This window comes from bacterium (assembly GCA_030697645.1).
In the GTDB taxonomy this organism is placed as follows: Bacteria; Patescibacteriota; Minisyncoccia; order Phycocordibacterales; family VMGT01; genus JAUYPI01.
In genome coordinates this window covers 1-57,671 of record JAUYPI010000015.1, presented here as the reverse complement: position 1 = coordinate 57,671, position 57,671 = coordinate 1, and the positions used below count along the sequence as shown (strand labels likewise).

The following is a 57,671-nucleotide window of genomic DNA, read 5'->3' as shown; positions in this document are numbered from 1 at the left end:
AGCGGCGCGCGCGAGAGCGGCAGATTGAAGAGCGTCGAAACTTCCCGCGCCACGCCGTAGTGCGCAAGGCAGTCGTGCGCGCGATTCGGCAGTATGTCAATATCAAAAATGGTATCCTTGTCCGCCTCGCGGAGCGCCTCGACTTCAAAGCTATGCATCGTGAGCGCCTCCGCGACCTCCCGCGGTTGCGGAAGCTTTTGATCAAAAAAAGATTGGAGCCAGTTGTAACTGATTTTCATGTTTCTACTTTCTACTCTCTACTTGGCTTTCTCATCAAAACTGATTCACCACGCGCAGGTCGCCGTTATAAAACAATCGTATATCCGGAATCCCGTAGAGAAGCATGGCGATGCGATCAACGCCAACGCCGAATGCATAACCGCGCCAGAGCGCGGGGTCAATGCCGCCGTTCGTGAGCACCTGCGGGTGCACCATGCCAGCGCCAAGCACCTCCACCCAGCCGGTGCCCTTGCACACGCTGCACGCCCCACCAACGCCGCCACACGCGACGCACGAGAGGTCCACTTCAACCCCCGGCTCGACAAACGGAAAGTACGCAGGGCGAAAACGACTCTTCATACTCTCGCCGAAAATGCTTTTTGCAAATGCGTCCAGCACGTACTTCAACTGCGCCAGCGAGGCGCTTTGCTCCACGGCAAGCCCCTCCGTGTAGTGGTATTGGGCCTCATGCGTCGCATCTGTCGCCTCGTGCCGATACACCCGCCCACTCGATATCATCCGAAACGGCGGTCCATGTGCCTCCATATAACGCACCTGAAGTGAGCTTATGTGCGTGCGGAGCAAAAGTTTCTGTGACGTTGCCCCGGCATCCGCGCGCTCGACGTTCGTCGTATTTGGAAATTGGTTTTTGGAAATTGGAAATTCACTTTTCGGCTCCGCGAGCCAAAAAGTGTCCTGCATATCACGCGCCGGATGATCGGCGGGGATATTGAGCGCGTCGAAATTGTAATACTCAGTTTCGATCTCCGGCCCGTCTGCAATCGCGAACCCAAGTGCAGTAAAGACAGCCGCGATCCGCTCCATCACCTGCGTGAGTGGGTGGAGGTGTCCGGGTCGGAAGTTAATGGTTAGGGATTCGAGAGGGGATGACTTTTCTTGGTTTTTCATGTTTGTACATGCTCACACACATCGACGTAAATACTCACACTTTCAAGGTCTTTATACTGTCTCTTCGTCCATTGTATGCGAAACCCATCCAAAAAACGAGCGGCTCAACCCAGCGCCATTTCGTTAGGCAGCATCGCGAGCTTCGCAGTATGGGCGTCGTATGCTACTTTAAAACGTGAGGCGCATACACTACATGGACTCTCTCTCAAAACTCTCGGATCTCTTCATGAAATTCCCCGGCATCGGGCCGCGGCAGGCGCGGCGATTCGTGTATTTTCTCTTGCGTGAAGATGACCGCTACCGCAGCGAGCTTGTTCGACTCGTAGCAGAACTCAGCACGAGTGTGGCACAGTGCGCGCTGTGCGGCAGATTTTTTGAGCGACGCGTGAAGGCCGATGTTGCCGAGTGCCCGATCTGCAGCGATCCCCGCCGCGAGAAGAGCGTCCTCATGGTCGTCGAGAAAGACGCCGACCTTGAGGTCGTGGAGCGGAGCGGCTGCTACAGAGGGCGCTATTTTGTCCTCGGCGGCACGCTCCCGCTCACAGAGAGCACAGCCCTGCGCTGGCCACGTCTCGCATCGCTCAAGGAAAAAATCGCCGAACGCGATGAACTTAAAGAAATCGTCCTCGCGCTCTCGCTCACGACCGAAGGCGAACACACCGCCTCCCTCCTCACGGAGCTGCTCCGTGAAGCCACGGAACAGAACCACGTCAAACTCTCGACGCTTGGCCGCGGTCTCTCGAGCGGGCTCGAGATCGAGTACTCGGACCCTGAGACGCTGCGACAAGCGCTCGAGAGTCGCAGAAATACGCTGACTGAACGCAAACCTGTGCAGAAATAAAAGTCGCAGAAGTACGCTGACGGAACGCGGATCTGCACAGAAAATAAAAATTTGCAATAATTATGCGGTCGCATAGTTATTGCAAATTTCTCGCTCCACCTTCTACCCTCCACTTTCCACTTTCCCATCAAGCGACGTAATCCTCACCTCCATATACGGCTGCCGGTGGCCGCGGCGCTTAAAGTAGCGGCTCTTTGCCTTGTACTTCACCACGTCAACCTTCTTGGCGCGGCCGATTTTCTCGATCGTGCCGTGCACCGCCGCCCCTTCGATAAACGGCGTGCCGATCGTAGTGTCGGAACCGTCCTCAACAAGAAGCACGGAGTCGAAGGTGACATTGTCGCCCTCCTTGAGCTCGCCGGGCAGCTTCTCAATCGTGATCCTCTCGCCCACAGCGACCGGATACTGCTTGCCCCCTGTTTGTATCACCGCAAATTCCATGTATAGAGCCATCCTACAGTGCCAAAGGCAAAAACTCAACCCCCGTGCCGATTCGCGGACCGACACGGAGGTTATGGTGTATTGCGCGCTCAAAAAAGGTAGACCACTCGTCACTCTTCCTGCGCGCGCAGGTGAAAAAGTTCTCGAACGAGTTCCCGGGCAAGCGGCCCACAGCGACTGGCGCGGTCCTGAAGTTTCTGGAGAGCACCTACCTCGATCTGCCGTATACGCTCTTGGGAAAGCCTACGGACAACCGCCACTTGCCGAAGCGTATGCGGCTTATGCTCTCTAAGCCCATAACGCAGCTGAACTATATCCTGCTCACGCGCATCCAGACACTCAAGCAATGATCGAAGCAGAGCGTCGGTCGAACGGACGATCTCGCGCGCTTCCGCCGATGCGACTCGCGAATCCGCCAGGAAATCAAGGGGGCTTCTTGCCCTGCCTCCCTTATCTCGCGGTATCGGCTTGTCGAGCGAGATCTGATATACACAACCGCTGACACCAAATGTGTCGAGCAACGTGTGTGCCCTCTCGACAGGTATCCCTAATGCTTCGGCGAGCTCGGAGGCGCTTGGCTGCCTTCCGTGTGTGGCTATAGACGCGTCACAAACACCAAAAAAACGACCCACCTTATCCTCGATATATTCAGGGAGACGCACGATACGCCGCCCCACAAACGATCTCATGATGCTCTGTCGCACCCACCAGGTCGCGTATGTGGAAAACCTGAGCCCGCGCTGGTACTCAAATGTTCTGCAGGCGCGCATAAGGCCGAGGTTTCCTTGCTGGATCAGATCGAGAAACGGCATGCCGCTCCTGCGGTAGTGCTTCGCGACATGGACCACGAGGCGCGTATTTGACGCGATCACGAGGTCGGCAACTGCCTTCAGACGCTCTTCGGCGCGGACCAGAGCCATATAGGACACATACACCGACCGATTTTCCGGACACTCCTCCACGCCGCGCTCGAGTGCGCTACGGAGCATTGTGTACACGACCTCCGTGAGGCAGAGCTCCTGTGCGAGCTTCTCAACAATAGATCGCAGCACCTCGCGGCGCTCAAGACGCACACGCCGCGCTTTTCTCTGCACATGCTCTCGCACGCCGCCCTGCCGCAATGCATCAAGACGAACAAAAAGCTCATCTAGTTCATCCGCGCTGGTCGAGAACGCTGCCCACAACCTCTCTGCTGACTCATCCCCTTCGCGTGCGGTGATTTCACTGATCGCGACTTCTCCCCGGGCAATCTCTTTCCGCAAACGCTCGATCACTGCCCATGTCGTCGGTGCAAGGTGAAGAATGCGAAGCACTCGCGCCCGAAGCAGCTCAAGACGCTTGAACAGTTGCTGCTCCTGCTTGCGCGTGAGCAGTGTGTACCGTCGCACGTCAGAGAGGTACCGAGCGATGTTATTGGCCGTGCCCTCACCCTTCAGCGCATCGATATTGGTTGCGAGGTTAAACTCCGATGACCCCTCGTCGCTCAAATCCTCATTCTCACCCCCATGCACTACGACATACTGCCTGTCTTCCTTATACTCTCCTCGCATAACTATCCTCCTTCAGATCTCTATGCCACAAAACCCGCAGATGAAATAGGACACTCGTATCCCATTTGGGTGTAAAGAAACAGGGCTTCCCCTACTCTACCCCTACTCTATAACGTAGAATAGCAGCCGCTCTGCTCTCGCGCTACTCTCCCTCCCCCTCCGGCCGCTCAATCGAGAGGGCAGAGAGCCCGGCCTCTGCCCCGCTGATGCGCAGGATGTCTTTATCAATCTTCCCGAACTCTTTCCCTGCGGCGTTGTAGTGATTCACTGTGGTACGCAAGGAGTTCCCGAGCCGGAGGGAGAAATCCTCGTAGCTCTTGAGGTGCCGCCCGAGCTCCCCGACGCGCTTCCTTATGAGCTCGGTATTCTGCTCGATCTCAACCTGCCGGAGGCCGTGGAGGATGACCTGCAGAAACGCGTAAAAAGAATTCGGCGAGACGATGTTGACGTGTTTACGCGCCGCGTACTGGATAAGCTCTTCGGTATTGACCTTTACCGCGCCAACCTGGTTGATGATGAGATCGTAAAAAATCGCCTCAGAGGGAATGAACATGAGCGCGAAGTCCATGGTGCCGAGTGAGGGTTCGATGTACTTGCTCGTCTCGTCAATACGATTCTTGAGGTCCTGCTTGAACTGTCGCTCGAGCCGCACTCGCTCCGCCTCGTCGCGCTCACTCGCGAGGCGGTTGTAATTTTCAAGCGAGAATTTAGAGTCTATGGGGATGATTTTCCCCTGCACGAAAATCGCCGCGTCAACGATGAGCTCGCTTCCCTCGCCGTCCGCGCCCAGCCGATGCTGCATCGCGTACACCGAGGGAGGCAGCACGTTTTTGAGCACCGTTTCAAGATAATACTCGCCGAGCACCCCGCGACGCTTCGGGTTCTGGAGAACATCCTGCAGGGACTGCAGCTGCTCCGCAAACGAAACGACCTGCGTATTGGTCTCCCGCAGACTCGTGAGCCCCTCGGTCACCTCCCGTATGATCTTCGCCGATTCACTAAACTGCGCGCGCACCGCGGTCTGTACCTCGCGGTTCGATTCCTGCATAAACCGCGACGCCTCACTGAGGCGCCCATCGAGTGTACGCGCAATCTCGCCCAGCTGATTCTGTAGCATAAGGAAGGACTGCCCCCCCTCTCGCTCGCGCTCCTCGCGCTCACGCCGACGGGTACTAAAATAAAACCATGCAGAAACGCTCGCGACGAGAAACCCCGTGATCGCAACTATAACTAGAAGGAGAGTCGTTGACATCGCGCTTTATTCTACCGCAGTCGCAGCGCTCCAGCTATACACGCGAGGCAAGACCCAGTACATTGACTATCGACTACTCTTTTGCTTTACTACAAAAAGAAACGCTCGGAGTACACAGATATTCTAAGAAAGGAAGCTATATAGTGACGGGACTGATAGTCGACTGCGCAACAATACTGACAAAATTCGTGCGACAATGGAGGCGATACCCCCAGTGCTACCGAAAGGACCGGCGACAGCAGTATACCGCCGAATCGGCTTTTTTTGACTATCCGCCCGAAACGAGCGGCGAGATAATACAACTACGTCTGTACGAAAAACAAAGTCATGGAACCCGTCGTCCGTAACGTGCGACGCGAACCCCAGTATAGACACCCCGTGCACCACTGTGCACGGGGTGTACTTCTTGTTACGAGACAGGCAAGGACATCATCCAATCACCCCTCCTCCAACGACGCGCTCTCCTTCATAGAGCACGAGCGACTGGCCGGAGGCGGCGAGGAGTGGCGTTTCAAAAAGCACTCGTGTGCGGCTCATATCTCGCTCAAATGGCTCAATTCGACACGGCATAAGCTCGCCGCGGTGTCTGATACGGGCGAGGTAGACACCGCCTGCCTCCGGCGCCTCGCCGATCCAGTTGCATATACCGAGATCAACTTCGCAACGCGCAGAGGGAACGCGAAGTACGGCCGCTCGCGACGCGACCGTAATCGTATTCGCGGCAATGTCGCGCGACACGACATAGAGCGGCTCGCTCCGGGGTGTTTCGTGTTCAACCCTAAAGCCGTGCCGCTGTCCGAGCGTATAGAGCGCCGCTCCTGCATGAACCCCGATCGCCTTACCGCTCGCGGCATCAAGCACGCTGCCTTCCTTCGCTCCCAAGTGCCGAGCGAGAAATGCCCGCACGTCAATCTTGCCGAGGAAGCAAAGCCCTTGACTATCTCGTTTGTCAGCCGTGATCAACCCCCGCTCCCGCGCCATCTCCCGTACCTCGCTCTTCAGATAATCGCCGATCGGAAACAGTGTGCGCGAGAGCGCCTCCTGCCCCAGCATCCAAAGAAAGTACGTCTGATCTTTGTTTGTATCTTTGGACATGAGGAGTCGATTCATGATTCTTGATTCATGATTCTTGATTCTTTCTAAGCGCGCATAGTGCCCCGTCGCCATGTACTCCGCCCCCATCTCCCGCGTCTTCCGCAGAAACGCACCGAACTTAATCTCTTTATTGCACATCACGTCCGGGTTCGGCGTCCGCCCTGCCGCATACTCGCGGAGCATGTAGTCCACAACGCCGCGCTTGTACTCCTCGGCGAAATCAAATGTATGGAATGGAATGTTGAGCTTCGCCGCGACGCGCATCGCGTCGCGACGGTCCTCGGCCGCGCTGCATGGCAAGCCCGGAATCTGCCACGTCATGATGAACGCTCCATGCACGTCAAACCCGCGCTCCTGAAGAAGCGCCGCCGCGAGAGAGCTGTCCACGCCCCCAGACATCGCGACGAATACTTTAGGTTTAAGATCACTGCTCATTCTTCAAAACGATAAAAATGCTCCGGCAGCACGCGGCCGTCTCGAGCGAAGGTGGCGCCGTCGCGCTCGAGGAGCTCGCGCTTACGAGTGAGGCCGCCCGGGGCGCTGTAGCCCGTGAGCGCGCCTCGCGAAGAGACGACTTTGTAGCAAGGATACTTCGCTGGCTCTTTATTCCCTGCAAGTATCCGTCCCACGGCGCGCGGCGAGGTGCCGCAGGCGCGCGCGAGCTCTTTGTAGGTCACCACTCTGCCGCGAGGGATGAGGCGGAGAAGCTGGAGGGCTTTGTGCATAGTTGTCCGAGCAGTAAGCACCATCGAACAAGCGGCAAACACAAATGTACCGTCCGTGCTTATTGCTTGGCGCTTGCTGCTTGCTGCGAAACCCCGGCTACACAAATAGCGCAACCAATCCTATGGCCCGGCCTAATCACTGCACAAACCTAACGGGGATTTCAATCGCCGCATCATAATCCGGAAGACCGGACGGGTTGGCGTTTCGAAGGATGAGCGCGCCGCGATCGCTCACGGAGGTGTCCGGCACCACAAACTCGAGCATCGCTTCAAACGGCACGAAGTCGGTGGTCATCCAATCGCTTTTCGCTTCTGCATAGTGCTCCGCGATGATCCGGCCGTCCCAGTCAACGAGCACGACCGGAAATGTTGCCTCAAAGTACCAATTGCCGCGCGCCTCACCGCGAATGGTGAGCGGACTTGTAATCACGGCTCCGGGCTCGGGCGAGGTGACGCGAATAAGGTCGTCGGAGAGGTTCGTCGCATCGGTGCTCGTGCTCACGGTGCCTCCTCGCACGCGATTAAGATAGTGAAACGACGCGAGCATCGCCTCCTCAATGGCACGCACACGTGCATTCACTGTGCCGCGGCGCACGAGTGTGTCACCCGAGAGCGGATCGCAAACGTCTACTGGCACCGTCTCCACACCCCGGCGACAGGTGAGGTCGAGATTGTCAATCACTACTTTCGCCCACAGAAATCCGGCCTCGTCCCAGCCGGCGGGCACGATACGGCCGAAGCTCGCGGCCGTTGCCCATGCGCTTCCATCCTCGAGCAGGAAATCGTTCGCCACGCGCACGCTCTCACCGAAACGAACGCCGCTCTCACGCGTATTGCTGAACACGCCTTCGGTCGGGATGCCGCGCGGGTACATAGAGACATGCGTCGCCTCGGAGAAATGAGTCAGCGGAAACGCGGCACCCACAGCGGTTGCCGGGTCGAAAATGTTGATCGCTGGCGTGAACTCATCTTCTGAAACGCGAACCTCCCAGTGCGCCGGATGCTTAATCGAAAAGCCGAATGCATCACTCTGGTATGTCTCCCAGAGACTAGTATCGAGAGCACCCGAGGCCGTCTCGCCTCCAGTCTCGGAAACGGAATCAGCCGGCGCGCTCTCGCCTCCCCCGCCTGAAAAAAACAGCACGGCAAGCGCCGCAAGCACAACTCCGCCCACGAGAAACACATACGGGAGAATCCGGCCTGTATTTAGAAATCGGGAGTTGGAAGTGGAAAATTGGAAACGACGCATAACCCGTATCATTACGAAGCTCGAAATTCAAAACAGGCCTCACGAAAACACAAGACCTAAGCTATAAAACGCACAAAGCACAAAGACACAAAACCCAAACAAAGCACAGTATTCAAAACACAAAAGCATAAACCTCCGCGTCGCGAGTTTTGATTTTGTGCGTTTGTGTTTTGTTTGGGTTTTGTAATTTGTGTTTTGGGCTTTCGGGGCGAATTTTCTCACTCCTCCCCTCTCCCCTTTATTTCGTAGATGAGCTGCTCGAGGCGGTGGAGATTGCGCTCGACCTCATCGTGCTTCTGGCGGAGTTTTCCGGCCTCGGAGACTGCCGCAAGTTCGTGGGAGAGGGCGGCAGCGGCGGCACGGTAGAGCTCAAGCTCCGCGAGTGCCCCGCTCTCATGTGCAATCGTCACCGCCCGACGCACGAGCTCGCCCGTTGCATCCGCAAGGCCGCCGAGCATCTCTTCAGGGTCAACAATGATTCCGGTAGGCAAGACAAATCGCCCCTGCGCCACAAAAGCAGCGAGCGCTTTTGCCTCTACATACTCCTCAACTGCCTCGCGATAAAAACTCTCGGCAAGGAGGCGCGGGTTCGTGCGCGCGAGTCGCGCGAGTACCTCAAGTTCTTTCTCCGCAGCTGAGATGAGCCCGCCTGCGCTCTCCGCATCGCCATGCCGCACTAGCGCAACGGCGCGCTTTGCGGCCGTGCGGGCAGTATTCGCACGACGCCGTGCGGCCTCAAGCTCCGTGGCGCGCCTCGCGCACGCGAGAGCCGCCTTCTTTGCTATAGCCCCGATCCCTGACATCATCACCACTATACGCACAATTGCCCTCTGGCGCAAAAATTTGACAAAATATAAATTAAGCGTGAGAGATCACATCGAGCAAATCAACGCCAAAATGCGGGCCGAATGAGAAACGAAGTAGGCATGTCGGCCTGTAAAGGAGTAGCGCAATTCATCGTATCACCCCGAGTGTTTTCACTCGGGGTGATTTTTATTTTGATCAGTCGCTCTGGTTGTACTAAACTTCGCCGCACGTTTTTCTGGCGCATTATGTCGAGTTGTTCAGGCTCGTTGTCCTGGCCTACTTCGCCATCACTGCAAACTGATTTTTATACTTCCCGAAGAGCGGCTTGCAGTGGTCGCAGATGACCCAGCGCGAGGGGGTACTTCTCAACCAAATGGAAAACGTAACCCCCGCTCTTTTTTTCGGCCGAGCTTCGCCTGTACCTCTCGAAGGGTTACCCCAGACGCAATAATACGTTTTTCTTTCACCTCGAGCGCCACCCATTTCTCGGCATACTTTGCCAACTTCTTTGCGAATTGTATATCCTTGTCTTTAACGGTGTGTGCCATAGAGACACTATACGCTTTTTGGTTGATTTGTACATCGTGGACCGTGCCGCCAGCCATTATCCCCCGTCATAATAAAATTGCGACCGTCAGGTTATTATGACGACGGGGAAACCTCCTCGCGCCTTCCTCGCTCCTCGCTGCTGCCCCTCACTCCTCGCGCTCGACGAGTTTCGGCAGTGTGTCGGTCTCGACGATGCGAAATGTCCGCCGTCCGATGAGCGCGCCGCGCTCGGTCTCGACGTCGCAGCGCCAATGACCTGGGAAGAGCGCACTCTTAAATGAGAAGCCGCGGTAGCCGCCGTCGCGCCCACCGGTGATCGAGAACGGCACGCGCGTCGCTTGCGCCCATTTCCCTGTCCTCGCGTCTTTGTATTCCCAACTGTGAAAGATGCGCGTCGTTATCGCTGTCGGCGCGAATACCGAGCTGAAGCAGTAGAGTGTACCGCCGGGGGCGAGATAGAGCGTCCGATCATGCCGCGGCCACGGCAGCCATGCTCTCCGTGGTGCCTCGGCGAGCACGCGGTATCCTCCACCATCCGTCTTCTCGACGCGGTGATAGACGCCGATGTCTTTGAGTGAGAGCGGAAGCGGCGGGATGACGTTTAAAAAATAGAAGGCGTTGAAGAGCGCGTAGATCGCGATAATCAAAATCGCAACACGGCGCACCAGTGCGCGAAATCGCTCCGTGAGCACGAGCGAGAGAAGCGCGAGAAAAAATGCCGCCATAGCAAGGCTCACGAGCCCCGAGAGAAGAAAAACGCCGGTGCCGACCGAGCGAAGTACGACCGGCACGGCGAAGATCGCGTAAGAGAACAGGGCTATGTACAAGATGCCGACCTGAAGCAGCAAGCGATGGTAGCGCTCGCGGAGGAATTCATTACTGACGAGAATCGCCGCAAGGAAAAAAAGAAACGGCCAGCTTGCCGGGAGCGAGCCGCTCCGCGAGTAAAATACAAAATAGCCGCTAAACAGGCCACCGAAGGCAAACTGCACGGCAATCGGATACCAGAAGGCGTAGCGGGTGAGGCAGGCGGGCTGCGATGCGCGTGAGGCGTTGATCAGAATGATCCCGACGCCAGCAAGCGCGAGGTAGATCAGGAGGCCGATATGATTCAGCCACAGATCAACGCGCGTGAGCGTCAGATTGTCCCACACAAAACCCGCGAGGAGGGCAAGCGTCGAGAAATGTGCGCTGAAGAAACGAGTCGCTCGAGAAAATCTGCGCGCAAGAGTGCCAAAAAACGATTTCATACGGCTCATATGCAGCGCAAAACGAAAAGCGCAAAACAACAGAATAAAATTTCAAGCTCCAAAAAACAAGCTCCAAACAAATTCCAATGATTCAAAGTTCAAGTTCCAAACACGAACGTTTGTGATTTGGAACTTGAGATTTGAGATTCGTTTGGAAATTGTTTTTTGGAAATTGGAAATTTTTTGCGCTTTGCACTGTTGTTTTTCGTTTTGCGTTTTCCGCTTGGCACTTCACGCCTCCCCCACCTCGAGCCTCCCGATTCCATAATTCGTCAACTCGTCATCCCACCGAGAGACAAACGGCTCTTCGAGCGTCGCGCGGTGCTCTGGATCGTGGAGAATGTCATGCCCGTACGCGCGCTCGAGGTCTCGCTCGACGAGGCGGTGTAGCAGCTCATCCCAAAACGTATCGTTGTCATACTCGTCAATAAGTTTGCCCACAACCGGATCGTCGTCCGCCTCCCAGGTGGCGTAGTAGGCGCCGGTCTCAGCGTCTTGCGCAATCGTGCCATCACCGCGACCAGCCGCCGCCGCAGCACGGACATGCCGCTCAAGCTCGTCGAAGGCGACAATCCGCTCGTTCTCGTCTCGGTGAGCATTTGCCGTCCAGTTACCAAGCGCAACGAGCTTTATCAGCGCATCGTATTGATTTTGTGTCAGTTCGAGATGCATAGCGTCCATACTAGCGCACCCGGCACCTCTCCCTCAAGGTGCCGGGTAAAAAAACGCGGCACGAGCCCATTGGTGGCCGGTGCCGCGAATCACTCCTCTAGGAACTCACGTAATACCCTGCTCTTGGCGGGGTGTCGGAGCTTTCTCAGGGCTTGCGCTTCGAGCTGCCGGATCCGCTCGCGAGTTACGCCGAACATTTGTCCGATTTCCTCAAGCGTATGCGGCTTCTCACCATTGAGGCCGAATCTCAACTGGAGAATTTTTTCCTCCCGCGGGGTTAACGTAGAAAGAACATCCTTAATTTTTTGCGCCAAATCCTCCTTAACAGCGTCGTCGACGGGAGAAGGAGCATTCTTATCCTCGAGCAGCGCGCCGAACTCGATATCGCCATCGCCTATACGTCGCTCAAGTGAGCCGACCAACGGAAGATGCAAGGCACGCCGCACCCGTCCGACGTCCAACTCCGTATCCACAGCAATCGCTTCTGCGGTTGGTAAACGAGCGTGGAGTGCCTCAAGTTTCTCGCGAGATTGCTGTACTTTTTGGACAACCTCTGCGACATGCACGGGAATACGGATTGCCCTGCCTTGGTCAACAATCGCGCGCAGGATCGCATCCCGAATCCACCAGATTGCGTAGGTGCTAAATTTGAATCCGCGACGATAATCAAACTTCTCGACAGCGCGCATAAGCCCGATGTTGCCTTCTTGGATACTATCCAAGAACGACAGTCCGAAACTGTAGGTGTACTTCCTTGCGATACTCGCCACCAGGCGCAGGTTTGCCTCAATCATCTCCTTCTTTGCTGCATCGCGCTCGGCTTCTGTCTCTGCCTCCTCTATGCGTTTCGCAAGAGCGACCTCGCCCGCGCGATCGAGGAGTGGAATAGAACAAATCGTTTGAAACCATCCAGCAACGAGTCCTACCTCATGGAAGTCAACCACGCCCTTCGCTTCGGCCACTCGAGAGTCCTGGTCCGTCAGCCACTCTGAAGCTTCCTCTTCCGCATCCTCCTCTTCGGTGGTCTCAAAAAACTGCTCGTCGAGGTCCTCCAATAGAAAACTCTCTTCAATAGAAGAAACTTCTTCTCCGTCACCTGCTTCTTCCTCTTTCACACCCTCATCATCGTGGCTAAACACAGAAGGCGCAGTCATGTATCATCTCCTCTATCCTTGAAAAATCAAGGCAAAGATCATAATCGTTCCGGGCAGAGGGTGTCTTTCGCATGAACACTTCTGCTCTTAATCTTTAACAGGGCGAGGTCGGTAGGTCAATACTACTTTCCTATGACTTCTCTCTGCTATACTTATGGACATGTACGATCTCATCATCATCGGCGGCGGTCCTGCGGGAGTAGGGGCAGGGGTGTACGCCGCTCGAAAGCAGCTTAAGACCGCACTCCTCACCGCTGCCATGCCGAACCAGCTTCCCTTCGGCGGCCAGAGCGTGGTCTCCACGGACGTGCAGAATTGGATTGGGACGCCCTCGGTAACTGGCGTCGAGCTAGCCGCGATGCTCGAGAAGCATCTGCGCACGTATGCAGGCGAGTTTATCGAGATCAAGGCCAGCGAGAGAGTAACAAAAGTTGAAAAACGGGAAAACGATTTTGCCGTGCTCACCGAGAAGAGCTCCTACGAGGCGCGCACCGTGCTCATCACGACCGGAAGCGCCCGCCGCCGCCTCACGGTGCCCGGAGCGGATCGCTTCGAGCATAAGGGCATCACCTACTGCGCCTCCTGCGATGGACCGCTCTTTGCGGGGAAAGACGTCGCCGTCGTCGGCGGCGGCAACGCCGGATTTGAGACCGCAGCGCAGCTTCTCGCCTATGCCAAAAGCGTGACACTCCTCGACTACTCGCCGCAGTTCAAGGCGGATCCGGTTACCGTCAAGGCCGTACTCAAAGACCCAAAAATGAAAGCAATCAGCAACGCCGAGCTCCTTGAAGTTAAAGGGGAGCAATTTGTGACATCGCTCATATACAAAGACCGATCGAGCGACGAGGTGCGCGAGCATCCGACGCAGGGCATCTTCGTCGAGATCGGCCTCGTGCCAACAACCAACTTTGTCGAAGGTCTCCTCGCGCTCAATCAGTACAACCAGATCGAGATTGACCCCTGGACACAACGCACGTCAGTCGAGGGTCTCTGGGCCGCAGGCGACTGCACGAATGTGCGCTACCATCAGAACAACATCGCGGTCGGCGACGCCGTCCGCGCGCTTGAAGACATCTACGTCTATCTTAGGGCCCGTTAAAAAAACGAATTGCATAGTGGTATCTGTCGTGATAGTATGCGAAAATCATATGGCAAGATCGTGTCCCATTACCCATAAATCTTCACAAGTCGGCGGCGGATATTCGAACCGCACACGCGCGACGCAGTTCAACCCGACGGGCAAACGCCGCCGACAGCCGAATCTGCAGAAGAAAAGATTTTTTGTGCCGGAGCTCGGCAGAACCGTGCGCCTCGAGCTCTCCACGCGCGCGATCAAAACCATCAATAGAAATGGTGCCTACGCAACACTGAAAAAGGCGGGGATCATTTAAAAACGATCGCGGGCAAGGAGAATCCGGGCAACCACAGCCGTGGTTGCCCGGATTTTTTACGCTTTGAATAAATTGGTGGACATTTGGTGGACATCCGATGTCCACTTTTAGATGTCCACTTTTACAAAAGGAAACGGCCCGAGCAAGGTAATAGCTCGGGCCGTGGCACGCATCAGAAGATGAAGCGGCCTCGCAAAATTACGGAAGGAGGGTAACTACTTATGGCATGAGCGAGTCATACAGCGGTCCGCCGTCTACACAGACGCTGCCCTGTCCCATGTCGTGGGGTACGCAGACCCGTGCAACACCGGAGCATTTTCCACCATTGCCATCATCAGCTTCGAAGGTCACATGGTAGACTCGTCCGTCACCCGGTACTTTGGGGGTTCCGGTGCGTTCGGCACGAACAGAAGCCATGCCACTCATGTCAATAGCGCCATCAACTTCGGTGTTGCCATCGCCAAGCGTGTTCGTCGGCTCGTCCTGCATGATACCTGTCACTATGATCACGACCGGATCGCCATCAGGATCCGTCACGCCGCTTATTGTAAGCGGCACCATTTTGTGATTCGGCGGCCAGATTACGCCTGGGTCCGCATAGGCACCGTCGCAGTCGGGAGCTTCGTTCGTTGAGAGACTTAAGTCATACAAGATAGGACTCTCGCCGGTCGTCGCGCGCGTAAAGCTCACGACCACCTTCACATACTGTCCGTTCGCGACCGACAGATCGCCGCCATTCGTCGCGGCTTCCGGAGGTCCAAAGATCAAACCGTCGCCACTACTCGCAACCGTCACCGTCAGCATGCTATCGGACGGCGTGGAAGCAGTCCAGCTCACCTTGCCCCACTCTTGCCCGACGACACCGCTATCATGAACGATCGTCCATGTGCCATTGTTCGGCGCAGCAATCAGGGTGCTGCCGGTCATGTCGGAATAATTATACGGACCTGCGCCCGCACCGAGCGCGACCGTCATGTCTACGGCACCGACAGGAACTCCGCCTCCACCGATAGGTCCCAACGAGGGATCAATCCGTGAGGCGTTATTGGAGCTAATATTAGCAGACCAAATTTTTCCAGCCGCATCCACGGCAAGACCAGTTGGGCCGACACCTCCCGGAAGAGGCACGTTCCCCACGTAGGTGCCGTCATTCAGTAAATGACCAACAGTGGTCGCACCGAATAAAGAATGTGCAACCCAGATATGGCCACTCGTGTCTGCGACACAGCCCTGCGCTTCACCATTTCCATGGGCAAATGTGCCGAGGTGTGTGCCGTCCGGCGCGTACTTGTCAATCGCATTTCCGAACAAGCGCGTATTCCAGACATTGCCAGATGGGTCAATGCAGAGCCCATAACTATCAGGCGCACCTTGGCCGGACCAATTGGTTGCAGGCGCTGGCGGACCGATGCTAAATCCCGCAGGATCCCCATTTGGCCCCACTAAAGGAAGCGCCGTATCCCAGCGCAGGAGTGGCCGCGCAGACCAGATAACACCTGCGCCGTCAATCAAACCGCCATAGCCCCCGAAGCCGACGGATGGCTGTTGACTAATGATCATGCCAGTCGCACCGTCAACGAGGTCGAAGTTCCGATCCCCGATGCCAGAGACCCACACATTGTTGCTGGTATTAACAGACACATGCCGGGAAAAGGTTGAGTTGACACGCGTGTAGTGAATAATACACTCGTCCTCGGCGGTTGAGACACCGCCAAGATTATCAACACCGCCGCCGTTTAGCCATGGCTTAATATCGCCAAGTCCCGCGGACGTATCAATAACAGCATTGCCGTTTCGATCCACACACTGCCCGTTTTCTTCAAGGCCGATGTGGACGACAGAACCCATGCCGCCACCTGCGGCTGGAATACCTGGTGAAATGGCGTTGGCTGCGACAAAGTCGCCTTCGTTGCGGTTTGTTGCCCAGACACTGCCATTGCTGTCAACGGTAGTCCGAGACGGGTTAAGCGCGCGGCCTGCAGGTGCAGTCCGATATTCGCCGAGAATTGCGCCAGTCACTGTGTTAATCTTGATCACCGTTCCACGATCGGATGCGGCGATCCAAATGAAACCAAATGGCTTAGCTACACTGTTGAGCTGAAGTTGATCAGTCACATCAGTATGGTTGACGTTCACGAGGGTGCCCTCGTCGAAGTCTGCATCGAGCGTGTACGTTGCCGGAGTACCGGTGAGATGGCCCGCGAGAGCCGATTGCAATGGCGCAACAAGCGCCATCACTACAACCAAAACAGTCGCTACATAATGTCGTAACATTCAATCGTTCCTTTTCCGTAGACTGGATTCGTCTCGGGCGGAGTGAACAATTCGCTCCGTCCCTCTCGCAAAAAATATCGTCCTGCGATACCTGCGACACTCAAATGCACCACCTCCTTTCCGTTAACAAAGAACAAACAAGACCTCCCATAAAGAGAGGTTTGATACCGATGCCTAAAACTAGGCAACTTCCATAGCTTACAGGAGGATGTACGTTTGTCAACACAAGTAATACTTGACTGCTATGATTATTTAATGTGCGATTAAAATCCTCCTTCGATTAAACGCGACGCAAAAAACCGCTCAACGGAGCGATTTTTAATCGTTGGACAATTGGACAAAAGGAAACGGCCCGAGCAAGGTATAAGCTCGGGCCGTTTGCCATGCCTCAGAGGATGAGGCGGCCTTACAAAATTACGGAAGGAGGGTTAACTACTACGGCATGAGCGAGTCATACAGCGGTCCGCCGTCTACACAGACGCTGCCCTGTCCCATGTCGTGGGGCACGCACACTAAGACAGTCCCGGCGCACTTGCCGCCCATGCCGTCTTCCGCCATGAAACCAATGTGATAGACTCGTCCATCACCTGGTACCTTTGGGGTTCCGGAGCGTTCGGCGCGAACCTTGACTGTACCGTCAGAATTAATCACGGCATCGGGCGAGGTGTCGCCGTCACCGAGACCATTTACTGGCTCGTCCTGCGTCACGCTGTTCACCATGACAACGACTGCATCGCCGTCAGGATCCGTGACACCGAGAACAGAAACGGTCACGTACTTATGATTCGGTGGCCAAAGGGTCGCCGGATCAGGATACGCGCTCTTACAATCGGGGTCTTGGTTCTCGAACTTACAGACATCCGAACATCCGTCCCCATTCAGCAGGTTTCCGTCGTCGCACTGCTCGCCTGAATCAAGGATTCCGTTCCCGCACGCAGGTACATAGACCTCAATCTTGCACTGGGCAGAACATCCATCTCCGTTGACAACGTTACCGTCGTCGCACTCCTCGGTCATCTCCAGAATCCCGTTCCCGCACAGAATCGGCGAGAGCGTCTCACCACGCGCGAGAATATAGGGGGCGCCAGTCGATCCATCAGGCGCCACATAGGTTGAAGGGATATCCTCGGAAATAGCAAGAACGAGGAAGTCCGCCGGATACGTCACAAACCCGTTGTGGGTAGAACAACCCCAGTTTGACAGGCTGGCATCAGTAATCCCAGCAAGCGCCGGGTGCACTGCCACGATGTGCGAATCTGCGGGGCATCCACCCTGACCAACGACCGTAAAACTGCCAAAAGGATCCAACACAGGCGCGGGTGTGCCAGAGGCTGCACCGGCATAATAGCAGCTCAGACTGATGTAGGCGCCTGTCTTAGTTGGCTCATCAGCCGCAAACTTAATGCTGCCTTCGGTAAGCGCATCCCCGCCTTGGCCCTGGTGAAATACCGGGTCCGTACCGTTGATAATCACGTTGCCATCTATCGCTGGCCCCCACACTGCCTTGTTTGCTTCGGCGGCGGCCACCGCGCCAACGCCCGTGCACGTCGCATCACCGAGAATGATCGCCCTAAAGGTCGCGAATTCAGCCATAGTTCTCGCGCCCCAGGCCGCGGCGCTGTCAACTACCACTGTGAACCCGTTCGCGGCAGCGAGTACTGCCTCACGCGATAGAGCCCCTCCGCTTACTGTGCTGTCCAAAATAAGGACAGACACTGCATCTGGCGCCGGGGCTGCCACCATAGACATGGGCAGACCAAGACCAATCATCAGCAATACTGCGACCAAGAACTTTAATTTCGAAACCATGAATCTTCCCTTTCATTTCCGTTTGTCATCAGTTGAAAAACTCGGGAAAAACCCTTGTATCTCTCACGAAACCCACATAGGCATCACCTCCTTTCCGTTAACAAAGAACAAACAAAACCTCCCATATAAAGAGAGGTTTAATCTCGATGCCTAAATCTAGGCAACTTCAATAGCTTACAGGAGAATGTACGATTGTCAACCAAGATACTACTTGACTAGCATGATTTTTTAACGTGCAATAAAAATCTTTCGGCTATTCGCTGCGAAGCAAAAAACCGCTCGATTGAGCGGTTTTTTGAGTGTTTTTTGTTCCCTCTTTTGTTCCGTCCACGGTTGGAAGCTAAATTTGCATCTAACTCCGCTAGCTGGTTTAGCTGACAGCCACAGCATGATTCCGAGGAATGGAAGAAAAACTTCCACCCTCGGACCGACCTGATCAGTCCTCGCCAAAATTCGCAAAGCGAATTTTGGCCATGTTTAAACATTTAAATATTTAAACATGGCGCGCTTTACGCGCCTTGGGACGGGATCTAGGAATGATTCCACCAACAGCTTCCGCTACCGGTGCCTTGTTCATGTGTTACCCTCAATTTACATTGAGGCACGGACTATATCTTCACCCAGCCGTAATGTTTCTTTAGGAAACTTTACGGCTGGGGCCAACGTTTTATAGCGTGAATTTTTCAACGCCATCCCCTGCGCCTTCTACTTCTAGAAAAGTGCAGGAAGTCTCTACGGGGCCGCAACTAGTTACCAGTTAAAAAACTAGCTCCTAGTGGGCTTCCCTCGGTATTGCCCAGCTGGCGCAACTACGAATTCTCAATGACTAATTCAAAATTGAAATTAGAAATTGTGAATTGTGTACGCTGGGGTTCACCGATATCAGTTGGGTTTTACTATGTGATCGCTCACATAGGTCGCAACAAGACAGTATGTCTCAACGACTTTGCTCCTGTCACCGAGCTTACCGTAACCCCGCCCTTTGTTCACGAAGTGAACAAAGGGCGGGACATATCGATATTTCAAAATTTCGATATATCCCGCCCTTTGCTCCGCGAGCAAAGGGCGGGGTTTCGGGTATTCCCGGCTCCCTTAGCATGACGGGCGGTGAGTACAAGACCAGAGAACGTATTCACCGCAGTATAGCTGACCTGCGATTACTAGCGATTCCAGCTTCATGAGGTCGAGTTGCAGACCTCAATCCGAACTGAGGCCGGCTTTATAAGGATTGGCTCAGGGTTACCCCGTCGCGACCCGTTGTACCGGCCATTGTATCACGTGTGTAGCCCAGGGCGTCAGAGGGCCATGCTGATTTGGCGTCATCCCCGCCTTCCTCCCAGCCCGAAATGCATCTCGCTCCGCTCGATGCAGAAGCAAGAATTATGAATCATGAATTATGGTTTTTCTTCGTACATTTCCATACTTCATACTTCATACTTCTTGATTCTGCGGCGAACCGAAGTGAGCCGCACTTTGGGCTGGGCAGTCTCGCCTGACACGTATAACAGGCGACGGGGGTTGCGTTCGTTACCCCACTAAAGGGAACAACTTAAGCCACGAACTGACGACAACCATGCAGCACCTGTCCAGATGCCTCTTGTGAAGGCCGCACCCCTTTCGAGGCGAGTTCATCTGGATTTCAAGCCCTGGTGAGGTTCTTCGTTTACCATCGAATTGAACCACATGATCCACCGCTTGTGCTGGTCCCCGTCTATTCCTTTGAGTTTTAGCCTTGCGGCCGTAGTTCCCAGGCGGTCCGCTTAACGCGTTAGCTTCGCCTCCCAGAGGGTCGATACTCCGAAAAGCTAGCGGACAGAGTTTAGGGCGTGGACTACGCAGGTATCTAATCTGCTTCGCTACCCACGCTTTCGTGTTTCAGCGTCAGGGGCGCGCCAGTGTGCTGCCTTCGCTTTTGGTGTTCCCCACGATATCAACGGATTTCACCCCTACACCGTGAGTTCCGCACACCTCTCGCGCCCTCAAGCCGCGCCGTATCCTCCGCAGCTCCACGGTTGAGCCGTGGGATTTAACGGAGGACTAACGCGGCCGCCTACACACCCTTTACGCCCAGTGATTCCGGATAACGCTTGGGGCTCACGTATTACCGCTCCTGCTGGCACGTGATTAGGAGCCCCTTATTCATGAGGTACCGTCAATCCGCCGCACCTCGCTGCACTCGGTGCGGCGGACATTTCGATATTTCGAAATTTCGATATATCGAAATGTCCGCACCGAATGCAATGAGGTGCGGCGAACTTCTTCCCTCATAAAAGGTGTTTACGCACCGAAGTGCTTCATCCACCACGCGGCGTCGCTCGATCAGGCTTTCGCCCATTGTCGAATATTCTCGGCTGCTGCCACCCGTAGGTGTATGACCCGTGTCGCAGTGTCATCGGCGGGGATCGGGCTCTCACCCCCCCTAGCCGTCAGAGCCTTGGTAGGCCGTTACCCCACCAACTAGCTGATAGCCCGCAGGCCGCTCCCGGAGCAGATTGCTCCTTTACCGAGCACATATTTTTGGAAGCCAAGTAAGATACTTGACAATATATAGACCCCTATGCTTTTCTTTCTTCAGCGAAAAAGGAGGTCGTCATGAAAATCGCGAGAGGACAGAGCGGAAGAATAGACTATGGCCCAAGTCAGCTTCGTTGGATGTCTTGGGTCTTAGTCGGTATCATCGCCGTAATGATTGCTACTTTCCTGTTCCTCTAGAAACCGCTCAATGTTGCAGGGCGCATCCAAAGTATCTATACAGGTACAGGATGCGCCTTTTGTTTTTCTCCAAAAATATGTGCTCGGACCATCGGGAATTAGCCAACCTTTCGGCTGGTTATGCCCGTCTCCAGGGTACGTTCCTGCGTATTACTGCCTCGTTCGCCACTAGCCGCACCTCGCCACACTCGGTGCGGCGGAATTTTCAATTATCAATTTTCAATTTTCAATAAATTTTCAATGGGTCAATTTTCAAACGCCGACGACGTCGTGTTTGGAAATTGGAAATTTAATCATTGGAAATTATTTGAAAATTGTAAAATTGAAAATTGAAAATTCCGCACCGAATGCAATGAGGTGCGGCCCGTATGACTTGCATGCCTTATCCACGCCGCCAGCGTTCATCCTGAGCCAGGATCAAACTCTAAATTATAGAAGTTGGAGTATCTCCAACCTCCCTATTTGTGGACGGAACAAAAGAAGGAACAACTTCTTCTGCTCTCTGTTTTTTTAAGGAATAGACGTTTTGTTTTTGCTTTGTCTTGTGTGTATGCTTATTCTGTTGTCAAAGAACTCTCGCGCGCATGCCTTGAAGACACCGCCTAGCTACTATAGCCGAAGCCCCGCGCGCGGTCAAGGCCACTTTTGTAGTGAGCGGGCGACGGTGGTATTTTCGGCAAAGATGTTCACGCTCCAGACATGCTCAACCCTAAACCAGTGGAGGAAAAATCGGTCGTGCACAAATGTTTGCCCGCCCGCACAAAAAATGCGCGGGCGGGTTTACTATCACGAGCCGGAGGATGATGGAGGCCAGTATATACGGATGAGCTCGCGCAGGCCTCTCACGTGTACGCACCACTCGTGCCACCAGAGACGAAATTTGCGAAAAACACGTCGCAGTGCCTCGCCGGTGAGAAGCGGTCGGCAGAGCTCAAAGAGCGTCTTCAGGCCGGCAAGAGCCTGCTCGAGCATGCGTGCTCCTACGCTCTTGTCTATAGAGAGCAGTCGACGCGGGTTGCACAGAAGACGCAAACCAGCGAGCGCATTCCAAGCGAACACGCAAAAGTCCTGAACCGCCTCCGAGGCAAAACAGCCGCTACTCTCCGTCACCCCACCCGGCATTTGGTAAAATACGAACTTTTTTCGAAGCAGGACGACGACATGCTCCCGCGCCCAGAGGCAGTAATCCTGCGCATAATTCTCGAGCAGCCGGTAGTAGGCGCGACGCCTTTCACGGCCAATACTTCCACCACTCCGAGTCCAGTGTATCGCCTCGCCGCACTCCTTTTCTTCGCTATATTTTCCGACCCCATGAGAAAATGCGCCCACGACCGAGCGCATCACTCTATTTTGGATCTTTGCCATTTTCACCTCCTTGTAGGATACCCAATACAGTCCACGAATCATTGTACCGTGGGCGCGCTCGAACGCAAAGACTGGCCAATGTAGAAAACGGACAGAGCGGCGCCCATGCGCGTCATGCGCATGGGCGGTTAACGTAGTAAAGATCGCTCATGGTGGGCGCATGTCATGCTCGCCACTATAGCCGATGCAGCTGGGGTGACCACGACAACCTGTGGTGTGCAAGGACGGCGACACGCACACAGGAAGAAGAAGGGCTTACGTCGCGCTGAAAACGCCGACACGATTCCATCTCTGCCACAAAGGACGCCGTCGACGGTGGAGATTCCACATGCTCCGAATCAACGCCTGGTATTCTACGATATCTAGCAGATAAAAAAGGAACCACGCGACTGGGGCGAGCAAAAACAGATTCCGATGGTAGCGCGACTGGGTATCCGACAAAATTTGCCAGATAATGATACACGTCAGCAGTATAATCACGACCATGAGTGGAATAAAGTCGTTCGTGCGCACTATATAGATATAAAAGATTGTTAGCAGGGCGCCCTGGAGCAAGAGAAGAAACTCCGCAAACAGCGCCATCGGGAGAATCACAAAGCTTAGGAAAAAACTATGGTGATGATCAGTGCTGAAAAAGAGGTGGCGGTATCTATAGAACGTCACCAGCCGGCCAAACTTCCAACGCAATCGCTGCCGACAGAGCCCGGAAAACGTTTCGGGCCCCTCGGTCAGCACACACGCGTCTGCAGCGTAGCGAACCATATAGCCGTGATCTTGCAGACGTGTGGAAAGCTCGATATCTTCTGTGATAGTGTGCTCGTCGAATCCGCCGAGTGCCTCAATCACATCCCGACGATACGCAGCTGCAGCGCCGCCGACGATATAGACTGCGTTCAAAAGCGCATCCGCACGCTTGAAATAAAATCCGTAGAGATATTCGAGCTGCTGAACCAGTCCGAGAAGACCATGCTTGTTGCCTATGGCAACGTTGCCGGCGACAGACGCCACTCGCGAGTGCGTAAAGCGCCGCACCATGTTGACTATGGCGTCCTTGCCCATGACACTGTCGGCGTCAATCGTAATGACGATATCGCCGTGTGCCATGGATAGGCCGACGTTTAGTGCGCGCGCCTTGCCGCCGTTTACTATCTGGCGGTATCGTATCGTGGCTGGAGACGACTGTGTCTTCCTCTGGTGTCGAATAAAGTCCACGACAAGGCGGTGTGTGCGATCGGTTGATCCATCGTTGATGACAATGATCTCGAGATGTGGGTACGCGGTGGCAAGCACTGATCGCAGCGTCGTTTGTATGCCAACCTCTTCGTTATACGCTGGTATAAGCACGGACACCGACAGCATGGCGGATCGTAATCGTCTTGCCTGAGAGGACTCGACCACGGGATAAAACGGTGCAACAAGTAGGTGAAGCGCATACTTCAAGACTACCGGCACGAAGAAGAGGACAACGACGAACCGAACAATCCTGTATTCCTCAATCGGCCTATAGGTCGTTGAGAACGCAAGATAGATAATCGCAGCAGTCAGAGCATACGGCACCGCGAGAAATGCAGCGGTCTTGACTACGTATTTTAAGCTGGAAGTCATCTCCAGTTTTATAGACGAAAACAAACGAGAGGTCAACCACTGCACGGGCGAGAGCAACGTCCAGGTGACCGCCGAAGATCATGTTCGCAACTTCCTCTACGACCGCCTCTATTTCGAGGCGATCAAGTGCCATCGTTACACGTGTCCTGATCGCCGACCGTATGTCCTATGATTGACAAAAAAAACAAGAATCGCTAGCATATGGTGAGCGTCTGTTCCCCACCCGACAATAACCACTCTTCCTTAAAGGAGTAGCCAGTGGATCACAAAATCTTCTCGGAACTCTACGGTATCGACACAGAGCTTGGCTGCCTTCAGCGATGCGCCGATAGCCTACAACCGCCGTTCGACGAATGGCTCGAAGTTGCACAACGCCTTCCCGAGCTCCTCCTCCGCGGCACCGCGTGCGACGAAATCGCACGACTTGCGATAACGAAGAAAGCATTGGAGAAACCGATGCCGCCGGCACAGGCGCGTCTTTTATTCCGCACGGCAACATTTCTCGGAGCCGCGTGGGTATGGGGTGCGACGCCTCCGACGGCGTCCATCAAGTCACCGCTCTCAGCAGTCCTCGTCTACCTTGCGAGGCGTCTCGGCATGAAGTCCATTCTCTCCTACGCGCCGTTCCTGCTCTGGAACTGGGAGCTCATTGATCCGGACGGAAAACTGGAGCCGGACAACATCGAACTGCAGCAGTATTTTCTGCGCACAGAAGATGCCAGATGGTTTAACGCAATCCATGTTGCCATTGAAGCGTCTGCCGCACGGATCCCGTCGCTCCTCGCCGAACTCCACCACGCGCGGATTGCCGATGACGCAGTAAGGATGATTACACTCTTGAGGGAATGCGCAGGGATCCTCGAAAAAATGAATGCGCACCTCAGACGCATGCCCGAGCACTGTAATCCGGGAGCGTATTTCAGCATGGTGCGTCCGTACATCCAGGGTTTCCGCCTGCACCCCGTCATCTACAGCGGTTTTTGGGATGACGTACCGCAGGATTTCTGGGGCGAGAGCGGATCACAAAGTCTCATCGTTCCTGCTCTCGACTGCGCTTTTGGCATCCCGCACCGAACTGACGGAGCATTCGCTGAGTATTTGCGGGACATGCCAAATTATATGCCATCGCACCATCGGCAGTATCTCAAGGATCTCGCCATTCTGACCCAACAAGGAGACGAATCGCTCCTCCTCTACGCGCTTGGCTGCCAGAGGACGTACCCGGCACTGTGCGAGGAACTCCATCGCTCTCTGATGCTCATGGTGGAATTTTCCGAAATACACTTCGGCTATCCGCAACGTTACATTCAGGATCAGACGGCGCACTCGAGTGCATACAACCGATCTGATGTCGGGACGGGCGGAACTCCCTACATGCAATACCTTCGGCAGCATATAGAAGACAGGCGTCGCTTCGCTGAGCTCCTCGCGTAAAGATCGAAAAAGGGGGGCAGCTTCTTAGAATAAGAAGCTGCCCCGTAACGTTTTACAGGCTTGGAGGACGATTTTTCGCCGCCTCACGACGGCCGAGACGGCGGGTGCATTTCATGCACGCCCATCTCATCAAGCGCCGCAAGCAGCTCATCGGTCGAGACCGTTGCCGTGCCACGCTTGCCGACGACGACACCAGCGGCGGCGTTTGCGATTCGAGCGGCGTCAGGAATCGCGGTACCAAAGGCAAGTGCAAGCGCAACTGCCGCTGTCGCAGTATCGCCCGCGCCGACATTATCGGACACATCGCGTGGTATCGTCGGATACTCCTCTATCGACTCCGCGTCAGCAGACACCATACCTTTCTCGCCAAGTGTCACCAAAAATAAAGTCTCGAGCGTCTTTGCAGCAGCGCAATAATTCTCGACATGCAGCCCCTCTAAAACGGCGCGCATCTCCAATTCGTTCGGCATTAAAACCGTGGCGCCATAAAACGCCCTGATGTTCTGTGGTTTCGCATCGCCGATGACTGGCTTCTGACGCCGACGCGCACATTCAATGATGTGCGGAGGGAGACCCGTGGCGAGAACGCCCTTCGCGTAGTCAGAAATTACAACCACGTCCCACGCCTGCTTCCAATCCACGAGCTCATTCCATAGTTGCTGCATACGCCCGGAATCAACTGATGTACACGCTTCTCGATCAATGCGCACCAACTGTTGATTGCCTACCAGAATCCTGGTCTTCTCCGTTGTGGGACGGTCGGGGAAACACGTAGCGCGAAAACTCACACCGCGCTTTTTAAGCTCACGCACCAGCTGGTCCCCCGCCTCATCAACGCCGATCACGCCACTGAGCTCAACTTCCCCGCCGAGTGAGGCGATATTCGCCGCAACATTCGCCGCACCGCCAGGGGCATACCACTCCCGCTTGACGTTCACGATCGGCACCGGTGCCTCGGGGGAAATTCTTGTGACCTCGCCCTCAATATAGTGGTCGAGCATCACGTCGCCGATCACCCCGATGCGCTTGCCCTGCCAGGATAGAACAATGTCTCTCAACCCCTGCGCACCGCTATTCATCATTTCGCCCCTTTTGTTTTTTCCGGTTTACAGAACTGCGGGACATCGGATGTCCCGCAGTAGCCGCGCAATCATCCTACCGCTCCATCGACGAGAACGCCTCATCAATTGCCGCGCACCAATGATGCAAAATCCACTGATGCGCATCCTGGATAAGCTGCGTGTTGTCCGACGGCACGACAATACAGTCTTCGAGCTCACACGCTTCGAGAAGCTTGCCGCCGCCTTTGCCCAAAAGGCACAGCATCCTAAGGCCTCGCAACTTTGCCGCGTTCTGTGCGACTATCACGTTCGAAGAATTACCGCTCGTTGAGAGGGCGAGAAAAATATCGCGTTGTGCGCCAAGCGCCTCGATCTGCCGCGCAAACACATCCTCAAACGAAAAATCATTGCTCCACGCCGTGATGATCGAGGTGTCGGTCGTGAGCGCGAGTGCTGGCAGCGCCCGTCGCGCCCTCGCAAAGCGACCCACGAGCTCGGCCGCAAAGTGCTGCGCATGCGCCGCGCTGCCGCCATTGCCGGCAATGAGGATCTTGTGGCCAGTGCCCAGGGTAGAAATCAGGCACTGGGTTGCATGCTCAACGCTTCGAACCAGCTCCTTATCGTTCCGCATTTTCTCGGCGAGCTGATCGATCTGTTGCAGGTACTGAAAAAACTGGCAATTCCACGCCAACTGTCCCATGGGCTCTCCTCCTCGTCTCGTTGTTTCGGCTCGTATATATCTTAAAAAAGGTCAACCTATGAGGCAGAGTAGCAGCTGCGCTCTCTAAAAGCAAACGCGAAAAGCAACGCGTGGTCACTTGTGGCATTTGCAATAACTCTGCGATCGCAGAGTTATTGCAAATGCAAAAATTTAATCACGAACCGCCGAGCAAGCCGCGACGGTATAGGTGAGTTACGTTTTCTTTTCTTGCGCTCGGCCTCGAAGCACGACGAGGAGTGGGCTCGCGAGGAAGATTGATGAGTAGCTGCCGGCGACGACGCCGATCATGAGTACCAGCGCGAAGTGCCACAGAGCGCTTGAGCCAAAGACAAGAAGCGCCGCAAGCACGAGCGCGGTCGTGATGGAAAGGTTGATCGAGCGTACATACGTCTGCTCAAGGCTCTTGCCCACCGTCGCGGCGAACTCCTCCCGCACGCGGTACTCCTCGTTATGTAACAGGTTCTCGCGAATGCGATCAAAGATGACAATCGTGTCGCTCACCGAATACCCGAGGATGGCGAGCAGCGCGGTAACAAAAAGAATATCGATCTCAACGCCAGCAAACCTGCCAAGCACCACGAATACACCCATGGGGATGGTGATATCGTGGAAAAGAGTGAGCACCGCCACCGTGCCATACTTCCATGACGGCACCGGCTTTGATACTCTGCGGAACGCCCACGCGACGAAAAGAATAATCATGCCGAGGACGACCGCAAGCGCGACGACACTCTTTCGCTTGAGTTCCTCACCAACCGCAGGGCCAATCGCGCTAAATCGCTCCTCGCGGACCTCGCGCGAGCCACCGAATGAAAGCGCATCAAAGAGCGCCGCGCGCTCGTCGGACCGAATTTCCCTCGTTCGCAGTATGTAGCCACCCTCGCCTGCCGGCTGGAGCAAAAAATTGTCGAGCACAAGCACGCCCAAGCGCTCCTCAAACTCCGCGACAGAAGGCCTCCCGCCCGGATAGCTCACCTCGACGAGCGTCCCGCCGGTAAAATCAATCGAGAGCCGCACGCCAAAAATCGCCGCAGCCGCGAGCGAGAGCACCACGAGCGTAGTGGAAAAAATGATGAAAAATAACTTGTGGCGAATAACGAACATAAGACTCGAATTTCCAAGTTCCAAATTTACAATTTCCAAACAATCTCCAAATCTCAAAGCTCCAATTTCCAAACCCGAACGTTTTCCGTGTTTGAGATTTGAAAATTTGGAAATTGGAAATTGACTTCTACTGTATACTCGTCGCGATATTGTAAATGGGTATCAGCACCGATGCAACAACGATGCCGACGCCGCCGCCGAGGATCATGACCAGTGCCGGCTCAATAAGCGAAATCAAGCTGTCGACGGCGCTATTCACTTCGCGCTGATAAAATACCGCAAGTGTCTTCAGGATGGTGCCTACCTCTCCCGCCTCCTCGCCGACCTTGATCATCTGCACCATGATGCCGGGTATCTCCTCGTAGCGGCCGAAGGACTCCGAGACCGACGCGCCGCCGCGCACCGCCTCGACGACGTCCTTGAGAATCGTCTCGTAGACCACGTTGTCGACGACCGATGATGAGACCTCGAGCACGCGCACCATGGGGACGCCCGCGGCAAGCATGGTATGGAGATTGTCAGCGATGCGCGAGAGATAGAGGAGTTTGAAAAGACGCCCAAAAATAGGGACCGATATCTCAAGACGGTCAAACGCCACACGGCCGCCCTCTGCGGCACGATACCGCCAGAGCGCAAACCCAAGCCCAATCACGCCAGCCGCCACGAACACGCCGTAGTCAACGAGTAGGGTGCTCATGCCGATAACGACCCGTGTGTAGATAGGCACTCCCTGCCCTGCCTCGCGCAGCACGTCCGCAAGCTGCGGGATGACCTGCGTCAGAAGGAGCACCATCACGCCCACGAAGGCGGTGAGAATGAACGCAGGGTACACCATCGCGCCGCGAATCTTTGCCGTGACCTGGTAGTAGCGGTCAAAATAATCCGCGAGGTACATGAAGACATCGTTAATCTTCCCTGATTCCTCGCCAGCGGCGACCATATTGATATAAAACGCCGAAAACACCCGTGGGTGTTTCCCCAGTGCCATGGACAGGGAGCTGCCACCCTGGATGTCAGAAACAATCTGCCCTAATATCCGCTGGAGGATCGGCTTCTCCGCGTCCGATGCGAGCATCTGAAATATACGGAGCGCAGATATCCGCGCCTCGAAGAGAGTCGCGATCTGCCGCGAGAGAATCACGAGGTCCTTGGTGGTAACGCGGTCGAAAAATGTGAGCTTCGCCGCAAAAAGCCCCCCGCCACCCGCCGCCTCCTCAAGGGAGGCGATCACAAGCCCGCGGTGTTGGAGTGTGCCGACCGCAATATCCGCACTCACGGCCTCAATTTCGCCCGAGCACTCCTGACCAGCCGCGTCATAGGCAGTGTATCGAAAAAGCATACCAGTATCAAAAATCCTAGACAATCGCAAGAAATGCTAAAGGGGGAAACCAAAGGCAGACATTTTTAATTTTCAATTTTCAATGAGCAATTTTCAATAAATTTTCAATGCTTCAATGACTCAATGGCGACGACGTGTTTGAAAATTGAGTAATTAAAAATTGATTGGAAATTGAAAATTGGAAATTGAAAATTTCTCGTGCCGGCACTCCTCCAGGCAACCTTGAACCATGCCGCCTCGACAGGTGACAGGTCGAGCAATTTCGTTTTAGAGCATCTTCTCCAACGCCTGCGGATTATACGAATGCGTATAGGCATCCTCCACCGAGATCTCTCCCGCGCCAACGAGTTCGGCGAGCGAGCGGTTGAGCGCCACCATCCCATGCTCGGAACCGGTCTCGAGGGCCGAGGGCAGTTCATGGGTCCGCCCCTCACGGATGAGATTCGCAGTCGCGGGGGTATTCACGAGAAGCTCATAGGCCGGAGAGAGCCCGCCCGCGATCCGCGGCAGGAGCCGCTGCGAGAATATGCCGAGGAGCGATCCTGCAAGCTGTGTGCGGATTTGCTCCTGCTGGGTCGCTGGGAATGAGTCAATGATGCGATCCACGGTCTGTGAAGCATTATTCGTGTGGAGCGTCGAGAAAACGAGGTGTCCCGTCTCCGCCGCGGTCACTGCCGTCGCCATGGTCTCAGGATCGCGCATCTCCCCGACGAGAATCACATTGACATCCTGGCGGAATGTTGATTGGAGGGCGGTTTTGAAGTCGCCGGTATCAATGCGCACTTCCCGCTGATCAATAATAGCCTTCTTGGGTTCATAGATATACTCGATTGGATCCTCGATCGTGATGATATGCTCGGCGCGGGTGCGGTTAATGATCTCTACCATCGAAGCGAGCGTCGTGCTCTTGCCCTGCCCCACCGGCCCCACAACCAGAAAAAACCCCTGCCGCCGTCCCGCAAATGTTTCGAGTATCGGCGGAAGGCCGAGCTCCGCAAGTGTACGGATTTCGCGCGGGATCACGCGAAGCGCGAACGAGAGAAGCCCCCGCTGCATGTACCCGTTCCCGCGGAAACGCATCACGTCGCGTAAACCAAACGAAAAGTCAACCTCGCGCGTTTCAAGGAATCGTGCCTCATTCTTCTTCGATAGCAAAACTCCCATATAGCCTTCCATGTTCTCGCGCGTGAGTGCCGGCCACTTCAAAAGTGGCGCGAGGAAGCTCCCCACGCGGATGATCGGGTTACGCCCTTCTGCAAGGTGGAGATCGGACGCGTTCTCATTCGAGATAATCTCCACCAGCCTTTCGAATTCTTTGTGGTAATCCATAGACGAAAATTTTCAATTTCTAATTTTCAATTTTCAATGTTTCAATAGATGAACGACGTCGTGTTTGAAAATTGGACCATTGTAAATTGATTGAAAATTGAGCATTGAAAATTAACCCGCAAGCGCCTGCACCTGCTCTAATACCTCCGACGGTACGGTGTTCGCTTTCAAAATATATCCCTTCGCCCCAAGCTTCTTCGCCTCCTCGATGCGCGCCTCATCACTCTGATTTGAGAGCACAATGACGACCGCATCAGGCGCAAGGCGCTCATCTCGCCTCGCTTTCAAAAATGCAATGCCGCCAACCGTGGGCATGACAAGATCAAGAAGGATAATGGCAGGTGTGTACCCTTCACGCAGCTTCCCGAGGGCCTCATCTACGCTCCGCATCGCCATAACAGCGAACCCTGCCCCCGTAAACTTCGTGGAGTACATATCAATGAGAAACTCATCGTCATCAATAAGCAGGAGTTGCTTTTTTTGTTTTTCATTTTCGCTCATGTGACGAGAAAGTGGAAAGTGGGACGGGCAACTCAGTGCCGTTTTATCCGTGTCTACCCTCTACTCTCCAAGCTCACAGTGTATTTACCTCCTCAAACGGCACGATACGCTCGGATGACTTCAGTATAGCATCCTCTTTCATGGTGAGCATCCCTTGCACCTCGCGCACATGTTGATAGACACTCGACTCGGTCGGCGTTTCGAGAATCACCCGTTCAAGCTCTTTCGTCATACGAAACATCTCGAAGACGGCGGTGCGTCCCCGCACGCCCGAAGCGCACTCGGGGGTCGGCGATGCCTCGTATACTTCTTTTCCCAAAGGCAGCCTATCGCGATGCGCATTCGGCATGTCGGCAAACTGCTTCTCAAGCATCAGTTTAATGCTACCGTCGATGGCGACCGCACGGCCCGCCCCGGCGCAGAGTGTGCGCACCAGACGCTGCGCGACGACGAGCACCACGGTTGGCGCGATAAGATAGGGGTCCACCCCCATATCAATAAGTCGCGGTATGGCACCTGCCGCGGTGTTCGTGTGAAGCGTCGAAAAAACGATATGTCCGGTGAGCGCGGCCTGGATCGCAAGCTGTGCGGTCTCGCGGTCGCGAATCTCGCCGACCATGATGACATCCGGGTCCTGTCGCAGTACAGAACGGAGTCCCGAGGCGAACGTAAATCCGATCTCGGGCATCACCTGCGACTGCGCGACGCCATCGATATGGTACTCTACCGGGTCCTCAAGGCTCACCACGTTCAGCTTCTCGCGATCCACCTCCTGGAGCATCGCATAGAGCGTCGTTGACTTTCCCGAACCGGTCGGACCGGAGATGAGGATCATGCCATAGGGCATCTTCAGCGCCTGCCGCACGAGAGAGAGATGCGAGTCGCGCATGCCGATCCCCTCGAGTGTCTTCACACCTCGTTCCTGATCAAGGATGCGCAGCACCACCTTTTCGCCGCCGGAGGCTGGAAAAGAGGAAACTCGAAAATCGACCTTGCGCCCCGAGATACGCGCGGAGAATCGACCATCCTGCGGTCTGCGTTTTTCGTCAAGTTTTATGTTCGAGAGCACCTTGATCCTCGCTACCACGGCGCGGTGCACCTTAATCGGCAAAATGAGGCTCGTGTGCAAAATGCCATCAACGCGAAACCGCACCCGTACGCGCTCGAGCGTGGGCTCGATATGGACGTCGGAAGCCCCGCCCTCAATCGCATAGCGAAGGATCGTTGCAACAATTTTCGTCACCGGCGCTTCCTCGATGGTCGTCACCTCGCCCCCAGGAAGCGGCGCCCCCGAGACATCCTCCGCGGCTTTGCTGATCGCCTCTTCCTCGCCGCCAAGCTCGGTCTCGTACTCCTCGAGTGCCTCCCCAACCTGGGCGGTGAGCCCTTCGTACGTACGCAGTGCGCGATCAAAATCATCACGCGATATGAGAAAAAATTTAAACGGGACATGATTTTTTGACGCGAGGAAACTAATCGCGTCACGTGCCTCGAAATTCTCCGGATCAACAATGCCGACCTCAAGGACGCCGTCCGCAAGCGCGAGCGGTAGAACGCGGTAGTGCCGGGCTGATTCCTGTGGAATATACTTCAATATCTCATCGGGGATTTTCTCGTTCGAAATCGAACGCACGGGAAGTCCGAAGTACCCGCCTTTCGCGCGGAGCACCTGCTCAGCACTGACGCCGCGCGCGACAAGCCCGTCTTCAATCTTCTCGGGCGCGATGACCATCTCCTCTTCAAGGGCCGCGAGGTCCTCTGAGTTAAGCAAGCCCTTGTCTGCTAATACTGAAAGGTAACTCATACAGAAATGAAAAGCGCAAAGAAAACGAATTTCCAAATTCCAAAAAACAACTTCCAAATAAACCTCAAATTCCAAATCTCAAATCTCAAACCGGCGTGTTTCGAGATTGAGATTTGAATCATTGGAATTTGTTTGGAGCTTGTTGGTTGGAGCTTGAAATTTTGTGCTGTTGTTTTTCGCTTTTCGCTTTGCGTTTTACACTTCTTATGCTACAGCGCTGTTCCCGCCGCTCATGGGAGAGAGCGTGTAGACGTTGCTACCAGAGCGGACGTGCTGGTGCCCGCCGCGCCGCCACCCTCGTCGCTAAACGGCAAAAAGGGGTTGCGCCTCCCCTTGGGCTCCGGCGTGAGCTCAACGCTAAAATCAATAAGGCTTCTGAAGCGTGGATCGCGGAAGAGCGCCTCGTCAAAGCTCAATCTTTTGAGGTTGCTCAAAAGTTCGAGCGTCTCGGCGCTCTGCGCGGCGACAACCGGATCCTTCGACTCGCTCGATGCGAGCTCGGTGACCTCGGAAGAACGGAACAGTGTGTACGCCAGAGCACCCGCGCCGAGGACAGCGGTTACCACAAGTGCGAGCCAATATTTTTTTACGAGAGCCATACAACAAATTAAAATCCGAAATTGGAGCAAACTCAAATGTCAAACCAAGCGCCGGTGTTCATAATTTTCAATTTACAATTTTCAATAAATTTTCAATGCTGCAATGACTTAATGACGAACGGCGTCGTGTTTGAAAATTGAGTACTTGGAAATTGATTGAAAATTGCAAAATTGAAAATTGAAAATTTTCATACTATTGCAGCCAGTACGTCTTCACCGCCACCTTAAACAGGTGCCCCTTGGTCGCGGCGTCTTTGCCCGACTCGAACGAAAGCTCGGTGACGTCAACAATCCGCAGACTCCGCTCCATGTCACGGAGGAAGGCGAGAAACCGCTCGTAGGACGCAACCACACTAAATGAAAGCGTGAGGAATGAGAGCTTCGGCTCAACGAGTCCTTCCGCCGCCTCCGACATTTCACGTGCCGTGCGCGCACTCGTTCCAAAGTCCTCCGCTTCCTCGTCCGCCGCTCCGGCGGTGCGCACGCGCGATTCTTGTTGCTGCTTAATGTTTATATCCTGAATCGTGAGGCCGTAGCGGCTCGCCATCTCATCTATGTCAATAATCAAGCGGACATTATCAACATTGTCCGGCAGGAGCTTATGCAGCCGCTCAATATCATCCGGCGGGAAGCTGTTATACTTCGCGAGGAGCTTGTCGCGCACACTCTGAAGCTCGCGCGCGCTCTCAAGCGTATCCTCCAAAAAAAAGATATCCTGCCGGAGCGCCTTAATCCGTGGCAACGCTGGCTTGATATAGAACACCACCACGGCAACACTGAGGGCGAATATAAGAATGGAAATAAATGGCTTCATGGATTATTAATTTTCAATTTACAATTTTCAATTTTCAATAACGGACGACGTCGTGTTTGAAAATTTGGTAATTGAAAATTGATTGAAAATTTAAAATTGAACATTGATAATTGAGGCAGTTCGAGCCATTCTACAAAACATGCACTTTCATAAGAAACGGTCACTGCCTTCCAGCGCCCTCCTCACTCTCAATCATCGCTCCATAATCCATAAGCCTCTTCCCGATTTGTGCTTCGAAATCAAACGTCGCGAACCCTGTTTTCACATCCTGATCGAGGTTCGAAAATACCGGATTGATCAGGTCTGGCTGACTACCGAAGGTATCTGCCTGGAGCGCAACAGAACGGAATCCTCGCGCTCTACCATCGAGCTTGAGTTTCCCCCCAGGCCCGCCCTCTACCGTATAGGCAAACGAGCTGTACTGCACACTTCGAAGAGTCTCGTCCTCAAGAACTCGAAAAAGCGGCGTCGCTGCCCGGTGACCTGCAACGAGCACCTCGGCCGCCTTCATTCGCGCGTCGTCGCGCTTGAGCTCCTCGATCACCGCAGGTTCGAATGCCTCGCGTGCCTCCGCGAGTGTTTTTTCCAGCACGACGACGCGGCGGATCGACAAACGCTCGTAGAGAAACGTGCCAGCAGCAAAGAGAAACGCGAGGACGAATATGCCGGAAACGACAATGCCGAGGAGATCGGCGCTCGGGCCGAGCGTTCGATGTCTCTTTTGCGACGCCGCCATGATCGGCTGCTTCGACATAAATGTGGTTTTGAAGCGAGTGTCCATGGTGATAATTTTCAATTTACAATTTTCAATTTTCAATAACGGACGACGTCGTGTTTGAAAATTGAGTAATTGAAAATTGATTAAAAATTATAAAATTGATAATTGAAAATTTTTGAGCTACTGTTCCGCCAGCGCACGGAGAGCCAAGCCCGTGGCCACCGCAAACTCCGGCCCTGCCTGTCGCAGCACGTCCTCAAGGAACGCCGGCGCCTCGAGCTTCTGGAACGGATCGCCGAGCGAGACCTCGGTCGGCAGTACCGCGCGCGCCCGATCGAGGAAACCGGGAAGAAGCGCACCGCCGCCGATAAAAATCGCGTGCGAGACAACCCTCAGAGAGCGGTGCTGATACTGAATCAAAAGCCGTCGTATCTCTGCAAAAATAAGGTCTACCTGGGTCGGCACGAGCTCCTCGAGCGTACGAGCGCCCATCTTCTCCGCAATCTTGCCACTCCGCTTCAGCTCCTCGGCCTCAGTAAGGGGGATCCCGAGAGAACGCGCGAGCGCCTCAGTAATGTGCTGCGAGCCGCGATTGATACTGTGCGTACCCTTCACTATACCGCGTTCCACAAGATACATCTTTGTGGTGTGTCCGCCGACGTCAACCACGAGCACCACCTCCATCCCCTGTCGGAGTACCGCGCGCACCGCGCTAAAAATCTCCACTTCCACAAAATGCACAGCGAGCGCGGCGGCTCTCCCAATCGCGCGGTAGAGTGCAAGCTCCTCGTTGTGAATGGCGACCACAAGCACACCCACGCGTTCGGCACTACGTCGTTCTGCCTCTCTCGCCCCGCCCGAAGCCGAGCGGGGCGTGTGAGCGTCACTGTCTCCAAACGCGCCACCCTCTTGAACGCCCCCTGCCCGGTCCCCCGCGGCGGGCACCTCCGGTACGATCATCCAGTCGAGCGAGACCTCAGAGAGCGGTACCGGGATGTACTTACGCGCCTCGAGTGGCACCATCGTAGTGAGCTCATTCTCGGAGACCTCGGGCAGTTGCATAAACGAGACGAGGCTCGCCGAGAGCGGGATCGCGACTGCGCACTGGCGCGTCGTTACATTTGCCTCCCGGAAGAGGTCTGTAAGGGCCGCTGCCGCCTGCTCGGGACTAAGACGCGTCGCTTGCCCGACCTCGACACCGCCGTAGGGTCCAAGCGCGACAGCCCCATACGTCTCAAGCATTGCCTTGCCGCCTTGTTTATACGCCTGCACGACCTTGAGTGAGGAAGTGCCGAAGTCTATTCCGAGAACGCTCGGCCCACGCGTGCCAAAGACCGGCCGTCGTACGACCTTCATCAGCGTTCTAAGTAAGTCGCCGAACGTCATGGTGTTTCGGGTTTATGCCCTCCCCGCGGAGTATAATAAGGTACCGCGGGTGCGCCGTCTGTCCTCTGCTCGCTCCCCGCTCGAGCTGCCGTGATACCATCTAGTATACCATCCGCTGCAAAAACGCGGCAAAAGAAAAACGCGCCTCTGTGGGGAAAAGTCCAACGCGCTGTGGCTGTTCTTCATGCCCTCGCCGAGCACACACTCGACGTGCTCGCCCCGCCGAGAGCGGCAAGTCGATCTCTCCGATCTCTCACAGCCGAAGCACTCTTGAAGCTCTCTCCGCGCGCAGAGAAGATCGGCGCTGATATTGAAGCGCTCTTCGCGTACCGCGATCCGCTCGTACGGCGACTCGTCTGGGAAATGAAGTACCGCACCTCGCCGAGGGCGATCGCGCTCGCTGCGGAGTGCCTTGCCGCTGTGCTCGCCGAGGAGATCGCGGAGCGCGCGCTCTTCGGCGCGCTCTCGCAACCGCTCATCGTCTCAATCCCCGCCTCACCGAGGCGCGCAAGGGAGCGTGGCGACCCCCTCGCACTTCTCGCCTCGCGTACTGCCTCGCTCCTCGGCGAAATGTGTACGCACACGCCACACACGCTGTACAAAATTCGCGACACAAAACCGCAAACCACGCTCAGAGACCGCGCCGAGCGACTCCGAAATGTCGTCGGCAGTTTTGCTGTGCGTTCTGCTGCCTCGGTCCGCGGCCGCGATGTGATCGTCCTCGACGACGTCACCACCACCGGCGCCACACTCGCTGAAGCCCGCCGCGCGCTCCGCGCCGCTGGAGTGCGTCGTGTCATATGCGTTGCGTTCGCGCACTAGCGAGCAGCAAGCACTATGCAACAAGCAGTAAGCACATGTGTCGAAACCCGAAGCACGAAATCGCGTAACATTTGACACTAATTTATGATCGTGGGTTATTGTAAATTTCATGCGCGGGTTGTCAGAAGGTGAAAAATCGGCTATTGTCTCATCAGAATCGAACACCCAAGACGTTCCGGTCCACAAGGAGATACCCATGCTCGCGCGAACCAACCCGCGACGGATTGAAAAAATTGCAAATGTCTTGTGCTCGATGCCGATACCGGAGAGCGGCGGCGGCATGGACTTTCACAGCTCCGAGAAAAATGGCGTCCGCACCTACGCCGCCGACCTCTTCCCGGGGCTAGGCGACAGTGAGGCAGTAAACTTTTTCGCATTCAGCTGTGTTCAAAACCACGGGTTTTGGTATGCAAGCGACGGCCGCTATGAGAGTCCCATCACCGGCCACATCAGAGGCAAAGAGTACCGCGGGTCAGCCTTGCTCTTCGCGGCACTCAAACAGGAATTTGACCGCGACCGCGGCATCTTCGAGCCCTACCGCCTCGCGCACATGAGCGGCGTTGCGATCCAGCATCTCCTCTCGGATGATCTTGGTCCCATGCCGTTTCCTGACATCGAGGCACGCGTCGCGCTCACGCACCGCTATGGCGCATACTTTCGTGCCGCACTGTCGGGCCTCAACAGCCCGAAAAAAATGATCGAAGTCGCAAACCTCGCTGCACAGCCGCTCGCAGCATTGTATCGGCTCTTCTCGTGGGTCCCCGGTTTTTGGGAGGACCCGCTCCAAAAAAAAATCGGGCTCTTTGCGATGGAGATGATTTCGCGGCCCGAGCGTTTTCTCGTCCCGGCAGAGAGGGAAGACCTGCGGCCGATCATTGACTACCACATCATGCGCGTCTGCCTCAGGAGCGGCATGGTGCTACTCGCGAAAGTACTCCGCACCGCAAATAGTGCCCGACTCTTTGTCACCGCAACGATCGAGGAAGCGATCCGCCGGGCGACATATCAGGCCGTCCATACGCTTGCCACGATTGTGCGAGCCCGGCTCCCACGTCTAAGGCGTGTGATGGCATTTGTGGATCACGCGCTTTGGCGAGCACGTTCCTACTGCCCCGAGCTCGTGGAGCCCAATTGCCCGAGCTGTGACTTCCGGGTCGCGTGTCGGAAAGACACCAGCCTGTTCCAGCCAGTTTTTAGAACTCTTTTCTATTAAGGAAGATGCTGCCCTGCCAGAGCCTCATGTTCCTCAAACCCCGCCGCGCGACCTTGCGGCGGGGTTTTCCTTTGTTCCAAAATACCAAACGCGCTAGACTTTATAGAGTATGCAGCCGATCACCTGGGATGAGTATGAATACGAAGCGCGCGAACACGGCGCCGACTGGTATTGGGCGCTCGGCATCCTCGCCGCGGCACTCACGGTGGCCGCCCTCATGTTTCAAAACGTGCTGCTCGCGATACTCATCGTCATCAGCGCGGTCTCGCTCGGACTCATCGCCTCGCGAGCTCCTCGCCTGCGGCGCTTCGAGCTCGGTGATCGCGGCATCTCGCTCGACGACACGCTCTATCCCTACAGTGCATTTGACGCCTTTGGATTAACCAGCGGCGAGCCGCCAAAACTCATCATGCGCCCGCACAAGCTCTTCACGCCCCACCTCACTATCCCCCTGCCGCACGAGCATCTTGATCCCGCGCGCAGTCTCCTCCGCCGCCACCTCATCGAAGAGGCCCTCGAAGAACCACTCTCGGCGCGGCTTATGAGCTGGGTTGGATTCTAGGCGCCCACGGATGGCATACTGACCGCCACCCTGCTATACTCCTCGCACACATTACCCCTCGTCGTTCAATGGACAGGACATGAGATTGCGGATCTCAAAACAGAGGTTCGATTCCTCTCGGGGGGATACGGAGCAAAATCTGCTCGAGAAGAAGCGAGCGCGCGCCCCCATAGTTTAATGGACAAAACGTGAGCTTCCGGAGCTCGAGATCGGGGTTCGATTCCTCGTGGGGGCACCACGACAAACATCAAAACAGCGCGGTCTATACCGCGCTGTTTTGATGTTTGCTCTCTCGTGCATTCGTTATTTCGTCACCGACACCTTTACCTTCTGGCGTTAGGCTCTAGGTTTTAGGGGTTAGGTTTTAGGGCCGATTCGATGTAACGCCGCCATGAGTCGCGCTTTTTTCCGCGCTGCGGTGTTTTTCTTAATGACGCCGCGCTTTGCCGCCTTATCAATCGCGCTGTAAGCCGCGGGGATGAACGCCGCGCCTTCCTCTCGCTTCCCCACCACGATAGACAAGCGCACGCGCTTGATCCCCACGCGCATCGCATCTTTGCGGCGACGGTTGAACACTCGCTTCCGAAGCGAGCTGCGATGGGCCTTTTGGGCTGATTTGGTAATAGGCATGGTTCTTAGAGAGTAGAGAGTGGAAGGTAGAGGGTAGATTGTAGACGACGAACGTCGTCCTACTTTCTACTCTCCACTTTCTACTTTCTACACAAATTTGCGAAAAAAATCAAGGGCGCTATCATGGCGCTATGATTGGTCGACTCACCGGCTCGATTGTCCTCGTTGAGGATCACGCCATTATTCTCGACGTTCATGGCGTCGGCTACCGCGTGCGCGTGGGCGCCGACGCGCGCGCGGCACTCCGTCCCGCACCAGGGAGCGCAGGGCACGGCGCCGCGCGCGGCGAGGTCTCCCTCTGGACGCACCTTGTGGTGCGAGATGACGCGCTCGAGCTCTTCGGCTTCCGTGAGCGCGACGAACTCTCGCTCTTCGAGCGGCTCATATCGGTCTCCGGCATCGGGCCAAAATCCGCTCTTGCGATCCTCGACCTCGCGCCGGTCGAGACCCTGCGGAGCGCGATTGCGCGCGGCGACACTTCCTACCTCACCAAGGTCTCCGGCATCGGCAAAAAGACGGCCCAAAAAATCGTGCTCGAACTCCGCGACTCGCTCGCAAGCGCACGCGAGGCGGATAGCGCGGGCGAGGACTACGGCGATGTCATTGACGCCCTCACCACCCTCGGCTACAGCGCCCGTGAGGCACGGGAAGCACTCAAAAAAATGCCGCCAAGCACCGCAGACACGAGCGAGAGGATCAAGGCGGCGCTCAAGACCTTAGGCTCCTCGCCAAAATAATTTGCGGAACTCGTGTTCAATGTGCGTTCAGATGTGGCTTGGCGCGCAATGAACGAAACCGTAGGCGTACTGGTTGTACGACGAGGATTTCGTGATTGAGCACGAGCCGCAGGTGAATGCGCAGTGAGCGCGAGGTTCGTAAAGTTATTTGGGCGAGGAGCCTTAGGCTCCCGACCGTAACACCATGGCACAAACTAAAAAACAAAAAGGTGGCGTGCGTTTTCGCACCATCATACACTACTACTGGCTCCAGATGAAAAAATACCGCTGGTCGTTTTTTTCGGCTCTCTCTTTCTATGCGACCGGAACGCTCATCTCGAACGGAGTCACGCCGGTCCTCTACCGCAGACTCATAGACGCCATATCAAGCGAGCCGGAGAAGTCAGCGATCGCGCAGACGCTTTTTCACCTGCTCTTTTTTGTTGTGATAGCCGCCGTGGCAAGCAATATCGCCTATCGCCTGGCGGACTACCTGCTTTGGAAATCGCAGCGCAAGATAATCCGGGCGCTTGCGAATGACGCATTCGTGCGGATCACCCGGCATTCGTATAGTTTTTTCAGCAACACGTTCGTCGGCTCGCTCGTCGCGAGCACGCGCCGTTATATAGACGCATTTCAAAACATGCAAGAAGTATTCGCCTTCAACTTCTGGATGAACGGCCTGCTTCTCGTTGTGGTACTGGTGGTGCTTTTCCAAGCATCGCCGGGAATAGCGATTTTCTTCTTTCTGTGGAGCGTCGCATTCATCGCGATCGTTTTATTGTTTATCCGAAAACAACGCCCGTATGATCTCGCCGAGGCAGCGGAAGATTCAAAGGTGACCGGCCGCATCGCGGATGTGATTACGAACATTCTCAATATAAAAATGTTCGCGTCGAGCAGACGTGAGTATGACGCATTTACGGTCTACACCGGCCGCCAAGAAGAAGCACGGCGTCAAGCATGGAATTTTGAGATCGTCATGTACGCGGCACAGGGGACGCTCATGATGCTCCTTGAGATCGTCGGTATGTATCTTTCAATCCGCTTCTGGCTTGCGGGCGCCCTTTCGACGGGAACCGTGGTACTCGTACAGCTCTACTTCGGCAGAATTTTTAACAGTCTCTGGTTTCTCGGAAATTCGATAAGCCGCTTCACCAGAACGCTCTCAAACGCATCAGAACTTGTCGAGGTGTTCGAAAAAAAATCGGACATTAGCGATCCCGACGCGCCGGAAGAATTCCATATCGCCGGGGGCGAGATCGTATTCGACCGCGTGACATTTGCGTATCATAAGCAAAAAATCTTCTCCGATTTTTCTCTCAAGATTCGGGCAGGAGAAAAGGTCGGCATCGTCGGCCACTCGGGCGCCGGCAAAACCACGATCACGAAACTCATCCTCCGCTTCGCGGATGTAGAGGAGGGCGCAGTCCTCGTAGACGGCCAGGACGTCCGGCGGCTCAAACAGGATGACCTCCGCGCTGCCATCTCCTACGTACCGCAAGACCCTATCCTCTTCCACCGGAGTCTCGGCGAGAACATCGCCTACGGCAAGCCCGGTGCGAGCGAATCGGAAGTCATCGAAGCGGCAAAAAAAGCCCACGCGCACGACTTTGTGAGCGCGTTTCCTCTGGAGTACGAGACACTTGTTGGTGAGCGCGGCGTGAAGCTCTCCGGCGGCGAACGTCAACGGGTGGCCATTGCCCGCGCTATGCTTAAAAATGCGCCGATTCTCCTCCTCGACGAAGCGACCAGCTCACTCGACAGCCTAAGCGAGCGCTACATCCAAGACGCATTCGCCGAACTCATGCAGGGAAAAACGACGGTCGTCATTGCACACCGCCTGAGTACCATTCAAAAAATGGATCGCATCATCGTGCTTGAGAAGGGCGTCGTCACAGAGGACGGGACACACGACGCGCTGCTCGCGCGCAAGGGCATCTATTATACGCTTTGGACACACCAAGTGAGCGGGTTCATCGCATAAGTGAAAAAATAAGTGGAAAAATGAAAATATGGCCGTCCCCAACAAATATCTCGCGCTCATCAAGGCGAACTGGCAGCGCGGGCTTACCTACCGCTTTACCATCGTCGCGTACCGCGTCGGCGAGATCGCGGAAATGCTCCTGGTGCTCGTGTTATGGTCGGCAATCTTCAGCGCAAGCGGCGAGCCACTACTCCGCGATTTTACCTATCAAGAAATGGTTACGTATTTCCTGATCGGCAACCTCTTCAACATGGTCGTTCGGAGTTTCGCCGAAGACCGCATCGCGAATGACATCAAGCGAGGGCGGCTGTCCGTATACTTGCTGCAGCCAGTGAGCTACCTCGGCGCAAACTTTGTTCGGGGGTTCGCAAGCCTGGCGACCTTGATGTCGGTCGCGAGCCAACTTATAGTCATGCTCTTCTTCCTCAACACGATCGCCATCAACACTAACCTTGCATATCTTGTGGTGATCACCACGATGGCGATCTTCGCTTTTGTCATAGAATTCATGATCGCATACCTCATAGGCCTCATTGCGTTTTGGACGGATGAAACGGACGGTGTTTCTGCGAGTATTTCTCGCATTAAACGTTTCTTCGCCGGAAGCTACTTTCCATTGAACCTCCTCCCGGCGACATTCGTCAATATAAGCTTCCTGCTTCCGTTCGGGTACTCTTTCTTTATTCCCGCGCAACTGTACCTCAAAAAGATCGACCTCTCCCTCGGCCTGAAGGGACTCGTTGTCGAGGTGGTGTGGATCATCGCGCTCTATGGCGTCATTGCGCTCGTCTGGAGATGTGGCTTAAAACGATACGAAAGTATCGGAATCTAACCATGCCTGTCATATCCGTAGACAATCTCTCGCGCACATATACATTCTACAAAAAAGACCCCGGCGTCGTGGGGTCGCTCAGTGCGCTCATTAATAGAAAAACCGAAGAGGCGCGTGCGGTCGATACCATTTCGTTCTCTATTGAAGAAGGCGAGCTCGTCGGTTTCCTCGGACCAAACGGCGCAGGCAAAACCACGACCCTCAAAATGCTCTCGGGACTCATTCACCCGACGAGCGGCCGACTTTCTGTGCTCGGTTACGAGCCGAGACGACGTGAAAAAGTCTTCCAAAAACAATTCGCTCTCGTCATGGGGCAGAAAAGTCAGCTTTGGGAAGACTTGCCTGCATACGAAGGATTCGTGCTGAATCAGGCGATTTATGAGCTGGACGACGCGACGTTTCGGGCAAATTTGGACGAGCTTGTTGCGACGCTCGACGTCCGCGACATCCTCCATGTACAAACACGAAAACTCTCGCTCGGACAGCGCATGAAATGCGAGCTCATCGCCGCACTGCTCCACAATCCACGAGTCCTGTTCCTCGACGAGCCTACCATCGGCCTTGATGTCGTCGCGCAACAGAATATGCGCGAATTCATCAAAAAATATAACCGCCAACAAAAGACAACGATACTGCTAACCTCGCACTACATGGAAGACATCAAGGAGCTCTGCGAGCGTATAATCATCATAAACCTTGGGCGCATCATCTATGACGGACCACTCAAGGCGCTTATCAATAAATACGCCACGCACAAGGTACTCACTATAACCTTTAATCAGGGGGGCGCTTCCCATGGAGAACTCGCCCGCTACGGCGAGGTCGACTATCAGAGTCCATTCCACTCAATCGTGAGCGTGCCACGGAGTGAAGCGACTGCGGTTGCCTCAGCGCTTCTCTCCTCCGGCCTGCCCGTTGACGACATCCTGATAGACGAGCCGAATATAGACGACGTGATCCGACAAATTTTCCAAAACGCGCACGCACGCTCCTAAACGAACCCTCCGGGTTTACTATTTATGCCACATTATATCCCACGCCCCCTGTGCCGCGCCTATCATTACCTCTTGGCCCTTGTCGGCGCAGCGCTGTATCGCTTCCCCGCCCGCTCGCTCACGGTGATTGGCATTACCGGCACGAAGGGAAAAACGACTGTCTCTGAGCTCATCACGGCGATTTTGGAGGAGGCGGGGTATACGGTCGCGCTCGCAAACGGCGTGCGATTCAAAATCAGCTCGTGGGAGGAGCGTAACCTCTCGCGAATGACGATGCCGGGCAGGTTTTTTCTTCAACGATTTTTACGCCGCGCGCTTTCGCGTGGTGCAACGCACGCGGTGATCGAAATGACCTCCGAAGGAGCAGCGCAGCACCGCCACCGCTTCCTCGCGCTCGACGCGCTCGTCTTCACCAATCTCGCACCCGAGCACATCGAATCGCACGGATCATACGAGGCGTACCGCGACGCAAAGCTCTCGATCGCGCGTTCGCTCGCGAACTCGCCAAAGCGGCAGAGGGTAATGGTCGCGAATGCAGACGACGAAGCGGGCTCACTCTTCCTCGCCGCCGTCCGCGCCGTTAGAAGCGCTGCTTCGAACGGGGCCAGCCCAGCACGACCCTGCCCATATTCGCTCAAAGACGCCGAGCCGTATGAGATTAAAAACGACGGCATCGCCTTTACATTTGACGGCCACCTCATAACCTCGCCGCTCGTCGGCGTCTTCAACCTCTCAAACATCCTCGCCGCAGCAACCCTCGCGAAAGGCATCAGCATCGAGACGGAGATCATCGCATGCGCCATCGCCTCGTTCGCCGGAGTGCCCGGCCGGATGGAATATATACGAGAAGGACAAACATTTGACGTTATCGTGGATTATGCGCATACGCCCGATTCCCTGAGGGCCGTGTACCAGTTTCTCAGGGAATCAATTTTCAATTTTCAATTTTCAATTTTCAAACAAATTCCAAATTCAAAAATTCAAAAATTCAAAACGTCGAACGACGATACGAAAAAACTCATCTGCGTGTTAGGGGCTACCGGTGGGGGGCGGGACAAGTGGAAGCGGCCGGAGATGGGACGCATCGCGGCGGAGTATTGCGACAGTATCATTCTCACCGATGAAGATTCATATGATGAGCCGCCAGAAAAAATAATCGAAGAAATCAAGTCAGGGGCGATAAACAACAAATTCCCAGTTACTAGTGACCAGTTACGAGTCCCCGGTAACCAGTTACCAATTACCAGTCCCCAGATAATTATCGACCGCCACCTTGCCATCCGCACCGCACTCGGCATAGCACGGCGCGGCGACGTCGTCGTCATCACCGGCAAGGGCTCCGACCCCTCAATCTGCGGCCCACGTGGCACAAAAGTGGCGTGGAGCGATGCCGCGGTGGTGCGGCAGGAACTTGCGCGACTTCGGTGAGAAATAGAAGTCGCACAGCTGTTTAGTTTTAGGATACAATACCGGCATGAATGAATTCGGGTGGGTTATCGGCATGTTTCTCCTCTTCGGCCTCATCTGGTTTGCAGGAGGCGGGCCAGCACGCGGGCCGGGTGGAGGGCTTTTTCTGAACCAGCAGCAGACGCTTGGCGTGCCGACCGCGCGCGATGATGCTTCGGGGACTCCGGCCTCGGCAGACAAACCGCCGAAGCAGCGCACAAAAGAGGAGATCGCGCGCGAGCTTGAGCGCATCCGCGAGGAAGTGCGAAAAGTCGAAGAGGTAGTGGCGCGGCTTGAGGAGGAAGCCCGATACTCCCCATTTCACGGAGAGGTTACGCTTGAGCTCGCGCACGCACGCGCGAGCGAACCTGTGCGCGAGTATCTTGAGCTCCGCCGCTCGCGCAATGCGCTCGTGCCTGCGCCGGTCACCGGCTGGACGCTCACGAGCCCAATCACCGGGCGGAGCATCGTCATCGGCGAGGCGGTGCGTATTCCCTTGCTCGGCCGCGTCAATGTCACGGCGCCAATCGCCCTCGCGCCGGGGGAGCGCGCCTATATCCTCACTGGCCGCTCGCCGAATGGCATGTCGTTCCTCCCGAACATCTGCACCGGCTACTTTGAGCAGTTCCAAAATTTTACGCCCTCGCTCTCTCGTGAATGCCCGCGTATCAAGAATGAGCCGCTCCCGCCGTCGCACCGCCCGGAAGCCCGTGCCTACGGTGCCTCATCGCTTGAGGACGCCTGCCTCGACTATATCGAGCGCGTCGGCGAGTGCACCGTGCCAGTCTCGATCCCGCCAACCCTCTCCCCTGCCTGTCAGGAATTTATCGTCAAGACGGCGAATTATGACGCCTGCGTCGAGCGCCACCGCGGAGAAGAAAACTTTTTCAAAGACGACTGGCGTCTTTACCTCGGCCGCGACGAGGAGTTGTGGAAAGAAAAGCGCGAGGTGATTGAGCTCCGCGATTCGGACGGAAAACTCGTGGACCTGGTGGTCTATTAAATTGACACGATTTAGAAAGTATGCTAGTCTATTTTTAGACGCATATCCGTGATTCTTTCCACGGCATAGGAGGAGAGCTGGGGCCTTTGCTCCGCATGCTCTTCTATTGCGGTTTAGTATTCCTCTTTCTCATTCTCGACTTCAAGATGCTCTTGAAGCCCTTTATTGGGAAAAAGGGAGTGTGCCGAGACCTCGTCGTGGCATTCAAAAAAAGAATCCCAGCGTTGACGAGGACACATAAGCCGCCTCCTTATTTCCAGCCGCACCACCTATGAGGACTCGATATGAGCAAGCCTGATGATCCCCGTGAGTACGAGGAGCTGGAAGTTATTATCCGCGTCGTACTGGGCAAGAATCAGCCGCGCAAGAAGCGGATCGTCCTGGAGATTCTCCCTGATGGCACTACCGCCGTCGGAAAGGAGATCTCCGATCGGACAAAACAACCAAGCGGAAAGTAGAGGAGACTTTTCGTGGCAACGCGACGAAGATCAAGGGCGAAGGCATGGTCGAGATTTTTCTTCGGCACACCCCGGCGCTTTGTACTAACAGTACTCGCCATTACAACACTAGCGCTGATACGCCACTTCGCGCCGGGCACGATTACTCAAGTAGTACGCGGCCTTGTCGGGGAGCTTGAGCCCTTGCTCACCATGCTCTTCTATTACGGTTTAGTGTTCTTCCTCCTTAGGCTCGGTTTCAAGTTAATCCTGAAACCACTTATCAGAAAATAATGTTAAGGAGCTACCGATGAACATGTAGTGCCCAACCCCTTTCGGTTTACGGCTTTGATGCCCTGTAGCTTCGGCTGCAGGGCATTACTCTTTTCCTTTCAAAGCGTCGGATACGGAAGCGGCACGCCGGTTGTCGGCGAGGGCTCGTCAGAGGGTTCGTCAAAAGACGGAGACGGCTCCTCGTTCGGTGTGGGTACCTCCGATGCCACCCCGAGCGGCGCCCTGCAATCGTAGATCCAGAGCGATTTTCGCTCGGGCACTGCACGCTCATAGTTCGCGAGCGTCATCTCGGACATGAACGCTATGTCGATCAAAGCAACACGCTCCGCTCCCTGGTGCGCGCGATTCCATGTGTAACAAAGGTAGGAACCGTAGTGCTGCCGATAGATAGCAAAATCCCCAAGGTAGAGATTCATGAGGTACTTCCGCCACCGTTCGGTCGGGTACATCGCGGCGACAGAGCGCGGCTTTTCATACGATACCGCGGCGCCGCCGCGTAGGAGATCTACGCTCTGCCCGCCCTCAAGCGTGCCGACGATGACATACCAACCGTCCTCGCGGAGCGGCGGTGAGAACATTGCCCATCGCTGATCGAGGCGTGTGAGGTGCGCGACATCACGCGCCGCATGCGGCAGAGAAAACGAGGCCTGCGGCAGTTCGTCTATATTCCACGCCAAAACGATCCCAATAAAAAGGAGCCCGCATGCGGCACTCATCGCGCGAGAGCCCGCGGACACCATCGAGCGCCGCGGCCGTTCTGCAGCCATGGCCGCCAATGTCGCGGGTATGCATATATTCCTTCGCCTCCGAGCCACCCGCACGTAGAGCCATTCCCCGAGTGCGGAGACTGGCGGCAATGTGAGCATCGGCGCCAGAAACCAAATGATTGGCGACGCCCGAATAACCGCGACAACTCCATCGAACACAAAGTGCCGCCTCCCGTCCGCGTCAACGACAACCCAGGAATTATGCTCTGCCATCTCGCGAGCCGCGCGCTCGTCAGTCGCAGCCACGAGGAGCCGTGCAGGAGCGAGAAGCAAAAATGTCTTCAGGTAGCGGGAGAGCGAGGCGCAAAAGCCGCACTCGCCGTCGTAGTATATCGTGAGCCCCGCGCGCTGTCGCGCTCGAGCGTGGCGCGAAGCGAAGTCCCACACGAAAGAGGGCAAGAGCGCGAGCATAGTGATTATCCCGATCCAGGGGAACGGCCCGAGCCGCATGCTCGCCATGAACCCGAGATGCATCGCGATGAACCCCGCGACCGCAGCAAAACGCAGCTGACGCGTAAATACCGGAGCGAACAAAAGCAGCGGCCCGAAGAGCTCGAAGAGAAGCGTCGCGAACGTGAGCAGCCGCAGAAGATCGGGAAACTGGAGTAAAAAGTACCCGAACGGCCTCGTAAACTGATCGATGCTCAATGCGTAGTAGATCGCCGACCCTTCTCGTGTCCACTCGACGCTAGTTTTAACCAAACCCGCAAAGACATAGACCGCAGCGACCTGGATCATGAAACCCGCAGTCCATACTGAAGCATGGCGCTCGCCACTTACGGACGACGACCTTCGCACGCAGTCCACGCTGTACCGCGCGCCCCACGGGAGAAACATCGCGAAGAAAAGCGTGGCGCGCATGAAGATGTCTCCCCCTTGGAGAATCAACGGGTTCCTCGTCTGAAGTGAAATCAAAAGAAGCCAGGAGGCGATCGTGGCCACGCGCGTCTTGTAGCCGACGAGGAGCATCAGAGCAAACACCGCCGCGATGACAAAAAGCACCGCCTGCGCCTCCCACGACCCGTCGAGAAAATGAAGCGAAAGAAAGAAGGGCTCGTGATACCATCGAAGCGCAACCTCACGAGGAAAAACACCAAGGTCAGTATAGTGCGCGAGGAGCCCTTGCGCCCGCCCCGCGAGGTCGAAGAGGATCAGCGTCGCAAAGCTCACGCGAAAGAGCGCGAGGGAGCGAAGGTCGAGAGAGAAAATTTCCTTGAATCGCGACCAGTAGGGAACAAAAAAACTCATACATCCATTCTAATACTTTCTACTCTCTACTTTCCACCCTCCACTCTCTCCATGCACGAAAACAAAACGACCCCTGCCGCAACGGCGACATTGAGCGACTCTTTCCTGCCACGCATGGGGATTTCGAGTACCGTATCCGCGAGCGCAAGCGCGCTTGTCGAGAGTCCGCGGACCTCGTTGCCGAAAATAAACACCGTCGGTCCACAAACGCGAAACGAGCGATAGTCTTGTGCCTGTGGCGCCTGCTCGACAGCAACGAGCGCGACGCCTTCGCTCTTGAGCCGCCCCAAAAGCGGCGCGAGGCGCACATGGCGCTCCCAGCTCACCATCCGCTCGGCACCAAGCGCGACTTTTGCCAAGTCCCCACGCGCTCTCCCGAAGCGATCGGTCGGTGTCGGCGTGTAGCCAGTGAGAAAAATACGTGCTACGCCCGCGCTCTCTGCGGTGCGAAAAATCGAACCGACGTTGTACGCACTCCGTATATTATGCAAAATTACGTACGTATGCATCAGTAACTATCGTATGCTACACTTTTCGTATGCTCAACCCGTTTCCTGATCTCCTCGACTTTGCGCTTGTCGCACCGGCACTCCTGCGCCTTACCGCAGGGCTCATATTTCTCAACCTCGGCGTACTCAAACTCCATCGCGAGAGGGGGCGTTGGATGCGCTCGCTCACAGCTCTGCGATTGAAACCCGCGCGCGGCCTCCTCATACTGTTCGCGGCAATCGAGATCGTCGGCGGTGCGCTACTTCTTACTGGTCTCCTTACACAGGTTGCCGCGCTCGTGCTTGCGCTCTTTCTCCTCGCCGAGCTCGTCATCGAACTCCTCGCTCCCGATGCGCTCGCCCGCACGCTTCCCTTCTATCTCCTGCTTTTTGCCATCTCCCTCTCCCTCCTTTTCTCGGGCGCGGGGTTCTTCGCTTTCGACCTGCCGCTCTAAGCGTGCAGCACCCATACGCAATACGCATCGGCCGCACTAATGACGAACCATGAACTCCTCGTTAGTCTTGCGCCTGCAAGCTAAACGCTATACGCTAAAATTGCATATTTCCGCCCCTAGCTCAATTGGTAGAGCGGGACCCTTTTAAGGTCACGGTTCCGGGTCCGAGTCCCGGGGGGCGGACACTATTGGACTCGTTCCATAAAATTCCCCGAAATCCTTACGCGGCAACGACTTCTGAGGTTCGAACCTCGCGTGAATCGCGCGGACTTCCCTCGCGCAATTTTTGATGGCCTCAAGCGGTTTGGGCAGAGAGCGTATTGTGACGCGCTGCGATAAAAGAAAAACGGCCTCTTATCGGCCGCGTGCACGACGCACCTGCACCGTATCGAATGCGCATCTGTTGATAACCCGCTGGACGAGTACTCTTCGCGTTGTCATCACATTATGTATGGAAATAGAATCAAAGGAACAAAATATATTCAAATACAAGGGACCCGCCTCACTGAAAGCTATTGAGGAAAGATTGTTAGAAATTGAACACGAAAAGCCGTACCGCATCTTTAATCTCAAGGAATACTATTCTGCCAGTATTGAAGACTTCATTGAAGGCGAGGATATTGAATTTCTTAATGTGCAAAAAACACAGCTCCAGCTCAAACGACAATTTATTCTGGACAAACGAGAAAGCTGGTTACCTAAAACGATATGGAGCTTCTTGGTGCCTATTGTCCTTGCGATTATAGCAGCATATATCACCACCATTTTTACAAAGTGAAATGAAGGAAGAGCGCGGATGAAACTATGTAGCGATCTTTCAGACCAAGGAGAGAATAAACCGCTCGAGCGCGGAGTCGAGTTCCTCGATGCCGCGGCGGGCGTCGTGGTAGAGTCCGACGAGATCTCCGGCAAGAGAGCGGAGCTCTTCCGGCTTGAAGCGCGCGGCATAGCGCTTTGACTTACTGAAAACGAATGGCTTGAGGCCGGCCTCGTCTGCGCTTGAGGAAGCGCTTGCGGCTAACATTGCCCGCGCTTGCCAGCAGAGTATGTTGTGAATCTCCTCCGGTGCCTTTCCTTCGATAAGCCGCGCGCGAGCGTAGCGTACCCAAAGCGCTTTTTTGTCGCGCTCTCCGAGCGCGTCCGCGAGCGCAAAGAGGGCGGGGTCGTAGTCACGCCGCCCGCGTCCAGCCCCTTCCACGGAAGGGGCTGGACTCCGAAACGTCTTTACCGCCACAGCCACAAGCACCTTCGCGGTCGCCGCGTCGACCGCGCCGCGCTCGAAAACGACAAACGCGTTCTCGGAACTCTCAAGTAGCGGAGCAGCAGCGACGAGCGCCTCACGGCTCGCCGCGCTCTCACACGCGCCGTCAAGCACCACAATGGTCTTCGCCTCAAAAAGCCCCCGCGCACCGCAGAGCTCCACGAGGCGATCATCCGTCACCTCCTCGCCTTCAAGGCGCACCTCGTGCGCGCTCGGCCGCTTGGTCCGAAGCGTCTGAAGCAGCTCGCGCTTGCGCGCGAGCGAAGCGTCCACGTTTTCACCAAAAATGAAATACAGCATTCAGAACGAAAAATAAATAGTCTCGATTTTTCTTGATCTGAGATTACAAAATTGCCGACGGAGACATCCGATATCAACCACGACGAAGCTCCAATCTCCAACCAACAATTTCCAAACAAGTTCCAATGATTCAAATCTCAAATCACAAACACGCCGCAGTCCGTGTTTGGAAATTGGATTTTGAGTATTGTGATTTGTTTGGAGCTTGTTTTTTGGAGCTTGGAATTTTCGCACGGCGGGGGACATCGGAGTCTCGGATTTCGTAATTTACCATCTTGATGTTCTTGAGCATGGAGCCAAACAGTCCCATATCTCCTTACAGCGCTTACATCCACTCCGGCGCTCTGATGCCGAGGAGGGAGAGGCCGTTTTTGAGGACCTGCGCGACGGCGGCGGTGAGAGAGAGTCGGTAGCTCGAGAGCTCCGGATTGTCGGGGTCAATGATCGTGTGGCTCGCGTAAAAGCTGTTGAAACTCGCTGCAAGTTCGGTGAGGTAGGTGGTAACGTGGTGTGGTTCGTACTCCTCGAGCGCGTGCGAGACAACTTCGGGGAATTGATAAAGAAGGCGGTCGAGCGGAGAGGGTGGAAAGTGGAAAGTGGAAAGTGGATTATTGTATTCGATGCTCGCCTGTCGCGCTTTCTCCATGACCGAGCACGCGCGAACATAGGCGTATTGGAGGTACGGTCCCGAATCTCCTTCGAGAGAAAATGATTTTTCGGCGTCGTAGATGATGTCGCGGCTCCGATTCTGCCGCAAGATCGCGTACTTGAGCGCGCCGACGCCTACTGCCTCGGCGACCGCCTCACGCTCCTCCCCCGCGAGCACATCGCTCACGCGCATTTTCTCGCGTGCAAGCGCGATCGAGTCCTCGATCAGCGACTCACCGGTGATGACCGTGCCCGTACGGGAGGACATTTTGCCTGTTGCAAGACGCAACATGCCGTGCGTAATGTGATGCGTCCTCGACGCAAGGTCGGGAAATATTTTTGCCATCGCAGCAAGAAGGACCCTAAAGTATTCGGTGATTTCGTTTGCCGTCACGATAACCGACTGGCCATAGGGATATTTCTCGTACTTCATCTCTGCAAGCGCGAGCTCTTTTGCTTCATACGTCGGCAAACCATCGCGTGTCAAAAATACCCTCGTGTGGAGACCTTCTCTCTCGCCGCGAAAGATGGTCGCCCCATCGCTCTCCTCGAAGACGCCGCGCGCCTTGTACTCCTCGACGAGCTGCTTCCCCGGGCCCGCCACCTCGGACTCAAAGAAATAGTAATCAAATTTTGTTCCGAGTTTCGCATACAACTCCTCGAAATGGTCGAGCGACCACTGCCGCCCGGCATCGTACAGTCGGTTTATCTCTGTGTCGGAACGATCATATATCTTTCGATTGAGATGCTGTATCTCATGTTTCGCGTCCGCGTCCTCCTCATACGCCGCGGCCCCGAGCACATAGGCCACTCCGAGGTAGGCCGTGCGTTCGGAGAGCGGCGCGCTCTCCTCGGGGCACTCACCCGCCTTACTCTGCATCCCCCAGATCGCCTTTGCGACGTGAAGGCCGACGTCGCCTTGGTAATTCGCGCGCTTGACCTCGGCGCCGGAAAATTCAAATACTCGCGCGATTGACTCGCCGATCACGTTCGTCATCAGGTGCCCGATATGGAAGACCTTGAACGGATTCGGGTCAGTATACTCGACCATCACTTTTTTGCCGACCAGAGTTTCGTTTCTGCCGAACCGCTCACCCGCCTCGAGCACGCGCGTGACGCTCGAAGCAAAAAATTGCTGCGAGAGAAAAAAATTTATAAAACCATGTCCTGCAACCTCGATTCGCTCAATCTCAACGGGCTTCCGATCTTCAAGCGCCACGGCAAGCTGCGTCGCAATCTCTCGCGGCGACTTCCCGAGCTGCCCTGCCGCAATAAGCGCCGCGTTCGTTGCGTAGTCGCCACGCGAGACATCCGCCGGATGTTCGAGCGAAAACGTGTTTTCCCCGGCGCCACACCGATGGAGCACCGCGGCGATCAGCGCCAAAAGTTTTTCCCGTATCTCCATCAAGGTCATGGTACCACGAGCGAGGGGGCAAAGGTACATCAAAAAAATTCCAAGCTCCAACCAACAATCTCCAAACAAATTTCAAATTTTGAGTATGGTGATTTGTTTGGAGACGGGTTTTTTGGAATTTGGAAATTCGTTTTGCTCTTTACACTGTTGTTTTTCTCTTTGCGCTTTTCGCTTTTATAAAAAAGCCCCACCGCTCTATCTCTGTGACAGATGTGCGGTGGGGGATAAGAGGGGTGCGTGTAAGATCGAGAACCTACACGGAGTCTACCTTCTTCTATTGAGAGGATCGAAAAACTGTAGCAGGTCTATGAAAACCCGAACGTCGCATCGCGCACTTTACTGCTGAAAGCACGCAGTACGATTGGGTCTGCCGGCGTGAGGAAAACTACGCCACATTTAGGAGGCTCGGGCCTCCTTCTCCTTCTCGTTACCTAACCGTAAAACGCGCTGTCGACCAGCCGGTGTGCCAATAGCAACACACCACCAGCTACAGCTCCGACCAACACCCGTACGGTGTAAGGCGCGGCCTGTTCCATAAATGGGGAACCGGACTATCAGCTTCCCCCACTCCTGAAAACCTTGTCAACAACCAGCAGAATAACCGCGGCGGTCAGGAGCCCTTGCCAGTTACCCTGGAGGTAAACGCCGAAGTCAAGCGCTACCTTCTGGATTGGGCCGAACAGAACCCAGAGCGCGGTCAGGGCTAAAACAATACCCCACACGCCCCCGCCGATGGTGCTCACCCATTGGCCAGCTTTCTCAAACATGCTTAATCACCTCCTCTCTGTTTTGTATTCGATCGCGACGGCTTGTTTCGCCTTCAATCGCACCGAAGCGATCGTTGTCTAGCCAGTAGTATAGCACCATCATCGCCTACCCAAAGTACGCACGGTGGATAAGTCTGTCGATCAAAAATCGTCGCGCGTTTAACAAAAACCAAAAAACAGGCTACTCTTACTGCAGAAATCTTTTGGAAACTCGAGGGTGGAAATGGCTGTGACCGTATTGCAGCAACTCTCGAACAGAGAGCCGAAAGGCACAACAGCAAAGCGGAGGACTTTGAAATGTCTAAAACTAAGCAGCGGAGCGGCGTGGTCGTATACGTCACGCCGGAAATCGCTCTTGATCAGTCGCTGCTCACATACACCGGCGGGCTTGGCGTACTCTCCGGAGGACATGTGCGCACGGCATACGAAATGGGGTATCCGACGCTAGCGGTGACCATACTACCTCGGACGGGCTACTACCGGCAGGATGTCTCAGGGAATGAAATGGTGGTACACCACGACAGACGCTATCTCGAGCATGTATTGCATGATACTCGGGTACGGCTGAACATCCCCATTGGAGGAAAGCCGGTGTATGTCGCGGTTCGAGAATTACGGGAAGATGTGTTCGGCAACTGCCGCATTCTTTTCCTCGACACGGATATTGCAGAAAACGAAAACCCAGCCGAAGGGAGCATCGGGCGCACGAATACCATGGGCCTCTATGGCGGCGCCCGGGTCCAAGGGACAAACATGGACCGGAAGGTCGCGCACTCGCTTATTCTCGGCGTAGGCGCGGTACTCGCGCCACGCGCGCTCGAGATCGATGTCGCTCTCTATGACGTCCAAGAGAGCCACGCCGTCTTTACCGCCGTCGAGCTCATGAGAGAAGCATGCCGAAGCGCGGCTCCCGGGACGGAACAGTTTAAAAAAGCGCTCGAGCAGGTGCGCTCCCGGGTACTCTTCACGACGCACACGCCGGTGAAAGATGGCAACCCTGAGTATAGTCTTCGGCATGTGCGCTGGCTCTCCGGATATGATGAAGTCCTCCTGCGTGCAGTCGGCTGCACCGATGAATACGATCATTTCAAAATGGCCGAGGTAGGGCGCTACCTTGCCGGAATAACCAAGGCCGTCTCGCGGCGACATTTCGGCATCGCGCACAAGCTCCTCTCTGCGGTAGAAACTGACGCACCGTTCACATACATTACGAACGGCCAACACCGCGGCGACTGGCAACATCCTGATTTCTGCGCTGTATTGGGCGCAGAGGGGCTTGAGCGCGTAAAGAGAGCGCACGTCATCTGGTTTGCGCACGAAGTGCGGCGATGGACCGGCGGGCGGTGCTGGAGTGAGCGCGAGGAAGACGGTGAAGCGTTTACTCTCGGCTGGTGCAGCCGGTTTGCGGCGTATAAACGTCCCGAGCTCCTTCGCGCGGACAAGGGGTGGCTCGTTCGCTTCCTCAAAGAAAAGCGCGCGCGGCTTTTCGTCGCCGGGAAACCACACCCCGATGACGAGAAGATGATACAGGCGTGGAATGAATGGTACGCGCTCTCGAGGGAAGAACCGCGCATAGCGGTTGTCCCTGGCTACGAGCTCGACATGATGCGCGCGGCAAAGCGGGGTCTCCACCTCTGTATCAAAACACCACGAGCGCCGTATGAGGCATGTGGCACATGGGGGATGGGCGGCGCAATGGACGGAACGCTCAGTTTGTCCACGCCGGATGGCTGGTATCTTGAAGCCGATCCGGAAACGTGGTTTCCGTTCGGCTCAAACGGCGTCGGCGACTTCGACCAAGACTCGTTTGACGCTGAGGAGCTCCGCATAAGACTTTCCGAGGTACATCGTATGTTCGTGGAAAACCCCAGCGCATGGTACGACAAAGCACTTAAGGCAAAGTTTGCAGCCGAAGAGCGGTGGAGTACCGATCGCATGTTCCGACAAAACATAGAGCTCTATGAGGCGCTTCGGAGCGAGAGAGGGGCCTAAAATTCTCGCGCCACGCTATACAGTATCAAGGCGCCGCAGACGAAAAAACAGCGCTGAGACACCCACGGTGTCTCAGCGCTGTACTTTTTTTATAGGGGATGGGTGTCCTTCACTATTGTCTTGAAGTCAGACTTCGATAGATTTTGAGATTTACAAGCATAAACCGCTGGCTAAGCCAACGACTGGTGCGTTAAAAAACAGATGTCACATTAAAGTTTGGGTCCGCCGTCGGGCATGTACAGCCGTCGGGGTTAGAATCATTATCGTTGGCAAGAGCGGAATTACTCGAATCTTCCAACCTCGCCGCCAAACAATAATTTTTTACAACATCGCTCGTAGTGCATGCCTGGTAATAATACGACGTACTTCCCGCGGGGTCTTTCGGCGCTATTGGTATTACCCCTTTAGCTTGCAGCGCATTTTCCCATCCGTTTGTTTGTGGATATGAACTGGTCCCGTCATAATACAGCTCTAACGCCAGTTGAATCTGTTTTATGTCGGATATTCGTCTTGAATCTCTTACTTTTGCTGATCCGGTCTGTTGATCAACGCCCGGGTATGTTACTTCGTAAGATGGAGTGGACCCCGTTCTTAAGACACTCTTTGTAACGTCATTCTACCGGCGGCGAACTTGTTTGCAAACTCTCTCGGCGGCATCTTGAGCGCGGAATGGATTCTGGTATAGTTGTACTTCCAGATCGTACGGTAGATTTCT

The 57,671-nt window shown here is 55.3% G+C and carries 51 protein-coding genes, 3 tRNA genes and 1 rRNA gene (1 of these 55 running past the window's edge); 19 read left to right on the top strand and 36 right to left on the bottom strand.

Translation table 11 applies throughout. The features are described from left to right. Together Q8R39_03715 and pheS are read right to left on the bottom strand one after the other, a co-directional pair. Window positions 1–239, bottom strand: partial view of a phenylalanine--tRNA ligase subunit beta gene (locus tag Q8R39_03715; GenBank protein MDP3735506.1) — the 5' end (the start) only. The gene continues 1,846 nt to the left of window position 1, outside the view; only the first 239 of its 2,085 coding nucleotides appear in the window; the start codon lies at window positions 237–239; the stop codon falls past the left edge of the window. Between the two features lie 34 nt (window positions 240–273). Continuing rightward, entirely contained in the window at window positions 274–1,128 is an 855-nt protein-coding gene (gene pheS / locus Q8R39_03710; GenBank protein MDP3735505.1) for a phenylalanine--tRNA ligase subunit alpha, read from the bottom strand. Window positions 1,129–1,321: 193 nt separating this feature from the next. Here pheS and Q8R39_03705 point away from each other — a divergent pair, with 193 nt between their 5' ends. Next, window positions 1,322–1,969, top strand: a complete 648-nt coding sequence (locus Q8R39_03705) for a toprim domain-containing protein (protein MDP3735504.1) — start codon at window positions 1,322–1,324, stop codon at window positions 1,967–1,969. Window positions 1,970–2,071: 102 nt separating this feature from the next. Here the strand turns inward: Q8R39_03705 and rplU are convergent, their stop codons facing one another. The 11 genes from rplU to Q8R39_03650 form a co-directional block, all read right to left on the bottom strand. Then, on the bottom strand, window positions 2,072–2,422 hold the full coding sequence (gene rplU / locus Q8R39_03700; protein ID MDP3735503.1) for a 50S ribosomal protein L21: 351 nt from the start codon (window positions 2,420–2,422) through the stop codon (window positions 2,072–2,074). A gap of 98 nt (window positions 2,423–2,520) precedes the next feature. Further along, on the bottom strand, window positions 2,521–3,960 hold the full coding sequence (locus tag Q8R39_03695; protein ID MDP3735502.1) for an RNA polymerase sigma factor RpoD/SigA: 1,440 nt from the start codon (window positions 3,958–3,960) through the stop codon (window positions 2,521–2,523). Between the two features lie 142 nt (window positions 3,961–4,102). Continuing rightward, window positions 4,103–5,212 (bottom strand): DNA recombination protein RmuC, encoded by a 1,110-nt coding sequence (locus Q8R39_03690; GenBank protein MDP3735501.1) that lies wholly within the window; start codon window positions 5,210–5,212, stop codon window positions 4,103–4,105. 429 nt (window positions 5,213–5,641) lie between these two features. After that, complete coding sequence (mnmA, locus tag Q8R39_03685; GenBank protein ID MDP3735500.1) at window positions 5,642–6,742, bottom strand: tRNA 2-thiouridine(34) synthase MnmA; 1,101 nt, start codon at window positions 6,740–6,742, stop codon at window positions 5,642–5,644. Further along, window positions 6,739–7,032, bottom strand: coding sequence for an MGMT family protein (locus Q8R39_03680; protein MDP3735499.1), 294 nt, complete (start codon window positions 7,030–7,032; stop codon window positions 6,739–6,741). The genes mnmA and Q8R39_03680 overlap by 4 nt, the downstream gene beginning before the upstream one ends. A 136-nt stretch (window positions 7,033–7,168) precedes the next feature. Continuing rightward, window positions 7,169–8,293: a Gmad2 immunoglobulin-like domain-containing protein gene (locus Q8R39_03675; GenBank protein MDP3735498.1), complete on the bottom strand. Its 1,125-nt coding sequence runs from the start codon at window positions 8,291–8,293 to the stop codon at window positions 7,169–7,171. Window positions 8,294–8,499: 206 nt separating this feature from the next. Continuing rightward, on the bottom strand, window positions 8,500–9,120 hold the full coding sequence (locus Q8R39_03670; protein ID MDP3735497.1) for a hypothetical protein: 621 nt from the start codon (window positions 9,118–9,120) through the stop codon (window positions 8,500–8,502). 333 nt (window positions 9,121–9,453) lie between these two features. Continuing rightward, a complete protein-coding gene (locus tag Q8R39_03665) occupies window positions 9,454–9,636 on the bottom strand; it encodes a DUF5678 domain-containing protein (GenBank protein ID MDP3735496.1) in 183 nt (60 codons plus the stop codon). Window positions 9,637–9,783: 147 nt separating this feature from the next. Next, window positions 9,784–10,887 (bottom strand): DUF2914 domain-containing protein, encoded by a 1,104-nt coding sequence (locus Q8R39_03660; protein MDP3735495.1) that lies wholly within the window; start codon window positions 10,885–10,887, stop codon window positions 9,784–9,786. Between the two features lie 231 nt (window positions 10,888–11,118). After that, window positions 11,119–11,559, bottom strand: coding sequence for a hypothetical protein (locus Q8R39_03655; protein ID MDP3735494.1), 441 nt, complete (start codon window positions 11,557–11,559; stop codon window positions 11,119–11,121). Between the two features lie 89 nt (window positions 11,560–11,648). Continuing rightward, window positions 11,649–12,713, bottom strand: coding sequence for a sigma-70 family RNA polymerase sigma factor (locus Q8R39_03650; GenBank protein MDP3735493.1), 1,065 nt, complete (start codon window positions 12,711–12,713; stop codon window positions 11,649–11,651). A 160-nt stretch (window positions 12,714–12,873) separates the two neighbouring features. On the opposite strand from Q8R39_03650, the gene Q8R39_03645 reads away from it, so the two are divergent. Further along, window positions 12,874–13,812 (top strand): FAD-dependent oxidoreductase, encoded by a 939-nt coding sequence (locus Q8R39_03645; protein MDP3735492.1) that lies wholly within the window; start codon window positions 12,874–12,876, stop codon window positions 13,810–13,812. Window positions 13,813–13,861: 49 nt separating this feature from the next. After that, on the top strand, window positions 13,862–14,104 hold the full coding sequence (gene rpmB, locus Q8R39_03640; GenBank protein MDP3735491.1) for a 50S ribosomal protein L28: 243 nt from the start codon (window positions 13,862–13,864) through the stop codon (window positions 14,102–14,104). 219 nt (window positions 14,105–14,323) lie between these two features. On the opposite strand, the gene Q8R39_03635 is transcribed toward rpmB, so the two are convergent. From Q8R39_03635 to Q8R39_03615, 5 genes are all read right to left on the bottom strand, one after another. Next, window positions 14,324–16,378 (bottom strand): hypothetical protein, encoded by a 2,055-nt coding sequence (locus Q8R39_03635; GenBank protein ID MDP3735490.1) that lies wholly within the window; start codon window positions 16,376–16,378, stop codon window positions 14,324–14,326. 435 nt (window positions 16,379–16,813) lie between these two features. After that, complete coding sequence (locus tag Q8R39_03630; protein MDP3735489.1) at window positions 16,814–18,187, bottom strand: myxococcus cysteine-rich repeat containing protein; 1,374 nt, start codon at window positions 18,185–18,187, stop codon at window positions 16,814–16,816. 893 nt (window positions 18,188–19,080) lie between these two features. Continuing rightward, window positions 19,081–21,332: ribosomal RNA gene (locus Q8R39_03625) — 16S ribosomal RNA — on the bottom strand. A 353-nt stretch (window positions 21,333–21,685) separates the two neighbouring features. Beyond that, window positions 21,686–22,264: a hypothetical protein gene (locus tag Q8R39_03620; protein ID MDP3735488.1), complete on the bottom strand. Its 579-nt coding sequence runs from the start codon at window positions 22,262–22,264 to the stop codon at window positions 21,686–21,688. Between the two features lie 255 nt (window positions 22,265–22,519). Further along, window positions 22,520–23,869 carry a glycosyltransferase family 2 protein gene (locus Q8R39_03615; protein ID MDP3735487.1) on the bottom strand — a complete coding sequence of 450 codons (1,350 nt, stop codon included), beginning with the start codon at window positions 23,867–23,869 and terminating at the stop codon, window positions 22,520–22,522. 258 nt (window positions 23,870–24,127) lie between these two features. Between Q8R39_03615 and Q8R39_03610 the strand changes: the two genes are divergently transcribed. Next, on the top strand, window positions 24,128–25,303 hold the full coding sequence (locus Q8R39_03610) for a hypothetical protein (protein MDP3735486.1): 1,176 nt from the start codon (window positions 24,128–24,130) through the stop codon (window positions 25,301–25,303). Window positions 25,304–25,386: 83 nt separating this feature from the next. On the opposite strand, the gene Q8R39_03605 is transcribed toward Q8R39_03610, so the two are convergent. The 11 genes from Q8R39_03605 to pilM form a co-directional block, all read right to left on the bottom strand. Continuing rightward, complete coding sequence (locus Q8R39_03605) at window positions 25,387–26,385, bottom strand: PfkB family carbohydrate kinase (GenBank protein MDP3735485.1); 999 nt, start codon at window positions 26,383–26,385, stop codon at window positions 25,387–25,389. Window positions 26,386–26,458: 73 nt separating this feature from the next. Further along, on the bottom strand, window positions 26,459–27,064 hold the full coding sequence (locus tag Q8R39_03600; protein MDP3735484.1) for an SIS domain-containing protein: 606 nt from the start codon (window positions 27,062–27,064) through the stop codon (window positions 26,459–26,461). Between the two features lie 213 nt (window positions 27,065–27,277). Beyond that, window positions 27,278–28,189: a protein translocase subunit SecF gene (secF, locus tag Q8R39_03595; protein ID MDP3735483.1), complete on the bottom strand. Its 912-nt coding sequence runs from the start codon at window positions 28,187–28,189 to the stop codon at window positions 27,278–27,280. Between the two features lie 127 nt (window positions 28,190–28,316). Beyond that, window positions 28,317–29,528 carry a type II secretion system F family protein gene (locus Q8R39_03590; protein MDP3735482.1) on the bottom strand — a complete coding sequence of 404 codons (1,212 nt, stop codon included), beginning with the start codon at window positions 29,526–29,528 and terminating at the stop codon, window positions 28,317–28,319. A 267-nt stretch (window positions 29,529–29,795) separates the two neighbouring features. Further along, entirely contained in the window at window positions 29,796–30,857 is a 1,062-nt protein-coding gene (locus tag Q8R39_03585; GenBank protein MDP3735481.1) for a PilT/PilU family type 4a pilus ATPase, read from the bottom strand. A 111-nt stretch (window positions 30,858–30,968) separates the two neighbouring features. Further along, window positions 30,969–31,358: a response regulator gene (locus Q8R39_03580; protein ID MDP3735480.1), complete on the bottom strand. Its 390-nt coding sequence runs from the start codon at window positions 31,356–31,358 to the stop codon at window positions 30,969–30,971. Window positions 31,359–31,431: 73 nt separating this feature from the next. Next, window positions 31,432–33,162 (bottom strand): GspE/PulE family protein, encoded by a 1,731-nt coding sequence (locus Q8R39_03575; protein ID MDP3735479.1) that lies wholly within the window; start codon window positions 33,160–33,162, stop codon window positions 31,432–31,434. A 230-nt stretch (window positions 33,163–33,392) separates the two neighbouring features. After that, the gene (locus tag Q8R39_03570; GenBank protein ID MDP3735478.1) at window positions 33,393–33,761 is read right to left on the bottom strand and encodes a hypothetical protein; all 369 of its coding nucleotides are present in this window, start codon (window positions 33,759–33,761) and stop codon (window positions 33,393–33,395) included. A gap of 193 nt (window positions 33,762–33,954) precedes the next feature. Beyond that, entirely contained in the window at window positions 33,955–34,575 is a 621-nt protein-coding gene (locus Q8R39_03565) for a hypothetical protein (protein ID MDP3735477.1), read from the bottom strand. 160 nt (window positions 34,576–34,735) lie between these two features. Continuing rightward, on the bottom strand, window positions 34,736–35,356 hold the full coding sequence (locus tag Q8R39_03560; protein ID MDP3735476.1) for a hypothetical protein: 621 nt from the start codon (window positions 35,354–35,356) through the stop codon (window positions 34,736–34,738). A 117-nt stretch (window positions 35,357–35,473) separates the two neighbouring features. After that, the gene (gene pilM / locus Q8R39_03555) at window positions 35,474–36,679 is read right to left on the bottom strand and encodes a pilus assembly protein PilM (protein MDP3735475.1); all 1,206 of its coding nucleotides are present in this window, start codon (window positions 36,677–36,679) and stop codon (window positions 35,474–35,476) included. A 171-nt stretch (window positions 36,680–36,850) separates the two neighbouring features. Between pilM and Q8R39_03550 the strand changes: the two genes are divergently transcribed. The 5 genes from Q8R39_03550 to Q8R39_03530 all read left to right on the top strand — a co-directional run bounded on the left by Q8R39_03550 (window position 36,851) and on the right by Q8R39_03530 (window position 39,514). Then, window positions 36,851–37,501: a phosphoribosyltransferase family protein gene (locus Q8R39_03550; protein ID MDP3735474.1), complete on the top strand. Its 651-nt coding sequence runs from the start codon at window positions 36,851–36,853 to the stop codon at window positions 37,499–37,501. A 109-nt stretch (window positions 37,502–37,610) separates the two neighbouring features. Then, entirely contained in the window at window positions 37,611–38,714 is a 1,104-nt protein-coding gene (locus Q8R39_03545; protein ID MDP3735473.1) for a queuosine salvage family protein, read from the top strand. Between the two features lie 109 nt (window positions 38,715–38,823). Further along, a complete protein-coding gene (locus Q8R39_03540; protein MDP3735472.1) occupies window positions 38,824–39,276 on the top strand; it encodes a hypothetical protein in 453 nt (150 codons plus the stop codon). 54 nt (window positions 39,277–39,330) lie between these two features. Next, window positions 39,331–39,402 (top strand) — tRNA-Arg (locus Q8R39_03535). A gap of 37 nt (window positions 39,403–39,439) precedes the next feature. Further along, window positions 39,440–39,514: transfer RNA gene (locus Q8R39_03530), tRNA-Arg, on the top strand. A 119-nt stretch (window positions 39,515–39,633) separates the two neighbouring features. On the opposite strand, the gene rpsT is transcribed toward Q8R39_03530, so the two are convergent. Beyond that, the gene (gene rpsT, locus Q8R39_03525; protein ID MDP3735471.1) at window positions 39,634–39,906 is read right to left on the bottom strand and encodes a 30S ribosomal protein S20; all 273 of its coding nucleotides are present in this window, start codon (window positions 39,904–39,906) and stop codon (window positions 39,634–39,636) included. Between the two features lie 131 nt (window positions 39,907–40,037). Here rpsT and ruvA point away from each other — a divergent pair, with 131 nt between their 5' ends. From ruvA to Q8R39_03495, 6 genes are all read left to right on the top strand, one after another. Continuing rightward, entirely contained in the window at window positions 40,038–40,643 is a 606-nt protein-coding gene (gene ruvA / locus Q8R39_03520; GenBank protein ID MDP3735470.1) for a Holliday junction branch migration protein RuvA, read from the top strand. A gap of 184 nt (window positions 40,644–40,827) precedes the next feature. Further along, a complete protein-coding gene (locus Q8R39_03515; protein MDP3735469.1) occupies window positions 40,828–42,609 on the top strand; it encodes an ABC transporter ATP-binding protein in 1,782 nt (593 codons plus the stop codon). Window positions 42,610–42,637: 28 nt separating this feature from the next. Further along, the gene (locus Q8R39_03510) at window positions 42,638–43,441 is read left to right on the top strand and encodes an ABC-2 family transporter protein (GenBank protein ID MDP3735468.1); all 804 of its coding nucleotides are present in this window, start codon (window positions 42,638–42,640) and stop codon (window positions 43,439–43,441) included. 2 nt (window positions 43,442–43,443) lie between these two features. Continuing rightward, a complete protein-coding gene (locus Q8R39_03505) occupies window positions 43,444–44,436 on the top strand; it encodes an ATP-binding cassette domain-containing protein (protein ID MDP3735467.1) in 993 nt (330 codons plus the stop codon). A gap of 24 nt (window positions 44,437–44,460) precedes the next feature. Beyond that, entirely contained in the window at window positions 44,461–45,864 is a 1,404-nt protein-coding gene (locus Q8R39_03500; GenBank protein MDP3735466.1) for a Mur ligase family protein, read from the top strand. A gap of 46 nt (window positions 45,865–45,910) precedes the next feature. After that, window positions 45,911–46,885, top strand: a complete 975-nt coding sequence (locus Q8R39_03495; protein MDP3735465.1) for a hypothetical protein — start codon at window positions 45,911–45,913, stop codon at window positions 46,883–46,885. 269 nt (window positions 46,886–47,154) lie between these two features. Here Q8R39_03495 and Q8R39_03490 read toward each other — a convergent pair whose 3' ends face one another. The 3 genes from Q8R39_03490 to Q8R39_03480 all read right to left on the bottom strand — a co-directional run bounded on the left by Q8R39_03490 (window position 47,155) and on the right by Q8R39_03480 (window position 50,140). Next, the gene (locus Q8R39_03490; protein MDP3735464.1) at window positions 47,155–47,328 is read right to left on the bottom strand and encodes a hypothetical protein; all 174 of its coding nucleotides are present in this window, start codon (window positions 47,326–47,328) and stop codon (window positions 47,155–47,157) included. A gap of 386 nt (window positions 47,329–47,714) precedes the next feature. After that, window positions 47,715–49,631 carry an HTTM domain-containing protein gene (locus Q8R39_03485; GenBank protein MDP3735463.1) on the bottom strand — a complete coding sequence of 639 codons (1,917 nt, stop codon included), beginning with the start codon at window positions 49,629–49,631 and terminating at the stop codon, window positions 47,715–47,717. A gap of 26 nt (window positions 49,632–49,657) precedes the next feature. After that, window positions 49,658–50,140 (bottom strand): TrmH family RNA methyltransferase, encoded by a 483-nt coding sequence (locus Q8R39_03480; GenBank protein MDP3735462.1) that lies wholly within the window; start codon window positions 50,138–50,140, stop codon window positions 49,658–49,660. A 29-nt stretch (window positions 50,141–50,169) separates the two neighbouring features. On the opposite strand from Q8R39_03480, the gene Q8R39_03475 reads away from it, so the two are divergent. The 3 genes from Q8R39_03475 (at window position 50,170) to Q8R39_03465 (ending at window position 51,352) form a co-directional block, all read left to right on the top strand. Further along, window positions 50,170–50,574: a DoxX family membrane protein gene (locus Q8R39_03475; protein MDP3735461.1), complete on the top strand. Its 405-nt coding sequence runs from the start codon at window positions 50,170–50,172 to the stop codon at window positions 50,572–50,574. Window positions 50,575–50,684: 110 nt separating this feature from the next. After that, window positions 50,685–50,757: transfer RNA gene (locus Q8R39_03470), tRNA-Lys, on the top strand. Between the two features lie 106 nt (window positions 50,758–50,863). Further along, window positions 50,864–51,352, top strand: coding sequence for a hypothetical protein (locus tag Q8R39_03465; protein MDP3735460.1), 489 nt, complete (start codon window positions 50,864–50,866; stop codon window positions 51,350–51,352). A 39-nt stretch (window positions 51,353–51,391) separates the two neighbouring features. Here Q8R39_03465 and Q8R39_03460 read toward each other — a convergent pair whose 3' ends face one another. From Q8R39_03460 to Q8R39_03450, 3 genes are all read right to left on the bottom strand, one after another. After that, window positions 51,392–52,135, bottom strand: a complete 744-nt coding sequence (locus Q8R39_03460) for a hypothetical protein (GenBank protein ID MDP3735459.1) — start codon at window positions 52,133–52,135, stop codon at window positions 51,392–51,394. A 325-nt stretch (window positions 52,136–52,460) separates the two neighbouring features. After that, entirely contained in the window at window positions 52,461–54,188 is a 1,728-nt protein-coding gene (gene argS / locus Q8R39_03455; protein ID MDP3735458.1) for an arginine--tRNA ligase, read from the bottom strand. A gap of 563 nt (window positions 54,189–54,751) precedes the next feature. Beyond that, complete coding sequence (locus Q8R39_03450) at window positions 54,752–54,964, bottom strand: hypothetical protein (GenBank protein MDP3735457.1); 213 nt, start codon at window positions 54,962–54,964, stop codon at window positions 54,752–54,754. Window positions 54,965–55,261: 297 nt separating this feature from the next. Between Q8R39_03450 and Q8R39_03445 the strand changes: the two genes are divergently transcribed. After that, window positions 55,262–56,956, top strand: coding sequence for a hypothetical protein (locus Q8R39_03445; GenBank protein ID MDP3735456.1), 1,695 nt, complete (start codon window positions 55,262–55,264; stop codon window positions 56,954–56,956). The last annotated feature ends 715 nt before the right edge of the window (window positions 56,957–57,671 follow it).

Bases quoted from the DNA above. Each gene is read 5' to 3' on its own strand.
- pheS (MDP3735505.1), bottom strand. From the start codon at position 1,128: ATGAAAAACCAAGAAAAGTCATCCCCTCTCGAATCCCTAACCATTAAC.
- Q8R39_03705 (MDP3735504.1), top strand. From the start codon at position 1,322: ATGGACTCTCTCTCAAAACTCTCGGATCTCTTCATGAAATTCCCCGGC.
- rplU (MDP3735503.1), bottom strand. From the start codon at position 2,422: ATGGCTCTATACATGGAATTTGCGGTGATACAAACAGGGGGCAAGCAG.
- Q8R39_03695 (MDP3735502.1), bottom strand. From the start codon at position 3,960: ATGCGAGGAGAGTATAAGGAAGACAGGCAGTATGTCGTAGTGCATGGG.
- Q8R39_03690 (MDP3735501.1), bottom strand. From the start codon at position 5,212: ATGTCAACGACTCTCCTTCTAGTTATAGTTGCGATCACGGGGTTTCTC.
- mnmA (MDP3735500.1), bottom strand. From the start codon at position 6,742: ATGAGCAGTGATCTTAAACCTAAAGTATTCGTCGCGATGTCTGGGGGC.
- Q8R39_03680 (MDP3735499.1), bottom strand. From the start codon at position 7,032: ATGCACAAAGCCCTCCAGCTTCTCCGCCTCATCCCTCGCGGCAGAGTG.
- Q8R39_03675 (MDP3735498.1), bottom strand. From the start codon at position 8,293: ATGATACGGGTTATGCGTCGTTTCCAATTTTCCACTTCCAACTCCCGA.
- Q8R39_03665 (MDP3735496.1), bottom strand. From the start codon at position 9,636: ATGGCACACACCGTTAAAGACAAGGATATACAATTCGCAAAGAAGTTG.
- Q8R39_03660 (MDP3735495.1), bottom strand. From the start codon at position 10,887: ATGAAATCGTTTTTTGGCACTCTTGCGCGCAGATTTTCTCGAGCGACT.
- Q8R39_03655 (MDP3735494.1), bottom strand. From the start codon at position 11,559: ATGCATCTCGAACTGACACAAAATCAATACGATGCGCTGATAAAGCTC.
- Q8R39_03650 (MDP3735493.1), bottom strand. From the start codon at position 12,713: ATGACTGCGCCTTCTGTGTTTAGCCACGATGATGAGGGTGTGAAAGAG.
- Q8R39_03645 (MDP3735492.1), top strand. From the start codon at position 12,874: ATGTACGATCTCATCATCATCGGCGGCGGTCCTGCGGGAGTAGGGGCA.
- rpmB (MDP3735491.1), top strand. From the start codon at position 13,862: ATGGCAAGATCGTGTCCCATTACCCATAAATCTTCACAAGTCGGCGGC.
- Q8R39_03635 (MDP3735490.1), bottom strand. From the start codon at position 16,378: ATGTTACGACATTATGTAGCGACTGTTTTGGTTGTAGTGATGGCGCTT.
- Q8R39_03630 (MDP3735489.1), bottom strand. From the start codon at position 18,187: ATGGTTTCGAAATTAAAGTTCTTGGTCGCAGTATTGCTGATGATTGGT.
- Q8R39_03620 (MDP3735488.1), bottom strand. From the start codon at position 22,264: ATGGCAAAGATCCAAAATAGAGTGATGCGCTCGGTCGTGGGCGCATTT.
- Q8R39_03615 (MDP3735487.1), bottom strand. From the start codon at position 23,869: ATGACTTCCAGCTTAAAATACGTAGTCAAGACCGCTGCATTTCTCGCG.
- Q8R39_03605 (MDP3735485.1), bottom strand. From the start codon at position 26,385: ATGATGAATAGCGGTGCGCAGGGGTTGAGAGACATTGTTCTATCCTGG.
- Q8R39_03600 (MDP3735484.1), bottom strand. From the start codon at position 27,064: ATGGGACAGTTGGCGTGGAATTGCCAGTTTTTTCAGTACCTGCAACAG.
- secF (MDP3735483.1), bottom strand. From the start codon at position 28,189: ATGTTCGTTATTCGCCACAAGTTATTTTTCATCATTTTTTCCACTACG.
- Q8R39_03590 (MDP3735482.1), bottom strand. From the start codon at position 29,528: ATGCTTTTTCGATACACTGCCTATGACGCGGCTGGTCAGGAGTGCTCG.
- Q8R39_03585 (MDP3735481.1), bottom strand. From the start codon at position 30,857: ATGGATTACCACAAAGAATTCGAAAGGCTGGTGGAGATTATCTCGAAT.
- Q8R39_03580 (MDP3735480.1), bottom strand. From the start codon at position 31,358: ATGAGCGAAAATGAAAAACAAAAAAAGCAACTCCTGCTTATTGATGAC.
- Q8R39_03575 (MDP3735479.1), bottom strand. From the start codon at position 33,162: ATGAGTTACCTTTCAGTATTAGCAGACAAGGGCTTGCTTAACTCAGAG.
- Q8R39_03570 (MDP3735478.1), bottom strand. From the start codon at position 33,761: ATGGCTCTCGTAAAAAAATATTGGCTCGCACTTGTGGTAACCGCTGTC.
- Q8R39_03565 (MDP3735477.1), bottom strand. From the start codon at position 34,575: ATGAAGCCATTTATTTCCATTCTTATATTCGCCCTCAGTGTTGCCGTG.
- Q8R39_03560 (MDP3735476.1), bottom strand. From the start codon at position 35,356: ATGGACACTCGCTTCAAAACCACATTTATGTCGAAGCAGCCGATCATG.
- pilM (MDP3735475.1), bottom strand. From the start codon at position 36,679: ATGACGTTCGGCGACTTACTTAGAACGCTGATGAAGGTCGTACGACGG.
- Q8R39_03545 (MDP3735473.1), top strand. From the start codon at position 37,611: ATGCGCGGGTTGTCAGAAGGTGAAAAATCGGCTATTGTCTCATCAGAA.
- Q8R39_03540 (MDP3735472.1), top strand. From the start codon at position 38,824: ATGCAGCCGATCACCTGGGATGAGTATGAATACGAAGCGCGCGAACAC.
- rpsT (MDP3735471.1), bottom strand. From the start codon at position 39,906: ATGCCTATTACCAAATCAGCCCAAAAGGCCCATCGCAGCTCGCTTCGG.
- ruvA (MDP3735470.1), top strand. From the start codon at position 40,038: ATGATTGGTCGACTCACCGGCTCGATTGTCCTCGTTGAGGATCACGCC.
- Q8R39_03515 (MDP3735469.1), top strand. From the start codon at position 40,828: ATGGCACAAACTAAAAAACAAAAAGGTGGCGTGCGTTTTCGCACCATC.
- Q8R39_03510 (MDP3735468.1), top strand. From the start codon at position 42,638: ATGGCCGTCCCCAACAAATATCTCGCGCTCATCAAGGCGAACTGGCAG.
- Q8R39_03505 (MDP3735467.1), top strand. From the start codon at position 43,444: ATGCCTGTCATATCCGTAGACAATCTCTCGCGCACATATACATTCTAC.
- Q8R39_03500 (MDP3735466.1), top strand. From the start codon at position 44,461: ATGCCACATTATATCCCACGCCCCCTGTGCCGCGCCTATCATTACCTC.
- Q8R39_03495 (MDP3735465.1), top strand. From the start codon at position 45,911: ATGAATGAATTCGGGTGGGTTATCGGCATGTTTCTCCTCTTCGGCCTC.
- Q8R39_03485 (MDP3735463.1), bottom strand. From the start codon at position 49,631: ATGAGTTTTTTTGTTCCCTACTGGTCGCGATTCAAGGAAATTTTCTCT.
- Q8R39_03480 (MDP3735462.1), bottom strand. From the start codon at position 50,140: ATGCATACGTACGTAATTTTGCATAATATACGGAGTGCGTACAACGTC.
- Q8R39_03475 (MDP3735461.1), top strand. From the start codon at position 50,170: ATGCTCAACCCGTTTCCTGATCTCCTCGACTTTGCGCTTGTCGCACCG.
- Q8R39_03465 (MDP3735460.1), top strand. From the start codon at position 50,864: ATGGCCTCAAGCGGTTTGGGCAGAGAGCGTATTGTGACGCGCTGCGAT.
- Q8R39_03460 (MDP3735459.1), bottom strand. From the start codon at position 52,135: ATGCTGTATTTCATTTTTGGTGAAAACGTGGACGCTTCGCTCGCGCGC.
- argS (MDP3735458.1), bottom strand. From the start codon at position 54,188: ATGGAGATACGGGAAAAACTTTTGGCGCTGATCGCCGCGGTGCTCCAT.
- Q8R39_03450 (MDP3735457.1), bottom strand. From the start codon at position 54,964: ATGTTTGAGAAAGCTGGCCAATGGGTGAGCACCATCGGCGGGGGCGTG.
- Q8R39_03445 (MDP3735456.1), top strand. From the start codon at position 55,262: ATGTCTAAAACTAAGCAGCGGAGCGGCGTGGTCGTATACGTCACGCCG.